This window comes from Streptomyces sp. 17_S59, assembly GCF_056930295.1.
The window spans coordinates 3581741-3637064 of sequence record NZ_JBXOWD010000001.1 but is presented as its reverse complement, the minus strand read 5'-3'; the positions used below and the strand labels follow the sequence as shown (position 1 = coordinate 3637064).

Sequence of the window (55324 nt, the reverse complement as noted above, 5' to 3'; positions counted from 1 at the left end):
GCTGCGCTCCCGGCACCAGGCGGCCAGCCGCCCGCCGACGGCCGCGATGACCTGGTCGCCCACCGCGTGCCCGTGGGTGTCGTTGATCTGCTTGAAGCCGTTGAGGTCCAGCAGCAGGACGGCCGCGTGCGGGTGCCGGACGGCGCGCGGCGCCCGGCTGGTGAACTCCTCGCGCCGCATCAGGCCCGTGAGCGGGTCCTTCCGGGCCGCCCGGACCCGCCGGAGCAGGTAGCAGGCATGCGTGGCCCAGCCGACGGTCGGAGCGGCGACGGGCAGAGCCTGGAGTATGAGGTTCATCGGGCACCTTCCTGGATCGTCGTGGAGCACAGGGTCGCCCGCGCCCGCGGGGCCGCCCTTGAGTGCGGGACGGCCGCCCGCGGCGGAGCGGCGGCCCGATCGCACACCGCCGGACGCCGCCGGGGGCGGGCCGGCGGGGCCCGGCGGCCGGATCGGGCCGTCAAGCAAGGACGTCCCCCGTTTCCGGCGGCCGGGAGCCGGGACGGGCCCGGAAAACCGCGGATATAGCGGATGTCACGTGCGATCCGGGGAGTTCGGCCGATACGGCGCCGAAACGATTCGCCGCATGGGGCGCGCGAGCCCGTCGGGTGAGGAGTGTGGAGTGGTACGGGCGCTTCGTGAATTTGGGGTGAGGGCAGGGGTTTATTCCGGGAAGATCATGCTTGCGAGGGAATGAGGACAGACCGGGGGTTCGGTGGAGATTCGGTGGGCAATCTGGAGTCGCGACGTCGAAACGAAGCGCCGGGGCGGTCGGCCAACCTCCTGGCAACGACCGGTAGTTAGTTCCTTCTGGAGGAAGATCGACATGGCAAGCACCCGCACTGCCGCCCGCATTCTCGCCGCCGTCGCGGCCCTGCCGCTGATGGCCCTGATGTTCGCCGGCGTGGCCCAGGCGGACGACGGCGGTCAGCTGGCCAACCGCGGTTCGAACGTCGCCGCGGCCGGAATCGTGGGCAGCGGCGTCGGTGGGAGCAACCACGGCAACTCCACCACGACCCTGCAACAGGCAACCGGCACCGGCGCCACGAACCAGTCCAATACCGCGAGCGTCAACGGCCGCGATCACGACCGAACCTTGATCCAGCAGGAGAACGTGAAGATCACGTTCACCAACCTCTGGTGAGCCCCCGGGTGGGCCCTCTGTTCCAGGGGCTCACCCCGGTGACGTGGTGAGAGTGGACTGGGTCAGTACGAACCGCGCGGCGGCACTCCGGTGCCGCCGCGCGGCGTTTCCGCGCCCGGTCGGGGCCGTTGCGGCACGGCCGTTGACAGCCCGCCCTTTCCTGACGGACAGTCAGAAACCATGGGCGACGACGACCAGGACGACGACCTGTACCGGCGGCTCAAGGCATACGAGGGCCGTCCCGCCATCGTCTCCGGCCGCGGCCGCGACCCCGTCAACGCGCCCATGATCAGGCACTGGTGCGAGGCCGTGGGTCACACCGACCCCGCCTGCACCGGCCCCGACGCGACCGCCCCGCCCGCCATGCTCCAGGTCTGGATCATGGGCGGCCCGTCCGGGCCCGCCGAGGGCCGCACGGCCGCGTACGACGAGCTGCTCGCCCTGCTCGACGGCGCGGGCTGCACGGCGGTCGTCGCGACCGACTGCGAGCAGGAGTACGTACGACAGCTGCGCCCGGGCGAGGAGATCACCTTCGAAGCGGTGATCGAGTCCGTCTCCCCCCGCAAGACCACCAGGCTCGGCACGGGCCACTTCGTCACCACCCGGACCGAGATCCGCGCGGACGGCAGGCTCGCAGGCACGCACCGGCTGCGCGTGCTCAGATACGCGCCGGGCGAGCGCGCCCGCACTGCGGAGCGCCCGGAGCCTGCAGCGCGCCTGGCGCCTGCGGAGCGCGGGGAACTCTCCGAGCCTGCGGAGCCCTTGGTGCATGCCGAGCCCCCGGAGCCCGCGGCGCCCTTGAAATTTGCCGAGCGCCCCCACCCCGTGATCAACCGGGACAACGCAGGATTCTGGGCGGGCGTGGCCGACCACGTCCTGCTCCTCCAGCACTGCTCGGCCTGCGGCCGGCTCCGCTTCCCCTGGCTTCCGGGCTGCGCCGGCTGCGGCTCGCCGGAGTGGACGACGGTGGCGGCCTCGGGCACCGGCAGCGTCCACTCGTACGTCGTCGTGCACCACCCGCCCCACCCGGCCTTCGAACGGCCCTACGCCGTCGCACTGATCGAACTCGCCGAGGGCGTACGGATGATCAGCAATGTGGTGGGGGTGGCGGACCGGGTGCGCATCGGGATGCCCGTGGAGATGGAGTTCGCCGAGGTGGACGGCCGGACGCTGCCGGTGTTCAGGGCACGGGCGCAGGAGGGATCCGCATGAGCCTCCGCTGGGTCCCGGGCGACGAACTGCCCGCCCTCACCGTGCCCGTCACCCGCACCCTGATCATCGCGGGCGCCCTCGCCTCCCGCGACTACCAGGACGTGCACCACGACCCCGAGGCCGCACGGGCCAAAGGCGCACCGGACATCTTCATGAACATCCTCACCACCAACGGCCTCATCGGCCGCTACATCACCGACCGCTTCGGCCCCGGCGCGATGCTGCGCAAGATCGCGATCCGTCTGGGGGCGCCCAACCACCCGGGAGACGAACTGGTGCTGAGCGGAACCGTCACCGCGGTGGACCCGGCCGGGACAGGGTCCAGGATCGAGGTCGCCGTCCTCGGCACCAACCGTCTGGGCCGCCATGTGACCGGCACGGTCACCCTCACCCTCCCCGGGCCGACGGCATGAGCGGCGGCCACGGTCACGGCCTCGGCGGCACGGCGGCCGTCGCGGGCATCGGTGCCACGGCGTTCACCAAGGACTCCGGCCGCAGCGAACTGGCCCTGGCGGCCGAGGCGGTACGGGCCGCGCTCGCCGACGCCGGGCTGGGACCCGGCGACGTCGACGGCATGGTCACCTTCACCATGGACACCAGCCCCGAGACCGCCGTCGCCCAGGCCACCGGCATCGGCGAGCTGAGCTTCTTCTCGCGCGTCCACTACGGCGGCGGGGCCGCCTGCGCCACCGTGCAGCAGGCGGCCCTCGCCATCGCGGCCGGGGTGGCCGAGGTCGTCGTCTGCTACCGCGCCTTCAACGAGCGCTCGGGCCGCCGCTTCGGCGCCGGGGTGCGGCAGCGCACGCCCTCCGCCGAGGGGGTGGCCCTGGGCTGGGGGCTGCCGTTCGGGCTGCTCACGCCCGCCTCCTGGGTGGCCATGGCGGCCCGCCGCTACCTTCACGCGCACGGCCTGGAGCCGGAGGTCTTCGGCCACGTCGCGGTCACCGCCCGCCGGTACGCGGCGACGAACCCGGCCGCGCACTTCCACGGCAGGCCCATCACGCTCGCCGACCACGCCGCCTCCCGGTGGATCGCCGAGCCGCTGCGCCTGCTCGACTGCTGCCAGGAGACCGACGGCGGCCAGGCGCTCGTGGTCACCAGCACCGCCCGGGCCCGTACGCTCCGGCACCCGCCCGCGGTGGTCGTCGCCGCCGCGCAGGGCGCGGGCCGCGCCCAGGAGCAGATGACCAGCTACTACCGCGACGACTTCTACGGGGACGGGCTGACCGGCCTGCCCGAGCTGGGCGTGGTGGCGCGGCAGCTGTGGCACGGCAGCGGACTCGGCCCGTCCGACATCGACCTGGCGATCCTCTACGACCACTTCACACCGCACGTGCTGATGCAACTGGAGGAGTTCGGCTTCTGCGCCCGCGGCGAGGGCGGGCCCTTCACGGCGGCCGGAACCCTACCCCTGAACACCCACGGCGGCCAGCTGGGCGAGGCGTACCTGCACGGCATGAACGGCATCGCGGAGGCCGTCCGGCAGCTGCGCGGCACCGCTGCGAACCAGGTCGCGGGTGCCGAGCAGGTGCTCGTCACCGCGGGAACCGGGGTTCCCACGTCGGGGCTGATTCTCGGCGCAGACGGATGAACCGAGGGCGTGTCACCGCCGAACGGGCGTGTCCCGGCCCCTTGACTCGGCCGTATGCACCGACGGAGAAAGATCATCGGATATCTCGTCGCCCTGATGGCGGCGCTGGCCCAGGTGGTCGCCCAGGCCGTGCCCGTCACGGCCGCCCCGTACGAGGGGCCCATCGTCTTCCGGGGCAGGGGGTTCGACACCTGCCAGGCCCCGCCGCTGACCACCCTGAGCGCATGGGGTAACTCCGGTTACGGAGCCGTCGGCGTCTACTACGCCGGGCGGGCCAGGGCCTGCCCGAACCAGCACTACCTCAGCCACCGGTGGCTGACCGGCGCCCGCGACCTGGGCTGGCGGGTGCTGCCGATCTTCGTCGGCTCGCAGTCGCCCTGCGTCCGCGCGGAGTCCAAGCAGGGCTTCTCGATCGGCGACTACCCCGAGGAGCAGGGCGCCGACGAGGGCCGGGAGGCCGCGCAGAGCGCGGGCTCGCTCGGCATCGCCCCCGGCAGCCCGCTCTACCTCGACATGGAGGCGTACGACTACGGGGACGACGAGTGCGGCAACACCACGCTCTCCTTCATCCGCGCCTGGAGCGCCACGGTCTACCGCTACGGCTATCTGCCCGGCCTGTACAGCAGCGCCGAGTCGGGCGTGCGGCACATGGAGCTGGCGCGCCGGTCGGGGACGCCCGACCTGCCGGACATCGTGTGGTTCGCCCGCTGGCGGGTCCCCGCCTCCACCGACCGCGAGCGCTCCCTCTCCCCGGGCTCCTGGCAGCCCCACCGCCGCATCCACCAGTACGCGGGCAACGTCAGCGAGTCGTACGGCGGCCGGAAGATGACCATCGACCGCAATCTCATCGACGCACCCGTGGCCACGATCGCGTGACGGGGGCCGCACAGCATGTGCACTCCGTGGAGGGGGTCGCACAGCACGTGCACCCCTGCACCCCCTTCCATGCCCCACCACGTCTCCCCCTCCAGGAGGTGGGACCGTCCCCGGGGATACGACCTGAGGCGGACCGCGCTCGACACCTCCGGCCGATCCGCCGGACACGGGGGCGCTCCTAGCGTGGAAGCATGACAGCAACCTCGACGCCTGTGTGCACCAGCGCCTCCACCGCCGCCGGGTACCCGTCGTTCACCTCGTACGTACGGGCCCGCGGACCGGTGCTCCAGCGCACCGCCCGGTCGCTGACCTCCAACCCGTGCGACGCCGAGGACCTGCTGCAGACGGCGCTCACCAAGACGTACCTGGCCTGGGACCGCATCGAGGACCACCGGGCGCTGGACGGCTATGTGCGCCGGGCCCTGGTCAACACCCGCACCTCCCAGTGGCGCAAGCGCAGGGTCGACGAGTTCCCCTGCGAGGAGCTGCCCGAGCGCGAGACCTCCCCCGCCGCCGACCCCGCCGAGCAGCAGGCGCTGCGCGACGCGATGTGGCGCGCGGTGCACCGGCTGCCCGACCGCCAGCGGGCCATGGTCGTCCTCAGGTATTACGAGGACCTGACCGAGGTCCAGACCGCGGAGCTGCTCGGCGTCTCCGTCGGCACGGTCAAGAGCGCGGTCTCCCGCGCCCTGGGCAAGCTCCGCGAGGACCCGGAGCTGTGCCGGGCGGCGTAGGACGTATCCGTTCTGTCACGGTCACACCCCGGAACAGTCAGAATTCAGACCCGTACACGTCAAACCCCCGTCCCTGCTGCGATGATCACGAACGACGGCCATATCCAGCCATCCGGCCACCCTCACATCATCCGCAGCACCCAACGGGAGAACGTTCCGTGTCGCTCCGCAAGACCTCGGCCATTGCCCTGGTGGCCCTCGCCGCCGCCCTCTCCCTGACGGCCTGCGGCCCCGACAAGCAGGACGCCGACCACTCGACCGGCCAGTCGGCCCCGCCCTCGGCCGGCGCCCCGGCCGACGGCTTCTCCGGCGGCTCGTCCGGTGGATCCTCCGGCGGCGGGTCGGACAAGAAGTGCCCGACGGCACAGCCCGGCCACAAGCTGGTGATCGTGGACTCCCGGAGCGCCGAGAGCGGCGTGATCGAGTACCGCGAGGCGAAGCCGGTCTGCGGCTCCGGCGGCGTCAAGTGGGAGGCCACGTCGAAGACGGGCAGAGGCCACCTGTCCTACCAGCCCCGCGCCAAGGTCAAGCTGATCAACGCCCAGGGCAAGCTCGCCGACGCCTCCAAGGACGACGGGGACGCCAAGCTGACCGAGTGCTGGGCGGGCCCCAGCCACCCCCGCCCGAAGGATTCCGCCCACGGCCCCTGCCTCGCGAGCGCGTACGACATCGTGGACAAGGGCTGGGAAACCGGCATCACCGAACTCACGCAGCTCCCGGGCAACTGAGACGACTTGACGCCCGCTCGTCGAAGCTTTCCAGCCAGGTCCCCAATCCCGGCCTATCGGCGCACACCCGTATCAACAACCGGGTGATCTCCACCACAGCGAGAAGCGAAGACCACCAAGAGGTCGCTTTTGCGCCACCCGTACAACCATCAACTACCGCTACTGTCCCATCGCCAATCGGCAATACACAGCAACAGCAACGGGGGAAACCACACATGAACGGCATTGCCACTGGACGGACCGTCCGGAAGCTGAGCGGGCTCGCGGTCGTCGGAGTGCTCGCCCTGACGGCTTGCGGCCCCGACGACCAGCCGGCCGACTCCTCGTCCTCGGCCGCCCCCAGCGCCAAGCCGTCCGCCGCCGCGAGCGCTCCTGCCGCGCCCAGCGCGCCGAGCAACAGCGGCGCCACGGCGGGCACCGGCGGCGGAAGCGACGCGCAGGCGAAGCCGGGCCAGAGCCTCAAGGTCGGGCAGGCGGCGACCATCCCGTTCACCTACGGCCACACGTCGGGCACGATCTCGCTCACCGTCACGGCGATCGAGCAGGGCGACCCGGCCGACCTGGCCTCGCTGAACCTCGGCGACCAGGTGAAGGGCAAGGTTCCCTACTACATCCGCTACTCGGTCACGAACGCGGGCACCACGGACCTGTCCTTCTCCTCCGTCGGCCACATGAAGGGCCACCTGCCCGACGGCACCGAGGCCCAGGACCTCATGCTGATCGGCGACTTCGCCAAGTGCAAGAACGAATCGCTCCCCAGCGGCTTCACCGCGGGCAAGACCCAGCAGAGCTGCGCGGTGGCGCTCGCGCCGACGGCCTCGGTGAAGGTCGTGTCGGCCGAGTACTGGGGTGAGCCCTTCACGCTGGGCAAGGGCGTCTTCTGGAAGTGATCCGGGAGACCGGACGCGTCCGGTACGTCATCGCAGGACGGGAGCGGGCTCCTGGCAGCTGAGCGGCATCAAGCCGACTCGGCGGGCCAGGGGCCCGCTCGTGCATGGCCGGGGCGGTGCTGCTCAGCCCTTGCCGAAGACCTCCCGCTCGACATCGGTGGGGGTCCTATAGGTGTCCTTGGAGTGTTCCTGCAGGCGTCTGACCACATCGTTCGAGGCATGGTTGTCCTCGGCGACCCGGGCGAGGTCCTTGCCCCGGGCGGGGAAGTGCGCACCCTTCAGGAGTTCCTGCATGTCGGGCTTCTCAGCCATGGCGGTTCCTCCTAATTTGTAACGCTTTCCTTCCCTTCCGATTCTGGCAACCCCGGCCCCGACCTGCTACCCGACCGGGGCCGACGACAAAAAGGGACGCCCCGACCTGGGGGCTGGGGGCAGAGCAACTGGCCGGACGGAAGCCCGACGCCTGCCTCTGCTGGAGCCACGCAGGGTCACCGGCAGAACGAGGAGCGTAGAGGGCGACGGACCTCACGGGGGCGCCGGGCGCGCTCTGCCTCCGCCCGCACCTGCCCCGGCGTCAGGCCCGACAGGGACCGGATCTCGCGGGAGAGGTGGGACTGGTCGGAGTAGCCACAGGTTGCGGCTACCGAGGTCAGGGGAGCCGTGCCGGTGCCGAGCAGGTGCAGGGCCTTGCGGAAGCGGAGGATCCGGGCTGCCGTCTTCGGAGTGGTGCCGATCTGTTCGCGGAAGAGGAGCTCGAGGCGGCGTCTGCCCAAGCCCGCGTCGTCCGCCAGCGCCGTGATGGGTACGTGCCCGCCCGTGGCCCGGAGGCGTTGCCAGGCCAGGACGACGGAACGGGACGGGGCCGGGCCCGCCGCAACGAGGTCGCTGAGAAGGCCGTCCAGCAGGGTGAAACGAGTGGGCCAGTCCGGGGCCGTTGCCAATCGGTCGGCCAACCGTTCGCCCCGGCGCGGGCCCAGGACGTCGGGCAGCACGAACTTGCGGTTGGCAAGCTCGTGCATGGGGACGCCGAACGCCGCGAACGCTCCGGGAGGCGTGAACACGATGCCGATACCGTTGTGGTGCCCGGCCAGTTCTATGTCGTTCGGCTCGTCGAGCAGTCCGACTGCCAGGGAGCCCGTCGTGGCCCGCACCCAGTGGACACCGTCCGGCAGCCGATAGCCCCGTGCGGTCCGGTGGAAGTCGACGAGAACGATGGGAGTGTCGGTCGGCATGACGCGGCGGCGCGCCGGGGTGGCTCCCATGACCTCGTCGTAGCCGAAGTAGCCCAGGACGTGACCGCCGAGAGCCGGGTGCGGCGGACGTGCCGCCACGATCGTCATGAGCTGCCAGTGCCGGGCAATCGCATCCCTTGCCGTCATCGGCCTCGCGCCTCTCCATCGGCGAACCGTGTACGTGCCACTGTCCGCCGACGGCTCCCGTTGCGCAATGCCCACACCCGGCACGGCCTCATTCCCCCGTTCCCCCGTTGCCGAGGCCGTGCCCAGGTGTGGACGGTTCCCCCGTTGCGCATTCAGGCTATGGGCGTCGTATCCACGCGTATTGAAGAAATGCGAACCCCCCTCGTCGCCCCGCCGCGAATAAGGACAGAGGTCCTGACGGGCTCGGCAGAGCACCGGACGGCGATGCCACACAGATGCCACGATGCCGCCATGACCGGGGGCTTCCGTGAGTGGCGCAGATGAGTCGGACAGCGACCGTTCGTCCACGAATGCGGCAGCCGCGCTCACCAGCGTGAGGAGACCGCACCGTCCGGCCATGGCGGAGGGGAGCGGGCAGCTGCGCCGGAACTAGCTGCTTACGGCGACTACTCGTTGAGGGTCGAGGTGGAGTTCATACGCGGTGGAGCATTCGCTGATCACCGTAGCGACGGGGGTGCCGCAGGGGCAGAGGCGGTTCATTCCGCCTCGACCGTTCCAACCGCAGCAGCCGAAGTGCTCACTCCAGTTTTCATCCAGCTCCATGGATACGAGCGAGGGGGCGTCGTCAGGATTCAGGGTGATGGTGTCGCAGGGCCCGGCCGACACGAGAACCCCGAGCGCTCCGTCTTCGTTCTCGACTCCGACGTACGGCCCACCGGGAAAGATCGGCGCCTCTCGCGTGGGGTCGTCCACGAACTCGAACGGTGCCCCCCACGGCTCCGGATCCACCGCATAGCATCCGGCCTCCACCGTGGACGGCGCTCTGCGCATGCCGTCTTCGCCGATCCCGCCATCCCAGTGGGGCCGCGGAGGCATCTCCGGCAGTTGCCGCAAGGGCGGAGTCAGTGGGTGGCCGCAGGCAGTGCATTGGAAGCGAATCATCCTGGCAACCCTAAACACAGTCTCCCACGACGGGTTTTCAAGGGGGCTGTGGGGTACACGCTCGTCAGCGCTCTGACCTGTGGCTACGGCCCCTTCGGCAAGCGTCCGGTGGGACCTTGGTCCACACATGGTCCACTGCCTTCGGGCGGCGGTCTGTGAGGGCTACGCCATCGCCTCTGTCCGCTCCCGCTCGCACTGCTCAATCACGGCTCGGGCCCACGGAGCCATGACCAGCCGGGGAAGCATCGCGGCGGGGAACCCGTGCAGCATCACGCCTTCCGTCAGCGCAAGCTCCCTGCCGTCACCGTCCCAGTGACCGACGAACACCGTGATCCGCCCGTCGCTCTCCGGCCCATGCGCGGAGACCACGGCGTACGGCTGGAGGTCCGGCAGGAAAAGACCAGCCTCCTCCTTCAGTTCCCGAGCGATGGCGTTCGCTGGGCTCTCCTGGTCGCTGTCACGGCCACCGCCCAGGAGGGACCAGGCTCCCGGATCGCACATGCCCGGGATGTTGTCCCACAGGTGCAGCAGGTAGTCACCCCTCCCGTTGGTGACCACTGCTGCCGTGCCCATCGGCTCCTGACTGATCACGCTCTCCTCCGCCCGGCCGGGACCCCTGCGAACCGCTAGCATCGCGGAACCATCCGGCCGAGGAGGGAGCGTCCACCCGTGCGTCACCCGCGCGTAGGCGTCGCCATCTTGACGATGGGCAACCGTCCCGAAGAGCTGCGAGCCCTCCTCGACTCCGTCGCCAAGCAGGACGCCGCCCCCACCCGCGTCGTGGTCGTCGGCAACGGCTCGGCCGGATCCAGGAACTGTATGAACAGGACGACCGACTGAGCATCGTCAGCTTCCGGATCGCCGACGAGACAGGGCACACCCAGCGGCGCCACGTTCCACGCCTGCGGGCAGGAGACCCGATGCGCCAGGGGCTGGTGACCACCTTCCTCGGCGGCGGGCACGCGCTGTCGATGCCGATGCTTGAGCAGGTGGGCGGCTGGCCGGAGGAGTTCTTCTACGCGCACGAGGAAACGGACCTTGCATGGCGGGCCCTCGACGCCGGATGGAAGATCCTCTACGAACCCCGCCTCGTCCTCCAGCACCCACGCACCCTGCCCACCCGCCACGCGGTCTACCACCGGATGGTCGCCCGCAACCGCGTCTGGCTGGCCAAGCGCCACCTTCCCGCTGCCCTGGTCCCCGTCTACCTCGGCATCTGGACACTGCTCACCCTCGTCCGGAGCCGGTCTCCCGGCGGGCTGAAGGCGTGGGCCGGCGGGTTCGTGGAAGGCGTAAAAACACCGTGCGGGCGACGCCAACCGATCAGATGGGCCACGGTGTGGCACATGACCAGGCTGGGCCGCCCGCCGATCGTCTAACCCGGGTTCACACCGCCAGCCCTGCGTTAGGCCCCGGGCGAAGGGGCGAACCACACATGGGCCGCAGACTCCAGAAGGGTCAGTGCGGGATGCCCTCGATGATGTCCCGCGCCCCCTGCCGCAGCAACTCAGCGCAGACGCGCGTGCCGAGGGTCGCGGGGTCGTTGCTGCTCTCGCCCCAGTAGTGGGCGTGGACGAACTTGGATCCGTCCCGTGAGAAGACCATGCCGCGCAGCGAGAGCTGCCCGTCCGGCTCCGAGATGCAGTGCCCGGCGATGGGGCTGTTGCAGTGCCCCCGCAGACCGTGCAGCATTACGCGCTCGGCGGTGATCTCGGTCATGGTCCGCTCGTCGTTGAGCCGGGACAGCAGACCGGCGACACCCCCGTCGTCCTGGCGGCACTCCAGACCGAGCGTTCCGGCGCCGACCGCAGGCAGCACCTCGTCCACGGTGAACACCTGGCGGCCTCGGTGGGCAATGCCCAGCCGCTCCAACCCCGACGTGGCGAGCACCATGGCGTCGAGCTTGGTGTCGATCTTGCGCGTGCCGTCGAGCTTCTCGACGCGGGAACCCACAGCGCCACGGACCCGTACGACGCTGAGGTCGGGACGCACGCGGTTGATCTGCGCCTTGCGGCGGACGGCAGAAGTACCGACGACGGCGCCGGGAGGAAGGTCGTCGAGTGTCTGGCGCTCGGAGCCCTCCGGGAAGAGGAGCACGTCACGGACGTCATCACGAGGCAGGTACGCGGCGAAGATCAGTCCCTGTGGCAGCGGCCGGTCCCCCGGCACGTCCTTGACGCAGTGCACCGCCATGTCGACGGCACCGCGTTGCAGCATCTGATCGATTTCCTTGACATACAGACCCTTCCCACCCAACCGGGCAAGGTTTCCTTGCCACTTGTCCGCCTCGGTGGTGACGGGTACGACCTCGATGTTCAGGTCGGGCTCGTGCTTGCGGAGAAGGGCGGAGACCTGCTCGACCTGGGCGAGCGCCATGGGGGAACTGCGGGTGCCGATCCGGAGCGTGCGTGCGGGGAAATCGGTCATGGTGTGGCCTCCTCGTTCCTGGCTTCCAAGTAACTGGCGGGATGGGCACGGTGGGTGCGTAGTGCTCGTGCGACGCGGGCGGACATGCGGGGGTGGAGCAGTTCAAGGGCGGAGCCGGTGTACTCCCAGCGCCACGCGTCGATCTCTTCGCGCTGGAGGACGATGCGGCCCTCGTCGCCGGAGTACAGGCAGGGCCCGGTGAAGAGGAAGGACAGCCGGTCGCGCCGCCCCGGGCGGGTGGCCTGCAGCCACTCGACGGCGAGGAACTGCCACGAGTGGGCGTTGATGGTGAGGCCGAGTTCTTCACGGACTTCCCGCCGGACGGCGTCGAGGGGCGATTCCCCCGGTTCAACGAGCCCGCCCGGCAGATGCCACGGCCCGCCGGCCTTCGCCGGATGCACCAGCAACATCCGCCCCAGACGATCCGTGATCAGCACGTAGGCCGTGACCGGGATCCCGTGGGCGACCGTGGCCACCGTGGCCCGCTCGCCGCGGTTACGGCCGTGCTCCTGGTCCCGGTCGACATCGGCGTAATCGGTAAAGGTCCGCCGGAACGGCCGGTGCCCCGAGTCCCGGGCATGCCCGAACATCCACGCCTCAACGTCCCCACGGTCCACGAACCGGCCGGAGTGCGCGCCGCACTCCTCCTCGTCCCCGGCCGCGCACTCGGCCGTGTACTCGGGCCACACCGCCTCGTCCTGCGTGATCGTGTACGGCACGAAGCGAAAAACACGGCTCACCGGTGCCCCTCCGCATGCCTGCCCATCCGGATGTCGCAGTCCGTGACGGTTGTGTAGTCACCTGCCGTCCGGGCGTCCAACCGGGTATCCGCCAATCTCGTGCACTCACCGCAACCGGGGACCGGTTCCGGCTGTTCGAAGGTCGGCAATCCCAGGTGGGGGGCCGATGACATGGTCGTCCTACGAGTGCTCATCCCCGCTCCTCGCGTCGTCCGAATAGCGACACGCTAGGAGCACGGAAGTCCGACCATCCAGCGAGTTCTACGTTGTTGCACGCGAGTTTTCACCGGAGGGAGTCGAGTGCTGCGGTCACCACAGCTCGGGCTGGCGCCCCGTAGACAGCCAGGTCCCGCAGCTCGGTGAAGGCTTTGACGTACATCGCGACCTCACCCGGCGCCGTGACGGTCACCTGGGCCGTCAGCAGCTCTACGTGGACCCGCTCGTCATCGAAGATGTTGAAGCCCTCCAGGGTCCACATGCCGCGGCTCTGCGCCGTGAACGGGATGATCCCGACCGAGACGGCGGGAAGCGACATGACCGACAGCAGGTGCCCCAACTGGCCGGCCATCGTCTCGGCGTCGCCGATCCGGTAGCGCAACACCGATTCCTCCATCAGCAGGGTGAATCGGTGCCCTGCCTCCTGGAGGACGCGGGCCCGAGCCATACGAGCGTCCACAGCCTCGGCAGTGTCATCCGGCGTGCCGTGGAACCGGCGGATGACCGAGAGCAACGCGGACGCATACGCGGGCGTCTGGAACAAGCCTGGTACGACGTGTGACGCATAGCCTCGGTGCAGCTTCGTACGCTCATAGAGCGGGATGCGTGATTCCTGCAGCCGCCGCAGGCCAGTGCGCTGGAGACGCTTCCACTCCAGGTACATGGAGTCAGCAGACCGCGACGCCGCAATGATGTCCGCCGCCTGGTCGTCGGCATCACATGCTGCGCACCATGTACGGATATCCGCGTCGGATGGCGGCGTACGCGCGTTCTCAATGCGTGAGGACTTGGACTTGTTCCATCCGCAGCGTACGGCCAGCTCGTGCCCCGTCAGCCCGGCGTCGAGACGGACCTCGCGCAGCTTCGCCGCCACGGCCTTGCGCGCTGCTTCGACGCTTGATGACTGATACTTGGGCATGAGCTGGCTCGTCCGCTGGTGCCGTTAGACAGCGAACTCCTCGTGCGGTGTCCCGCGCTGCCAGACCGCATCGAAAGCCTCGGCGCACAGTTTGATCACTGCAGGGTCGTCACACAGTTCGTGTCCCGCGGATGCGCCGTCACCGCTGAAGTGCCCGAATCGGATCAACCGGTCGTCGAACAGCCAAAAGTCGGCGCCGGGCAGGGCGAGCATGGCTGCGTCCCTTCTGGGCAGCCAACGGACCTTTTCGCCGGCCGCGGCGTTCAGGTGCGTCCCCGCGTGCTCGTAACGGATGTACTCGCTGACAGGCACAGAGACCACCCGGGCGCGACGCATCTCCACGCCACGCGCTACCGCGCTTCGCACCAGGTCGAGCCACGGGCGACGGCGTTCCACCGACTCGGGCGTGATCCGTCCGCAGGCTTGCCATTCCGCGAAGTCGTCGGTCTCCGAGGCGACGCTGTACGTATCCCGCAGCTCCAGATGAACGGCCGACCGGTGGCACTCCCTGATCAGATCAGTGAACGGCGGAACGCTGTTCGGCCTCATCGCACGCCTTCCTGATCAGCGGCACCATGCGCGCCGGAATCCGGATCACTGCTTCCGTGTCGGGGATGTGGCCCACCGTACGGCACTCTGCTTCGGTCTCGCCGTCGGCCTTCCAGCCCTGGAACACGAGGTCGGCGCTCCTGCCGTCCACCCATACCGTGGGGCAGTCGTCGCCGTTGGTGTTCGGGTCCTTGCCGAAGAACAGTAGAGCCATGACTGTGACTCCCACCTACTCGGTTGCGTCTGGTTGCACAGACGATGACCCCGAGCGCCTTTTCCGTCAAGGTGCCCTCACAACAGGTGACTTGGTTGCCCGCCTCCGCCTGTCGTGGTCGACTGCCTGTAGCTCGTGAGAGGCCCTGCCCCATGCAGACGGTCAGCCGGACGCGGTGCCACGATGGTGGCGAGCTGAGCGAATGCGCCCACGACGGGCGCAGCCACATCGCGGCAGCTGCCCGCTCCCCCTCAGCCCAGAACTGCGGGCGCGGTCTCCTCCCGCGCGTGCATCCGTGACGGCAGGAGTGCGGCGGCCGGCATCAAGGGGTCGCCGGAGAGTTGCGCCGACCACACGGCACGTTCGCATGCCATGGCGATCAATTCGGGGTGTCCGAGGGCGTGAGCGGCGGTGTGGGCGAACTTGCAGCACACGGCATAGACGGCGAACGCTTCTTCTCGCTCGTGGCCGTTCGAGACCTCGGCGAGTGCCCGTGCTTCGCGCAGCAGGTCCGGAAGACACCGCAGGATAGCGACGTTCGCCGCCGCGTCGCGGAGCCGGTGGAGCCGCTTCATGTCCTGCCACAGTTCGTCCGACGAACGCGGAGTTCCGTCGAAGACCGGCGTCAGGTCGTACCGTCGGAGTTCGTGGAGGATCGAGGCGGCGGCGACCTGCCATTGGTTCTCGGCCGGGGAGCTGGTGTACGGCCGCCCTATGAGGTCGTTGGGGTGGATGTGCAACTCGGCGGCTACCTGGTTGAGCAGGACGACCCTGTCCAGCTCGATGAGGCCCCGCTCCATCTTCGACAGCCAGCCCTGCGACTTGCCCAGGGCGGCGGCGAGATAGGCCTGCGGCATGCCCAGTCGCAGACGGGCCCGGCGGGCGCGACGGCCGATCGCCTCAGCTTCCTCCAGCATCAGCGCGTCTCCCGACCCGTCGATGCGGGAACGTGCCAGCGGGACTCATGGGTTCGGGGCAAGGCATCGTGGCTCCGTCCGGTCCGCGTCATGCTCGTGTCTCGAACGGTACCGATGCCCGACGTCACCGGGTAAGTGACTACCTGCCGGAGAGGAAAGCCAGGACGAGCAAGCAGGACCCGCCCGAATCCGAAGCCCGCCTGGTCGCCACCCGCTGGTCAACACCGCGACAGAAGCGGATCAAGGTGAGACAGGCCCCCACGCGAAAGGGGTGCCCCTGGCCAAGGGCACCCCTTCTGACCAGCACCTACGCTGACCTCGGCGGAGGCTGTGGGATTTGAACCCACGGTGACATCGCTGCCACGACGGTTTTCAAGACCGTTCCCTTCGGCCGCTCGGGCAAGCCTCCCCGCACCGCCTCTCAGCAGCGCGGGGACAGCCTACCGGGTGCACGGAAGCCTCGGGGAGGCGCGGCGGGGTCAGCCGCCACCCGGGTCGTCGGGATCCGATGCGGGCAGCCGCCCGCCGCGGCTCTCCGCGACGCGTAGGACATCGCCCAGCGATCCGATCACCATCGAGAGCATGAACCGGAGCTGCCGGGCCTCCGCCTTCGGGTCGTCGTGGACCGCCTTCGCGTCGGCGAGCAGGGCCGCCCCAATCGTGGTCTGCACCTTCTCGATGTCGTCGGCCAGCTGTGACAACGCGCTGCCTTCGTCGGCGCTCACGAAGCAGGGCTTCCCGTCAGGCGCCGCCCAGGGCAAGAGCCGCTGAGCGCGCGGCCCGGGGAGGCAGCTTCGGTTCCGGCCATCCAGGCGATGGCAGGGACAGCCGCAAGGCTCGTAGATCACCATGAGCGCCCGGCTGGGCGCCTTGGGGTCCACCTCGTCACAGTCGCTGTGCGTTCCCATCCGACAGGCAGGCGAGCGGTACGCCGCTGACGCGTCATCGTGAGCAGGCATCAGCGCTCCACTTCCGCAGCCTGCACGAACGGCATGCTGTAGGGGAACTGGAACCGGATGCCCTCCGTAGGGGGTGGTTGCACGGCCGGCCGACTGGCCGTCTCCCCCGTCGGCTCTGACGACGCGCGCCGGAATCGCTGCGTAGCCCAAGCGGTGACTCTGCCGATAAGGTCGAACACGCTGATCAGCTCCTTCATAGCTGACGGCCACGACCCCCGGGCAGCCTCCACTGCCGCGGGGGTCATCTTGTTGGCAACTGCCCATAAGGAGCGGGCAGCTGCCCTTGCTGTCGATCGCATCCCGTCACTCGGCAACGGACGGGAGGTGAGCCGGACGTGATTGCCATCACAACCAGGCGTCTAGAAATTAAACCGGGCGCCCAATGTTTGTCCAGGCGACCAATATCGAACTAGCGCGCTAGATTTCCCCCATGCTTGAGCAGGCACCTCACCTTCGTTTTGCTGACGTGCTCCGGAAGCGCATCGAGAACCAGGAGTGGGCGCCGGGCGAGCGCCTCCCCGCTCGCGTGCAGCTGGCCGAGGAGTACGGCGTGACCGAAGGTGTGGTTCGTCGCGCACAGGAAACGCTGATCGCCCAGGGCATTCTGAGAGGCCGCCCTGGCTCCGGCACTTATGTCACCGAGCATCGCGAGCGCCTCCGCATGGTGCGCTCCCCCGAGCGCGAGCAAGCCGACATGGCACCGTTCCACGTCGACATGGCGACCCTGGGCAAACGGGGCACCTGCGAGAGCCGAACCGACGGGATGGTCCCCGCCTCAGCTGACATCGCGTCACGTCTTGGCGTTCCCGAGGGTGACTACTGCGTGCGTACCGCCTACGAATTCCTGGCCGACGGCAAGCCCGTTCAGATCGCCACGAGTTGGGAGCCCTACAGCATCACCGCAGGTTCGCTCGTCGTGATGCCCGAGGCCGGTCCGCTGGCGGGGCAGGGCGTGGTCCGCCGTATGGCGGAAGTCGGCATCAAGGTCAGCCGCGTCGTGGAGCGGCCGGAGCCCGGACAGGCGGATGCCGAGGAGGCGAACCTCCTCGGCATTCAGCGGGGCGCCCTGGTGCTGCGGATTCAGCGGACGTACTACAGCGACGACGGGCGACCGGTCGAGACGGCGGACATCGTCGTGCCCACCACCCTCGGCGAGATCGTCTACGACATCCCGATCGGCTCGTAGCAGATCCTCGCCACGATGGCCTCGGCAGCCGGAGTGCAAACGGGAGTTGACGGCAGGGCTCGTGGGGAGCCCTGCCGAAGGCACTGAACCGCCCTAGCTGTTGTCGCCCCTGCGCTCGCCCAGCGTGATCTCCGTCGTGGACTGCTTGCCGTCGCGGACGTAGGTGACGGTGACCTTGTCGCCGGGCTGGTGGGTCCAGATCTCGCTGATCAGCGTGGGGCCACTGTCGATCTTGGTGTCGTCGAGCTTGACGATCACGTCGCCGGACTTGAGGCCCGCCTTGTCCGCCGGGCCGCCCGGGGTGACCGCCGGGGAGTTGTTGGCGCCGTTGGCGGCGATTCTGGCACCGGTGACGTTGTCCTTCATGTTCACCGTCGCCGAGATGACCGGGTAGATCGGCGTGTGGTTCTTGATCAACTGGTCGGCGACGTTCTTCGCCTGGTTGATCGGGATCGCGAAGCCGAGGCCGATGCTGCCGGCCTGGGTCTGGCCGCCGAAGCCGCCGCCGCTGCCGGCGGACTGGATGGCGGAGTTGATGCCGATGACCGCACCCTGGGCGTTGAGCAGCGGGCCGCCGGAGTTGCCGGGGTTGATCGACGCGTCCGTCTGAAGGGCGCTCATGTACGAGGCCTGGCCGCCGCCACCGCCGTCGCTCGAGGCCACCGGGCGCTTCTTGGCGCTGACGATGCCCGTGGTGACCGTGCCGGACAGGCCGAAGGGCGCGCCGATCGCCACCGTCGCGTCGCCCACCGCCGCCTTGTCCGAGTCGCCGAGCGGCAGCGGGTTGAGCTTGGCGCCCGAGGGGTCCTTCAGCTTGATGACGGCGACGTCGTAGCCCTGGGCCCGGCCGACGACCTCGGCGTCGTAGCTCTTGCCGTCCGAGAACGTCGCCTGGAGCTTGCCGCCCTCGGCCGCCGAGGCCACCACGTGGTTGTTGGTGAGGATGTGGCCCTGGGTGTCGTAGACGAAGCCCGTGCCCGTGCCGCCCTCGCCGCTGTTGCTCTGGGCCTCGATGGTGACGACGCTCGGCAGCGCCTTGCTGGCGATGTCCGCGACCGAACCGGGCGTCCGGCTCTCGACCTTCGGGTCGCCGGAGGAGGAGACGGTGGTGGAGTTCTCGCCGTGGTTCCGGTCGGCCGCCCAGTAGCCGATGCCGCCGCCGACGCCGCCGGCCACCAGGGCCGCCGCGAGGACCGCCGCCACCAGGCCGCCCGCCCGCTTGCGCGGCGGCGGGGTCGGCGCGCCCCACGGCGCGGCCGGGCCGCCCGGCGCGGCACCGGACGCCCCGCCGTACCAGCCGCCGCCGGGGGCCGCGAACGCGGCGGCCTGCTGCGGAGCCTGGCCGTCCGCCGGGGCGGACGGCACCGGCGGTGCGGGGGGCACGGGCGGAAGCTGCGCCGTGTGCTCCCCGGCGGGCTGGGTCACCGGGAGCTGCTCGGCCTGCGGAGCCGCGGGGGCCTGCTCCGCCTGCGCACCCCGCTCACCCGCGGCGTCGCCACCCTCCGCGGGCGGAACGGCGGCGCCGTCGTTCTCGGTGCTCACAGGTGTCTCCTCCGTTTCACGGCCACGCTCGCACATGCCCGATCCAGCTTTTCCCATCGCACGTCAGACCACCGTAAGCGGAGGCTGTGACCTCGACCAGCCCTCCCTTACTCCAGGGCAAATAGGACTGCATGCGCGATTGTGCCAGGCGGTGGCACCATTGCGCGGTGACCTACGCACGCCCGGCCCGGGGCGCCCGCCCCGAGCGCCACCCCCTCGACGTCGTCGCCCACCGCGGGGCCTCCGAGGACGCCCCGGAGCACACGCTGGCCGCGTACCGCAAGGCGATCGAGGACGGCGCCGACGCGCTGGAGTGCGATGTGCGGCTGACCGCCGACGGGCACCTGGTGTGCGTCCACGACCGGCGGGTGAACCGCACCTCCAACGGCCGGGGCGCCGTCTCCACCCTGGAGCTGGCCGATCTCGCCGCCCTCGACTTCGGCTCGTGGAAGGCGCCCGCGTCCGAGCCCGAGGCCCCGGACCGGGACACCGACAGCCTCGACAGCGACCGCGCCTTCGACCGGGAGCGCACCTCCGTCCTCACCCTGGAGCGCCTCCTGGAGCTGGTCGCCGACGCCGGGCGCCGCGTCGAGCTGGCCATCGAGACCAAGCACCCGACCCGCTGGGCGGGCCAGGTGGAGGAGCGGCTGCTGGCCCTCCTCGACCACTTCGGGCTGGCGGCACCGCCGCCGGACGAGCCCTCGCCCGTACGGGTGATGAGCTTCTCCGCCCGCTCCCTGCACCGCGTGCACGCCGCGGCGCCCGACCTGCCGACCGTCTTCCTGATGCAGTTCCTCTCCCCGCGCTACCGCGACGGACGGCTGCCCGCGGGCGTGACCATCGCCGGGCCCAGCATCCGGATCGTCCGCAACCACCCCGACTACGTGGCCCGGCTGCACCGCGCCGGCAACAAGGTGCACGTGTGGACCGTGAACGAGCCCGAGGACGTGGAGCTGTGCGCCCGCCTCGGCGTGGACGCGCTGATCACGAACCGGCCCAAGGCGGTGCTCACCCAACTCGGTCGCCGTTAGCGTCACTCGTCGCCGTCGGCGTCCATTACATGGAGTGCACCGGCGCGTTCGGTGCGTATTCGAGCCGCCCGAGTGCCCCCGCCGGGGCCAGGTTGGCCGGTTTCCGGTCCAGTCCATTGGGGCATCCATCCCCTGACGTGGGGCAAAGGAGGTCTCGGGGGTGGCGTTGGTGGTGGCACAGGAGGTGCCCACGTCGTCGATCATGGCCGTACCCCATGGTCCAGCCGGTGTGGGCGAGGCGAGACACCGGATGCGCAAGGAATTGCGCGCCCGCGGGGTACCGGATTCGGTCATCGACGACGCCGTACTGATCCTTTCGGAGCTGCTCAGCAACGCGTACCGGCACGGGCGCCCGCTGAGCCGTGACAACGGCGACAGAGAGGGCGACGGCAGCAGCAGTGGGAGTGGCGGCTTCCGCGCCGCCTGGCGAGTCGACGACCGCGGTCGGCTCACGGTCGAGGTCACCGACGGCGGCGGCCCGACCCGGCCCTTTCCGGCCACCCCTTCGGTCACCGCGCGCGGCGGCCGCGGGCTGAACATCATCAGCGCGCTCTCCCAGGACTGGGGTGTACGCGACGCCTCCGGCGAGGTGACGGTATGGGCCGCGCTCTCCGCGCACGCCGGCTTCGCTACGCGCGTCAATCCACACCCGGCGCACCCGGCGCACCCGGCCATGCCCCCGGGCATCACCTCACCGATCGACCCGGCGATCGACCCGCTCCTGGCATTCCCCGACCTCGACGGGCTGGCGTAATGACGCGCGTAGACACATAGCGCTGGACACGCCCCGCCGGATCCCTCCCTCCCGCACCCCCGACCGGCGCGCCCGAGCGTGCGTGCGTCCGCGCGCATCGCGTTCGGGCATCCGGCTGTGCGGCCGTACCGGGCGCTAGGGTCTGTCCGATGGGTCAGTGCGGGCCCCGCGTCGTCTGGTGCGGTGGATCGCAAGGCGGAGCATCTCCCGCGTACCGGGCGTACTCGGGTGATGCGACAACGCGGCGAGGCGCCGTGCCAGGCGGCGCGGGGCCTGTGCTGGCCCATCGGACAGACCCTAGGCTCGCGCCCGTAAACCGGACGCACCGAACCGGCCGCACCGATCGGGAGACACGCACACCATGGCCAAGAAGCGCCGCCCCCAGACCAAGGCCGCCAAGCCGCAGGCCGGCGACGCGCCGATCCCCGTCGTCGGCGCCCGCGAGCCCTGCCCCTGTGGCTCGGGCCGGCGCTACAAGGCCTGCCACGGCCGCGAGGCCACGCAGGCCGCCGTCGAGCTGGTGCAGCGGCCGTTCGAGGGCCTGCCCGGCGAGGCCGACTGGGTCGCCCTGCGCGAGCTGGTGCCCGCCGCGACCGTGGAGCTGCACCTCAAGGGCGGGCTGCCCGAGGGCGTGCCCTCCGTGCAGCTCGCGACCGTGCTGCCGATGGCGTGGCCCGCCCTGCGCCGCGAGAACGGCGCGGTCCTGCTCGGCCTGCAGAACGACACCGCGACCGGCGACCTCAGCCGCGACCTCGCCGACACGCTGCAGCGCGCGCTGGCCGCCGAGCCGGGCACGCCGGTCGCCGCCGAGCGCACCGGGGCCGAGGGCCCGCGGCTCCAGGACCTGCTCGACCCGGCCGGCCCGTTCACCCCGCAGGTCCACACCGGCTTCGAGTTCTGGGTGGAGAACGCGGAGAACGCCACGGGCGAGGTCGCGGCCTCCCTGGAGCGCGCCAACGCCGCCGCCATCCCGACCGTCCGGCTCTCCGGCCTCGACGCCGCGTACTGGTGCGAGACGCCGGAGAAGAACCACCTCCGCTGGGTGATGACCCACCCGGAGGAGCAGCTGCTGGACGCCCTCGCGCGGCTGCACGCGGCCGGGGCGACCTCGCTCGGCGAAGGCACCCGCCTGGTCGGGTCGTTCCGCGCGCACGGGCTGACCGTGCCGGTGTGGGACCTGCCCGGCTCGATGCGCGCGGAGGACGTGGAGAAGCCGGCCGCGGCCTTCGCGGAGCGTCTCGCCGGGGCGCTGAAGGACGACAGCCCGCTGTCGGCCGACGAGCGGCGGGCGCGCAACGGGCTCACCAGCCGTCAGGTGACGCTGAACTGACGTTCCTTCCGGGCGCGGAGGCGTGCGGAACCGCGCGGAACCGGCTGGGGACCGCTAGGAATCGGCCGCGCCGCGAAAGGGGGTCGGAGGGGGCTGTTCCGGCTGGTTCACCGGGTAAATGGCGGGTCAAAGCGCGTGACTCCTGTCACAACTCCCGCTGGGAGCCCGGAAATCCGCGTCCGGAAATCCGCGATCGAATTTGCGAACCGCCGATCTCTTGTTACCGTTCTAGGAGCCCGGTCGCTGGTGCATCCCCCGTCGCCAGCGACCGGGCGCTTCCATGCCCGGGCCCGGTTGCCGGGCGGACCGCCCGTGCGACGCCTCGCGGAGGCCGGCCGGGCCCGAGTGCCCCTCTTCCCGCCCCTTCCCGGCCGTGCCCACTTGCGGCTCCGCCGCGCGGGGCCCCGACCGCGACACGGCCCCGTGCCCACCCTGCGCGCGGGCGCGGCGCGGCGTCCGGGGGCCCTGCTCCGGCCGGGGAGCCGCCGTCCCGGCTAACCCTCGCCGCCCCCGCCGGAGTTGCTCCCGGAGCGGAGCAGCAGCTTCCCCTCCTGCGAGGCGATCTCCGCGACCGCTGCATACGAGCCATGTCCGCGCACCGTCGGCTCGTGCGGCGTCTCGCACATGTCCGGGTCGTCGGCGGCCGCCACCGGACAGTCCGCCTGGAGCGTGCGGCCGTCGGGGGCCATGAGGGTCAGGACGCCCGCCAGGGGGGCGCCCGTGGCGTTGCGGTAGTACGTACGGGCCCAGGTGGCGCGCTCCCGCTCCAGGACGCACGTCTGCGCTTCCACGCCCTCGGGGGAGGTGAGTTCGGGGCCGCAGTGCACCACGCCCTCGTCCGGCACGGCGGTGCCCGGACCGGCTTGTTCCGTGCCACCGGTGCCACCGCCGAGCGGGCTGTCACCGCCGAGCGGGCTCCGGTAGCCGGCCGGGCGCAGCAGGGTGCGGCCCTTGCCCCGGTCCGCCTTGGCGGGGGTCCGCTCGCGCCCGGCGGGGCCGGCCGAGGCCACGGCCAGGGGGAGGGCGACGGCCAGCACCACGGCGCCCGCCAGTGTGATCATCCGGATGTTCCCCGCGCGCTGCCGGGACGCGTCGGACGGAATGGACGCACGCACCATGGGACCCACCTGCAACTCGCCGCGGAAGCTCGATCACGGGGGCGGCTCACACGCGCGCCCCGCCGGGCCGGTAGCGCTCCGATGCCGGCGCCCGACACGGCCTCGCCTCCGAACATACGGGCACGAACGGCCCCTTGAGCGCTTCGCGCGCCCGTTTCCTGCGGTTCTCCTCACGGCTTACACCCTTACGAGTGAGCCGCGTGAGAGCGCGTGCGTCTCCCGTCCGCACGCGCCCCCCGCACCTGCCACCGGACCCGGCCGCTCAGTACGCCAGCCTGCTGCCGCCCCCGGACGTGCCCGTGCCCGCGCTCTTCTCCACCAGGACGTCGATCACCGTGGCCACGTCGGGCAGCCACGGCCGGGCCAGGCCGTCGATGCGCCGGTCGGTCCGGCGGTCGGCCCAGCGGCCGGCCCGGCCCTGCGCCCCGGCCCGGCCGCCGCGCCCCGCGGCCGCCCCCGCGGGCCGCGGAGCGCGCTCCCAGCGGGCCCGGCCCGCGCCCGTGGGCGACGGCGGCAGCACCACATAGCCGCCCTCCCCGTGGAAGCGCAGCGAGTCGGGCACCCAGTCCTGGCTGTGCAGCAGCTCGCCGAGGACCTCCAGGGAGTACGGGGCCACCAGCAGGGACCAGCGGGTGGGTGTGGCCACCACCGGGCCGAGCCGGACCCCGGCCCGGTCGAACGCGGCCAGGGCCCGGGCCCCGGCCACCGCCGGCAGGCTCACCGCGCAGGGCGCCCGGCCGCCGGTGGCGAGGACGACGGGGGCCTCGGGCCGGTTGGTCCACCACCAGCGCACCATCCGGGCGTCGGTGGTCGCCGCCAGCAGCCCCGGGTCGAACGGGTGGGCTCCCGGAACTGCACAATCCGGATCGGGGCAGCCGCATTCGCGCAGGCGACCGATGCCGGGCCGCAGGCCCGCGCCGGGCAGCACGGGCCACTGCCACTCGGTGGCATAGGTCAGGGCGGCAGTGAGGACCGCGGACCGGCCGGCCCGCCGGAGGGAGAGCTTGCGTCGCCTTCCGAGGATCTCGCGCATGAGCGCTCGTTCCTTTCCGTGAACGCCGAAGGGGTCCTTGCCGGAAGAGCCGGAACAAGGGCCGTATTGCACGTACAAGAACACTTGCAAGAACAATTGCTGCGTGGACTGCGCGTAGTCCCCGAGGAACGGGGCCACCGGGACTACATGGCACTACGGGCACTGCTCGGCGCGGTACTCAACGCGCCGTGGCCCCCCGGGCCGGCACACCACGTGGATCATCGTCACTGCGCGTTCAACGCAGCGCATCACGCCGCGGGCCGAGCGTGAAACCTGGCGGGGGGTGGCGCGCGCATGGCGCTTCGTGCTGAGCCGGTGCGCCCCTCGCCTGTGGCATGGGTTGCCCCACGCCGCTCGGGGACGGGCGTGGCCGTTGACCGATAAGACGCTCAGGTCCGCCGCCGGGTTGCGGGGCGGTCCCAACTGCCGCTGCCCTTCTCCGAGTACGTACCCACCACGGTGGATGCGACGCGCTGTTGGAGCGACGCCAGTCGATCGCAAATCCAGGGCCACGGCACTATTTTCCGGCCAAACTTCAAGGCGTACGGAACCTCCCAGACACCACCAATCCCATTGGTCCAATGCTGGACATCCCCTTGCCCGGGCGTGTACATGTGGAGCACTGCCGGCACGCAACACGACAGGGGGTTTGCGGTGCTACTGAGCAGAAAGAGCAGGCCAACCAGCTGGTCGGAACAGCCCGGCGGAATGCCCCGGACCGGGTTCCCCGCCGCCCCCGGGCACGCCCCCGCCCCGCCCGGCCGGAGCAGACGGCCATGACCACGCCCCACCTCCCGAAAGTGGCCGGAATCAATCCTCCGGCTTCCGTGTCCGCCCACACTTCCGCCCCCGCAGTTCCCACTCCCGCCACCGCCGCCCCCGAGCCGGCCGCCCCCGCGCCGGGCGTCCTGGTGCAGGACCGCCTCGCCGGCTGGGTCTCCGACCTGACGACGCTCCAGGAGCTGACCGAGCGGCTCACCAGGACGGCCACCCTCGACGACGCCCTGCACGAACTGCTCCGCGCCGGGGCCTCACTGGTGGGCGCCGGGCGCGGCCTGGTCACCCTGGCCTCCGCCTGCGACGGCCGGGCGATGACCGTGGGCCTGGGCCTGGGCCACGCCGACCTGGGCCACATCGAGACCATCCCGCACGAGCCCGGCGCCCCGGAGCACGGCCCGTACGCCGGGCTCCTCGACGGCCTCCCGCCCGTGGGCACCCGCACCGGCACCGCGCACCCCGACATCCCCGGCGAGGACGGCCTCGACCCCCGGCACCGCGAGGTCGCCGCCCGGCTGGGCTACGCCGCCAGCTACGCGGTGCCGCTGGAGTCGGCGGCTCCGGGCGCCCGGGCGGAGTCCGGTCTTCCGGCCGCTGCGGGCCGCATCGGCGCGGCCGTCTGGCTCTACGACGAGCCCGCCCAGCCCACCGACCGGCAGCGGCACCTCGTCGGCCTCTACTGCGGCCACGCCACCGAGCACCTGGCCCGGCTGCTGGAGCTGGCCCGCGCCCGCGAGACCGTGGCCGTGCTGCGCGAGGAGCTGCTGCCGAGCCGGCTGCCCCGGGTCCCCGGGGTCCGGCTCGCCGTCCGCCACCGCACCGGGCCGCAGGGCGGCGGGGACTGGTACGACGCGCTGCCGCTGCCCGAGGGCGCGCTGGGCCTCGCCATCGGCGGAATCACCGGCTCCGGCCCGAGCGCGGTCGCCGCGATGGGGCGGCTGCGGGCCTCCCTGCGCGCGTACGCGGTCATGGAGGGCGAGGACCCGGTCGCCGTCCTCTCCGATCTCGAGCTGCTGCTGCGGCTGACCGAGCCCGCGCGCTCCGCGACCGCCCTCTTCGCCTACTGCGAGCCCGCCGCCCGGAAGGTCGTCGTCGCCGGGGCCGGGCACTGCTCACCGCTGATCATCGGCGCGGACCGGGCCGAGTACGTGGAGACCTCCCTCTCGGCGCCGCTCGGCATGCTGGCCTGCTGGGAGGCGCCCAGCGTGGAAATCGAACCCGAGCCCGGAGAAACGCTCCTCTTCTACAGCGACGGGCTGCTGCACCGCACGGGCGACGCGATCGACCGGGCCTTCGCCCGGCTGCACTCGGCCGCGGCGAGCGTGCCGCGGGCGGCCCGGCACGACCCGGAGGCCATCGCCGACCACGTGCTGCGCAATGTGCTGCCGGAGGACGACGACCCGGCGGACGGCCGCGAGGACGTGGTCCTGCTGGTGGCGCATTTCGAGTGAGCCCGAGTGAGCCCGAGTGAGTTCGAGTGAGATCGAGTGAGCCGGATCACCGGACGCACACCGGACGATCACCGGACGCCCGGTGATCCCACGGCGATTCCCGGTGATCTCACGGCGATTTCTCATCTGAACACATTTTCGGGATCGAGTGATCGGTCACAGCCTTCTCGCCCGCTTTCCCCCACACATACGATGGAAAGCGGCCCCGTTCGAGGAGGAAAACCAGTGACCGAACAGCCCGCACCCGAGAACCCCGAAGGTGACGAGCCGATCAAGCAGCGGAAGAACGGCCTCTACCCCGCCGTCTCCGACGAGCTTGCCGAGAACATGACGTCCGGCTGGGCCGACACCGAAATGCGCGACCTCGCCCCCATACCCCAGGCCGGGGAGACCGCGCGCCGCCGTGCCGCGCTCTCCGCGCGCTTCCCCGGCGAGCGCCTGGTGATCCCCGCAGGCAACCTGAAGACGCGCTCCAACGACACCGAGTACGCCTTCCGCGCCTCGACGGAGTACGTGTACCTCACCGGCGACCAGACCCAGGACGGCGTCCTGGTGCTGGAGCCCACCGGCCCGGAGGGCCACGAGGCCACGATCCACCTCCTCCCCCGCTCCAACCGCGCCAACGGCGAGTTCTGGCTGGACGGCCAGGGCGAGCTGTGGGTCGGCCGCCGCAACAGCCTCGCCGAGGCCGAGCAGCTGCTGGGCCTGCCCGCCCGCGACGTCCGCGAGCTGGCCGCCGCCCTCACCGACGCCACCGGCCCGGTCCGGGTCGTGCGCGGCCACGACGCCGGCATCGAGGCTGCACTGACGGACAACCCCAATGGCGACGCCACCGGCGAGCGCGACGAGGAGCTGCGCATCTTCGTCAGCGAGCAGCGCCTGGTGAAGGACGCCTTCGAGATCCGCGAGCTGCAGAAGGCCGTCGACTCCACGGTCCGCGGCTTCGAGGACGTCGTGAAGGTCCTCGACAAGGCCGAGGCCACCAGCGAGCGGTACATCGAAGGAACGTTCTTCCTGCGCGCCCGCGTCGAGGGCAACGACATCGGCTACGGCTCCATCTGCGCCGCCGGCCCGCACGCCACCACCCTGCACTGGGTGCGCAACGACGGCCCGGTCCGCTCCGGCGACCTGCTGCTCCTGGACGCCGGCGTGGAGACGAACACCCTCTACACCGCCGACGTCACCCGCACGCTGCCGATCAGCGGCACGTACACCGAGCTGCAGCGCAAGGTCTACGACGCCGTGTACGAGGCCCAGGAGGCCGGCATCGCGGCGGTGAAGCCGGGCGCCAAGTACCGCGACTTCCACGACGCCGCCCAGCGCGTGCTCGCCGAGAAGCTCGTCGAGTGGGGCCTGGTCGAGGGCCCGGTCGAGCGCGTGCTCGAGCTGGGTCTCCAGCGCCGCTGGACCCTGCACGGCACCGGCCACATGCTCGGCCTGGACGTCCACGACTGCGCGGTCGCCCGCACGGAGACCTACGTGGACGGCGTCCTGGAGCCCGGCATGGTGCTCACGGTCGAGCCCGGCCTCTACTTCCAGGCCGACGACCTGTCCGTGCCGGAGGAGTACCGGGGCATCGGCGTCCGGATCGAGGACGACATCCTCGTCACCGAGGACGGCAACCGGAACCTCTCCGCCGCGCTGCCCCGCACGTCCGCCGACGTCGAGGCGTGGATGGCGGGCCTGAAGGGCTGAGCCCCAGGCCTGCCGAGCCGCGGCCCGCTCCCCCGTTGCGGGCCGCGGCGGCTCACTCCCCGTCCTCCGCCGCGGGGTTGTCCCGCAGCCAGGACAGGACCTGACCGGCGTGCCGGTCCGGCGGGAAAACCGGATAGAAGACGTGCTCGATCGCACCGTCGCGGATGATCATCGTCAGCCGCCGGTAGAGGGTCTGCCCGCCGAACTCGAACGTCGGCAGTCCCAGCTCGCGGACCAGCCGCAGGTTTGGATCGGAAAGCATCGCGAACGGCAGCCGGAGCCGTTCGACGACCTCGCGCTGGTAGTCCGTCCCCTGGCTGGACAGCCCGAACACCCGCGCCGCGCCCGCCTCGACGAGTTCCCGGTGGTGATCGCGGAAGTCGCATGCCTCGACGGTGCAGCCGCGGGCCCCGGGGATGGTGTCCCAGCCCTCGGGGATATCGGCGTCCGGGCGACCGGTGAGCGGATAGACGTAGAGCACGGTGCGGCCGGGCCCCGGATCGGCGAGCAGGACCGTCTCCCCCGAGGTGGCGGGCAGCGCGATGCGCGGAGCCCGCAGGCCCGGCAGGTGCGCGGCGGCGCCGTCGTCCTCCGGTACGGGCAGACCTGCGGGCAGCCGGTGCAGCTGGTGGGCGTCGCTCATCGTCTCTCCTGGTAGGTGTCCGGTGCTGTTGCGGTGGGCGGCCTCGTGCAGCCGCGTGGCCAGCGCCGCCCGGCGGGCGGCGAGGAGGCGGATCCGCTCGTCCAGGTCCTCGATGGCGTCGCGGTAACCGGCCAGGGACGCCGGACAGTCGTCGGCATGCGGTCCGCCGCCGGCCAGGCACTCCAGGAACGGGCGGGTGCGTTCCGCCGGTATCCCCAGCCCGCCGAGCGCCTTGATCTCCCGTACGAGCCGGACGTCCTGCTCGGCGTAGTCCCGGTACCCGTTGGCCAGCCGGGCCGGGGTGACCAGACCCAGCGACTCGTAGTAGCGCACGGCCTTCGCCGACACACCCGCCCGGCGGGCGACCTCGCCGATCCTCATGCAGGGAGGCTAAACCTTGCCCTTGGGGGCAAGGTCAACACTCCGGACGGCAGGGAGCATCAGCGCCGAGTCGGCGTGCAGCGAGATGCGTACGGGCGTACCGCCGGTGGCGTCGACGCGCGACTCCCCGGTGCCGGGGCTGCGGGCGTAGCGCGGATGGGCGCCCCCGCTGATCTGCCAGCGGAGGCGGTGCCCGACGGGGAATCGGTGGGCGATGGCACTCATCGGTACGGTGACTTGCGAGGACCCCTGCCCGTCCGTGCGCAGCCGGGCCAGCCCGTCACAGACGTTGACGGAGCGTCCTTGGGCGTCCACGTCGCACAGGCGGGTGAAGACGTCGGCGTATCCGGTGTCCGTGGAGACGGTCAGCCGTGCGGAGACCGGGCCGAGGATGTCCAGGGGCTCGGTGAGCGGCGGGCCGGTGAACGTCAGGACGTCGTCCCGGGCTTCCAGGGTGCGGTTGTCGCAGGGACCGGCGGAGGGCGAGAGCAGAGGGCCGCCGAGGGACGGGGTGGGAGCGTCCGGGTCGTAGCGGAAGGAGGCCAAGGGCGAACCGTCCGTGGGGGCCTGCCGGGTGAGATGCCCGTCGGGGGCGGGGAACCACGGCGTGGCGACCGGGGAAGGGGACTGCGGCCAGTCGTCGAGGTCCCGCCAGGTGTCCTCGCCGCCCATGTGGACGCGCACCGCGGTGGGGCGCAGGGCGGAGGGGTCACCGCACAGGTGGGCACGCAGCCAGGCGAGGCTCTCGGCGAACACCTCGGGCCAGCCCTGCTGCAGTGCGGAGTGGTGGGTCCAGGGCCCGGCGAGCAGAGCGGTCTCGCAACCGGCCCGGCGCAGCCTGCCGTACTGCGCGAGGGTCTGGTCGAGGAACACGTCGTGCCACCCGGCGATCAGGCATGTGGGGACACTCGACCGCTCCGCCGCCTGTGCCAGGGAGGCACCGTGCCAGTACGGGTCGTCGGCGTCGGGGTGCGTCATCACGCCCTCCAGCCAGGACGCTTCGCCCCCGAGGGCCGCCCTGCACGCCTCGCGCAGCGGCCATGCGGTGGAGATGTCACGCATGCGGCGCTGCATGCGCAGGGACGCCTTGACGAGCGCGGCCATGCCCCGGTGCTGGTAGGTCAGGCCGACAGCCGTGGTGAGGGCGTTCTCCAAGTGGAATGCACCGCCTGCGTGGAAGTAGGCGTAAGGGTCGTGCAGGCCGATCTGCACGACCATGGCCTTCAGCTCCGGCGGCGGGTCGAGGGCGAGCGCCCACTGCGTATATCCCATGTAGCTGGGCCCGATCGTGCCCAGCCGCCTGTCGAACCAGGGTTGTTCGCGCAGCCAGGCCACCGTGGCCTGTCCGTCCGCGGCCTCATTGCGCCACAGGTCGAACCGGCCGCCCGAGCCGCCGGTGCCGCGGCAGCTCTGCAGGACCACATGGAAGCCCTGTTCGGCGAAGAGCACGCCGTACATGGGCGACCACGGCACGCCCCTGCCGTAGGGCGAGCGCACGAGGAGGGTGGGGAAGTCGCCCTCGGCGCGCGGGAAGTAGTGGTCGCTGATCAGCGGACTGCCGTCGGCGGCCGGCACGGCCAGGCCCGGCTCCCACCCGACGTCGTACCGCTTGGCCGGGAGGCCGCGCCAGGTCGCCCTCGTCAGCCGTGCGGACAGCGACGGCTTGCGCAGGCGTGAAGTCATCGTTCGTTCCCCTCCACCATTTCCGTACGGTGTACGAGAATAGAGGATGCTTGGATGAAGTCCACAAGGTCCACAGCGAAGAGGGACGGAAGGGAGCACGAGACCGTGAGCCGCGACGACGGGTCCGGCGCCACGGGCGTCGACCCGGAACAGCTCTGGCTGGGCTCCGACCGGCCCCGCAGGGGGCGCAGGCCCGCCTTCAGCCGAGAGGCGATCACGACGGCGGCCGTCGCCCTGGCGGACGCGGAAGGGCTCGACGCGGTCACCATGCGACGGGTGGCCGCGCAGGTGGGCGCAGGCGTCATGTCGCTTTACAGCTACGCCCCCGACAAGGAGACGCTGCTGGAGCTGATGGTCGACCACGTCAGCGGCGAACTGCCGACGGCGGACGCCCTCACCGGCGACTGGCGCACCGACCTGAAAGCGATCGCCCACGCCCAGCGCGCCCTCATGCTGCGGCACCCCTGGCTGCCCGCGGTCCTGTCCACCCGCCGGACCCTCGGCCCCAGTGGCCTGGCCTTCCTTGAGCACGCGCTTGCCGCCCTGCGGCCCACCGCGTTGGACGGCGCGGCGCGGCTGGAGGTCTTCGCCCAGCTCACGGGCTTCGTCGCGGGACACGTCGCGCACGAGATCGCGCAGGCCGCGGCGGCACGATCGCCCGAACGGGCGGCGGCCGAGGCCCGCTACCTCGCCGCGGTCGCCGCGGACGGCCGCCACCCGGAACTCGCGGCGGCCCTCTCCGCACCAAGGCGCCCGATCACGCCCGAGGCCACGTTCGCGCGGTTCCTCAACCGGCTGGTGGACGGGCTGGACTCGGGCTGATCACGGGCCTGCCGACCGTTAAGGTGACCTGATCATTTCCGGTCGGAAGAAAGGCCACGGCGCTCCCGGTGACCGAGTCACGCCCCCATGCACTGTTCTCCTTCGGCACGCTGCTGGACGAGCAGGTCCAAGCCACGCTCTTCGGCCGGACCGTGCCCAGCTCCCCGGCGTCGCTGGTCGGCTACACGACCAGGCCCCTGCCGATCACCGATCCGGCCGTGATCGCCACCAGCGGCCTCGACGTGCACCTGACCCTGGAGCGCAAGTACGGCGCCACGGTCGAGGGCGCCGTCCTGCGCCTGACCGACCAGGACCTCGCCGCGGCCGACGCCTACGAGGTCGACGACTACGCCCGGCGGCGGGTGCTCCTCTCCTCCGGGGAGAGCGCCTGGGCCTATCTGGACGCGAAGCCGCTGCGCTCGGCGGCGCGCATCGTGATCGTCGGCGACAGCATCGCCTACGGACGCTGTGATCCGCACGGAGGATGGGCAGCGCACCTGGCGGCCGCCCACATCGCGCGGAACGAGGCCGAGTACCGGGTCTTCAACCTGGCCATCCCCGGCAGCACCCTGACCGGCGTCAGCGAGCAGACACCCGTGCTCCTGGCTCCGCGCCTGCCCGACACCCTCCTCGTCGCCGCGGGAATCAACGACTCCGCCGTGCCGCAGTCCCCCCGTGACGGACTGGCGCACATCGCGGACAGCCTCGGCTCGCTGGCCGCCACGGCCCGGGATCACAACGCGCGGCTCGTCGTCGTGGGCCCGATATGGCTCGACGAAGCACGGACCGGCGACTACGAGGGCCTGCGATTCACCCGGGCCCGGGCGCTGGACCTGCGCGAGCGCATGCGGGCTTGGTGCGCCGGGAACCACGTCGACTTCCTCGACATGTGGGAGCCGCTGCGCGACAGGCCCGAGCTCTTCGTCGACGGCCTGCACCCGACTCCCGAGGGGCATCAGGCGCTCTTCAAGCACCTCGACGCCATGGGCGGCTGAGCCGGCGTTGCCGACGGCGCCGGGTCTACGGTCCTGCCACTAGCCACAAGATCAACACCGCGTCGAGATCCTCGCTGTACCGATACACCACCGAGGTGCCACGGCCGCCGGTCTCCTCGGGCAGGAGAACGACCACCCGTAGGTCGCTGGAAGGCATGGGGGTGCCCTGCCAGGGGTCGCTCTCCAGGGCGGTGCGGACGCTGTCGACGGCGGCCCGCTCACTCCGGGCCAGCTCCACGCGCGCCTTCTCGGCGGCGTCGGAGTAGAACGCGTGGGTCACCGGGCGGCCTCGAGCTTGCTCCGCAGCTCGGCCATCATGTCCTCGTCCGACCGCTCCACCGCGGCCGATCCCACCGGGTCGAGCCGCAACAGCACGCGGTGGCGGAAATGCAGCTTCAGCCGACGGACCGCCGTCAGATCATCCAGATCGGTGACGGCCAGCATCTCCTCGAACTGCTCCAGGTCGCCGGGCTTGCCATAGGCCCGAAGGGCGGCCCGAAAGTCGTTCGGCGTGCGCATGGGCGGCGGCCCGGGTGCGGGCTGGTGCTCAGTGGGGTGTGCGGTCACGGTGACCCCTCCTCCTCAGTGATGGAACCGACGCTACTCGGACTCCGGCAGGTCGCGCGGCGACTTCCCGGGGGTGCTGCCTCAAGCGTGTGCAGGCCTGCATCGACTGCCTCATCGAACAGCTCGGCTGAGGCCGATGAATGTGTACTGCCCGGCCTCCTGCCGACGGTCAGGCTGCTTCCTGGCGGCAGTCGCGACAGCGGCCGGGGCAGTCCGACCGGAAGACGCGCTCGCAGCCGTCGCAGGTCTGGAACGGGAGGGGCGGTTCGGGTCGAGCGGCAGCTCTGGGCGTGGGCAGGACGGGCGGCAGCCAGTTCTTGAGCCGGTAGCCGATGAGCCGGGCGGGCCATTGGATGAGCCCCAGCGGCAGTTCACCGGTCAGGGTGAGAGCGAGCTGGTGCGGGGTGACGCCGCGATCGAGCCAGGTGCGTACGAGGGGAGCCAGCCGCCGGACGTCGACCTCCGACAGCACCAGCCTGGGATCGCGCCGCCGCAGGCCGGCGAGCACCTCGGCGGCGGGTTCGTCGACGGGCGGCAGCGGCGCCGGAGGCGGCGGGGGCTGCGGGGGTTCGGCGGGGCGTGGAGCCGCAGGGCGCCGCCGCTTCACGAGGCTGACCTTGCTGCTCGCGGGCTCGGCGCCCGGCCGCTCGAACCAGCGGGTTCGTGTCACGACGCGGCCGTCCTCAGTGCGTACGCGCTTCCGCTCCAGGTAGCCCGCGTTCTCCAGCTCCCTCAGGGCCCGGGTGATGGTGATCTCGCCCCCGCGAAAGTGTCGGACCAGGTCCTTGATGCCGACGGTCGCCCCGTCGGGCAGCGACTGGATGTAGACGCCGATTCCGACGGCTTGGGGCGTCAGACCGGCGTGCTGGGCAAGGTGATTGCCGACGACGGTGAAGTGGGATTCGTGCCGGTACCGGATGTGCTCCACTCCGGCCCGCGGCGTCTCCGCACGCGCGGAGGCGTGCGCGCTAGACTGCGCATCAGTCATTGGGAAGGTTCCGCTTCCTGGATGATCAGGCCCTCGTTCGGGATGCCCGTCCCGGCGGGGGCCGTCGTCTGCCTGGGGTTGTGGCGCGACCGTATCGCGCCGAGGCGCGAAACTTCCACCGTGTCACCTGATGGGGTGACGTGCCGGGTTGGTGGGGAAGGGTTCTTTCTTCCGTTCCTTGAACCCAACTTCTTTAAACGGGAGTTCGCGCCGCACCGGGAGATGGCCCACCGGGTCGTGGCCCACCGCGACCCGGTGCATCCATGGGGCGGAACCCTCTGGGGCCCGGACGGCAGAGCTGCCCCTCTTCCGGGCAACGGTGCGGCACGGGCGCGCGGCAGCATGTGGAAGTGGTCGACACCATGCAGGCGGCGGAGTCAGTCAACAACAGTGCAGCTGCTGCCCAGATGCACATCGCATGGCAGCACGCTGCTGAGGCTTACCCCGACGGTGACGTTCTCGCGGCGCGGGCCAGGGACCATGACGCCGACTGCCGGCCGGGGACCGAGGGGAGACGGCCGACGAGCAAGCACAGATCAGGCCCGGGTTCGGCCAAGGTCAGGACGAGATCGATGTCCATTTCACGTAACCGGCGGCCACCAGCTCTTCGAGCGCCCGGACAATGGCGGCCTCGGGGTCGGGATAGCGGCGTACGAGATCATCGATGCTTACGGTCGTGCCATCCGGCAGGGACTGGAGGTACACGCCGAGGCCGAGGGCGCGGGCCGACAGGTTGGGGTTCTGGACAAAGTCCAGGCCGACGACGGTGAAGTCCGAGTCGTGCTGGTGCCGGATGTGAATCAGTTCGGATGACGGCTCCTCCGAGCCTGCGGCGCCATGGGCACTGGACTGCGCATCAGTCATGGGGACGGCCTCGAATCCCTGGTGGCCAAGCCCTCGTCCGGGACCCACTTCCCGAGCAGGGGCGTTCGTCTGTCGGCAATCGTGGCGCGAACGTACCGCGCCACGACGCGCGTCTACCAGCTCATCACCTGATGGGGTGATGTGTCAGAGGGTAAGGGATGGCCCCCTCCCCCCGTTTCTTGAACCAACCTTGTTTGCATGTCAGTTCGCGCCCACTGTCACCTTCGTGCGGTTCGGCAGGACACTTCGGGCCTGCTCCATCAGCTCGGGGTCGGTGAGCGCGAAGCGCCCTACGTAGAGGTGGTCGTGGCCGTACAGAGTGGCGGCAGGCGCGCCGCTTGAGTCCACCTCGAGGGACCATTCAGCATCGTGCAGGTCCAGGGAGCGCGGTTTGGGCACGGCCCGTGAACTCCACACGGTGCAGAGAACCCAATCCACGTTCCTGGTGGGTGAGCTGCCCACGGCGTGCCGCCCTGCAACGTCCATCAGGTAGACGTCCGGGACTTCGGGGATCGGGATGTATCCCGCAACAGCCGTATCACCGAAGTGGCCCATGGTGGCGTACGCAACCACTCCGTAGGTATCGGGCCACATGTGCAGTAACGGAAAGACGGTTACGTGCCCAGTGCCCGTTTGGATCTTTGCCATGGAACTCCCTCGCTCGGCAACGGCCCCGCTCCAAAGCCCAGAGCGTGACTGCCTGTCGGCTCGGCTAACGGGCATCAACGCCGAGCCGACACGCCTCTCGGAGCCCTGATCGTGGGGCAGCGCTTCGGCCTGTCGGGGCTCGCGGGAGGGCATGCCTGTTCGTCCGTCGTCATGGACCAGGACGCTACGAAGGCTGCCCGTTACCGGACAATGGCACTTTGAACCGGTGGCACCGGGAAGTGCCACAGCTGGTCACAGCGGGACGCCGATGGCGTCGGCGAGCGTTCGCATGCCCGGCGTGAGCGTCCTCCTCCGATCGATCACGCGTCCGAGAATGTCCTGCGCGAAACGCTGATTGGGAAGCCACTGGGGCGCAACGGCCCAAATCTGCTCCAGGATGTCCACTGCTTCGGCATACCGCCGCAACCGGACATTCGCTTCTGCGACGTCCAAGAGGTGGCGATTGCGGTTGTTGGAGGTGGGGCGCAGCCTGTTTGCAGGCACGCGTTCCGCGAGCTGGAGAACGCGATCCGGACGGTCGGCGATCAGCGCGTTCTCAGCCTGCTTGAGCTTCACTGTCACGGGCCCCAAGGCCCGGAGGAAGTCATCCTCGGGTGCGAACTCACGCCCCATCGTGACAGCAGCAGAGTGCGCGAGCCGTAGCGCGTGCTCGGCCTCGTCGGCTCTGTTGTCCCTGATGGACGCTGCTGAGAGGCGCAGCAACAGCCATCCCCATGCGCTCAGTTCGGCGGGCGTGGCCCGAGACATCCGGGGCTCGACCTCGTCGGCCCACTGCGTCGCAAGCTCTCGCGCGGAAGCGAGCCTCCCCTGGCGCAAGAGCAGCCAGCACTTGGTGCTGACAGTAGTGGCCGCGTGGAGATCGTCTGTCGCACCGCCCAGGGCACGATCAAGCGCGATGCGGGCCGCGCGGTATTGACGTGTCTGGGTGAGTAGCCAACCGGTGAGCTGCATGAGTCTTGCGCGAACGACACGGCCTTCGAGGGCGGACTCGGCAACCAGATCGGCATCGCGAATGAGCTGCGGCAGGATCAGGCCCAGCTCGGCATAGCGGTTGCTGGTGAACAACGGCAGGGCGGACTCGAGTGTGGCGTTCACCCCTGCGACTGTGGGGGGCTCATCCGGCTCGGGTTCCTGCCCTGTCCCTGTCAGAGCGACCCTGACCGCTTCCCATCGATCAACGGGCCGGGACTCGGACCCGTCTTCGGTGTGTTCTGTAACCAGCTGCGTTGTCGGCACGCGCAGAGCGACGGCGAGCCGTCTTGCCGTTTCCAGCCGGGTGACATTGCGTTCAGCCTGCTCCAACTTGCGGATCAGCGACAACGAAACGCCCGACTGGGCTGCAAGTTCGCGCTGGCTCAGGCCCCGGCGCTTCCGCACGTCCCGGAGGCGTCTGCCGAAGGTGGCACCCATGGCCCGAGCGTAATCCCTCTTGCGGGCGATGGCCCGACGCGAACCCGGAAGCATGGAACTGCTCCTGGACATACTGCCCGACGCATTTCCCTGGGTCCGTTTCCTGCCCGAACCTGACGTCCATGCCTTTGCCGTGGAGCTGGTCGACACCATGCGCGCTGCGGAGTCCATCGCCAACAACGCAGCCGTTGCGCAGATGCTCATCGCATGGCAGCACACGGCCGAAGCCCACTCCGATCCTGACGTTCTCGCAGCGCTGACCAGAGACCATGACGCCGACTACGGGCCGGTACCCGACCCGGAGGAGGTCGCGTGACCGCCGGTCGTGGCGACCGGGCGGCACCACCTGCGGCGGATGGGCAGCCTGGCGCATGGCGTCCATCGCGGACAGACCTGCGAGCAGTGGCAGTTCGAAGTAACCGGAGGTGGCCGCGTCTGGTATCTCGTGGACGCAGCTCGCAATACCTGCTGGATCACCTATGCAGGCACGGGGCATCCACGGGCTACGGACCACAAGTAGCTACAACCACAAGTAGCCGAGGAGGAATTCGCGCTCGTATCCCTCACAGTGTTTGGCCGCGGCGCAGCCGCCAACAGCTCATCCCTCCAGCAGCCGCTGCCCCACGTACTCCCCCTCCGCGCAGCCGCCCGGTACCGCGAACAGGCCGCTCGACTCGTGGCGCAGGAAGCGGGAGAGGCCGTCGCCGCGGTCCAGCTTGCGCTGCACGGGAACGAAGCCCTTCATCGGGTCCGCCTGCCACGCGATGAACAGCAGGCCGGCGTCCGGCGCCCCGTCGTCCAGGAAGCCGTCGTGGTACGAGAACGCCCGCCGCAGCATCGCCGCCCCGCGGTTGGACTCCGGCGCCGCCACCCGGATGTGCGCGTCGCCCGCGATCGCCAGCGAGCCGTCCGGGCCCATCTTGTTCAGGTCGACCGGCGTCGTCTCCGTACCGCCCGACAGCGGTGCGCCGTCCGACTTGCGGCGGCCGATCACCTTCTCCTGACGGTCCAGCGAAAGGTTGTCCCAGCTGTCGAGCAGCATCCGGATACGCCGCACGACCGCGTACGAGCCCCCCGCCATCCACGCCTCCGCACCCTTGGCGTCCTCCGGCACGAAGATCCGCTCGGCGAAGTTCGCGTCCGTCGGCTTCGGGTTGTTCGTGCCGTCGATCTGGCCCATCAGGTTGCGGCCGGTCATCGGGCGCGCGGTGGCGCCCGGGGCGCGGTTGAAGCCGTTCATCTGCCAGCGCAGCCGGGCCGTTCCCCCGGCCTGCTTCTGCAGCAGGCGCAGCGCGTGGAAGGCGACGAGGGAGTCGTCCGCGCCGATCTGCACCCACAGGTCGCCGTCGCTGCGTCTGGCGTCGAGTGCGTCGGCAGTGAAGGCGGGCAGTGGCTCCAGCGCCGCGGGCCGCTTGTCCGTCAGCCCGGTCCGGTCGAAGAAGGTGCGTCCGAAGCCGAAGGTGACGGTCAGGGAGGACGGGCCCGCGTCCAGAGCGACGCCCGTGTCGTCGCCTTGCGGCGCCCGGCCCGCCATCAGTTCCGCCGCCGTCGCCGACCAGCGGCGCAGCAGCGCGGCGGCGGCCTTGCGGTCGGCGCCCGGCGCGAGGTCGAAGGCGGCCAGGTGGCCGTGGGCCTGCGCGGGCTGGACGATGCCCGCCTGGTGGGTGCCGTGGAAGGGCACGGCCGCGGAGCCGACGCCTGTCAGCGGCGCCGGTTCGTCCCGCAGGGCCTCGGCCCCGAACGCCCCGGTCGCGCCGCCCGCGAGCAGCCCGGCCGCGCCCGCGGCCCCGGCGGTGCCGAGCAGACGGCGGCGGGAGACGCCTACGGGGGGCGCTGCGGGGGCGCTTCCGGATACGGGTGCCTTCCCGGATGCCTTCCCGGATGCCTTCCCGGATGCCTTCCCGGATGCCTTCGCAGACGCCTTCCCGGACGGCTTTCCGGGGGTCTTCACAGCCTTGTCAGCCATCAGTTGATCTTCACGTTTCCGATCTCGGTGACCTGGTCGATGTCGGAGGTCCGTACGGTCAGGGAGAGTTGCCAGTCCCCCGCCATGGGCAGTTGGAAGCCGGTGGCCTGCCAGCGGCCGGTGGACTGCCGCTGGAGCGGTGCCCGCAGCGGGCCGATCGTCTTCTCCTTCTCGGTGAAGGAGAGCGTCAGTTCCGGCACGTCGACGGGTCGGCCCGAGGCGTCCGTCAGCGCCAGGGCGACGGTGTTGCCTCCGGAGCGCGCCGGGTCGACGGTGATCCGGGCCGTGCCGCGCCCGTTCGCACCGCCCGTGTCGTAGGCGATGCTCGCCTCGGCAGGGGCGGCCGCGGGGCGGGACCCCGGCGACGCGGCCCCGGCCTGCCGCTGCTCCGTCTCCGCGCGGCCGGGCTGGGTGCCGGTGAGCAGCGTGGTGACGGCCAGCAGCACGACCGCCACGGCGGTCTCGGCGAGGACGGCGCGGCGCAGCCCGGTGCGGTTCCCGTCGGCGTCCCGCTCGCGCTTCCCGGCGGCCTTGGCCAGCGCGGCCCGCTGCCGGGCGAGCTGGGCGGCCCGTACGGGGTCCGCGGCGGCCCCCGGCCCGGAGCCCGGCGCGGAGGCGGCCTTCCGCGGCCGCCCGGCGTTCGTGCTCCCGCTCCCGCTCGCGTTCGCGGACCCGTCCGCGAGCCGCCCCGTCCAGCGCCGGGAGAAGAACGCGAGGACCACCATGGCGGCCACCAGACCCACCTTGATCAGCAGCAGTCGCCCGTACTCCGTGCCCGTCAGCGCGCCCCACGAGCCGACCTGCCGCCAGGACTGGTAGAGCCCGGTGGCGACCAGGACGCACACGGCCCCGAACGCCAGCCGCGAGAAGCGCTCGACCGCCGCCCGCTGCACCGGCGCCCCGGACCACAGCGTGGCCAGCAGCGCGGCCAGGCCGCCCAGCCACACCGCCACACCGAGCAGGTGCGCCACGTCGACCGGCATCGCGAGCCACGCCTGCAGGCCCGCCGAGGCGTGCTCGGCCAGCGCCCAGGTGGCCGCCAGGCCGCCCGCGACGACCGCGCCGCCGATGCCCAGCCCGTACGCGACGCCCCGCCGGGGTGCGGCGGGGGCCGGGGAGTCCGCGGCGTCCTCCCGGGCGTACGTGCCGAAGAGCACCGCCAGGAACACCGCCGCCGCGCTCAGCAGCAGGAGCCGCGACAGCAGCGCCGCCCCCGGCTTGGTGGACAGCGCGTCGCCGAGCAGCGACAGGTCCAGCACGGAGCCCAGACCCTTGCCGCCCGTGTAGGCGCCCCGCAGCAGCAACAGCACCGCCGTGGACACGAAGAGCGCGACCCAGCCGCCCACCGCGATCCGCTGCACCGGCCGCGAGGAGTGGCAGGCGCCCGCGAAGACGCAGCCGCCCACGAGCAGGACGAAGCCTGCGTAGGCCGCGTACCGGGCGATGCCGTAGAAGGTGCCCACGGTGGGGTCCGTCGTCGTGGCCGCGGTGTCCACCGCCACCGTCGTCTTCGACGGCGCGCCGATGGAGAAGGTGAAGGCCCCGGCCACCGGGTGGCTGTCCGCCGAGACCGCCTGCCACGCCACCGTGTACGTGCCGTCGCCGACCCCGGCGCGCAGCCCGACGGCCGCGGTGTCGGAGCGCCCGTCGAGATGCGCGGGCCGGCCCTCGTCGACGCGCTCGCCGCGCGGGTCCAGGACCCGTACGGAGTCGGCGTTCAGCAGCACCCCCTCGGAGAAGGTCAGGCTGATCCGCGCGGGCGCGGCCGGCACCACCGAGCCCTCGGCGGGGTCGGTGGAGGTCAGCGCGGCGTGCGCCGAGGCCGGGCCCGCGCCGAACGACAGCGTGCACAGCAGCGCGGCGAGCAGGGTCCCCAGGAGGGTCAGCGCCCTCCGCGGGAGCCGCCTCGCCGTGGTCGGGGTCCTCTTCACCGCGTCATTCCTTGGCGGCGGGCGGCCGGTAGGTGGCGGCCTCGACGGGCACCTGGATCTTGATGGGCGCCGACGTGGCGAAGTGCAGCGTGAACTCGACCTTCTCGCCGAGCTTCGGCTTGTGGTCGAGCTTGCCCAGCATCAGGTGCGTGCCGCCGCGCGCGAGGGAGACCTCGCCCTTGGCGGGCACCTCCAGCGTCTCGGCGTGCTTCATCTGCGCGCCCTCGGTGGTGTGCAGGGTCACGTCGGCCGAGAGCGGGCTGGTGACCTTGGTGAGCCGGTCCGCCTTGCCGCCGTCGTTCCTGACGGTGAAGTAGGCGGCCGCCATGTCGTCCATGGCGGGCTGCGGCATGTAGGCGCCGCTCACGGACAGCTCGGCGGCCTTGCCGGAGGTCAGCGAGTCCTTCTCCGACTGGCAGCCGGTCACCAGCAGGAGCCCGCCCGCGAGCGCGAGCGGCAGGGCGGCGGCGGTGACAACAGTCGACTTGTTCATCTTCTTGGGGCGCATCACGGGTTCTCCCCCTTGACGATCTTCGGGAGATCCTTGGCGTACTGCTCGGACGTGGTGGACGAGGTGTAGATCCAGTGGCCGGCGTCGTCCTTGGGCGAGAAGCCGACGACCTCGGCGCCGTGGCTGACGGTCACGGAGCCGTCCTTCTCCTTCTTGGGCGCCTCGACGTAGATGCCCAGCGGCTTGGCGGCCGCCTGAATGGTGGCGAAGTCGCCGGTCAGACCGACGATGTCCTGGCCGCCCTGGGCATCCAGCCACTCCCGCATGCGCTTGGGCGTGTCGCGCTCGGGGTCGGTGGTGACGAAGACGACCTGGAGCTTCTCCTGGTCGGCCTTGGGCAGCTTCTTCTCGGCGGCGGCGATGTCGGAGACGACCGTCGAGCACACGTCGGGGCAGTAGGTGTAGCCGAAGTAGAGCAGGACCGGGCGGCCCTTGGTCTCCTTGACCAGCTCGTACTTCTTCTCCGAGGTGTCGGTCAGGACCAGGTCGGGCTTGTCCTTCGGGGAGTCGAGGGTGATCGCGCCGGCCTTCTGGGGCTCGGCCGAGACGTCGGCCGCGGGCTTGTCGCCCCCGCCGGAGCCGGAGCCGCCGCAGGCGGTGAGGGCGAGGGCGGCGGCGGTGGCGAGCGCCGCGCCCAGGAGCTTGGTGCGCATGGAGTGCTTCTCCAGGAGTGGTCGGTGGTGCACGGGCAGGCGGGGCGGTACGGGCCCCGCCTGCCCGGACTGTCCGGTTCTCGGGTCGCGTCAGGCAGACGTGGACGTGCGGCGGCGCCCGGCGAGCACGCCGAAGGCGACCCCGGCCACGCCGGCGACGATCCCGACGACGCCCAGGACGCGGGCGGTGGTGTCGGTGCCGGAGGACCCGCCGTCCTTCTCCGACTTCTCCGCGGAGGCGGTGACCTCGGCCTTGTCGCCCTTCTTGGCGTCCTTGCCGTCGTGGTCGTCGTGGTGGTCGCCGCCCGCGGCGGAGGCGCCCTTGTCGACGAGCTTCAGCACCGGGGCCGGGTGCTCGGGCTCCTCACCGCCCGGCTTGGACGGGTCGATCCAGCGCACCACGTCGTCGTCGGAGTAGGTCTGGAGCGCCTTGAACACCAGCTCGTCCGTGTCCGTCGGCAGCTGGCCGACCGACAGCGGGAACTGCTGGAACTGACCCGGATCGATCTTGCCGCCGCTCCACGTGACCTTGCTGACGGCCTCGTCGATCGTCTTGCCGTGCATCTGCAGCGGCTTGTCGAGCTTGGTCTTCTCGACCTTGACGTCCCAGCCCGGCACGGCCTGCGGCATGACCGAGGCCAGCGGGTGCTTGGGGTCGAGGTTCAGCTCGACCTTGACCGTCGACGCGTTGTCCTTCTCGTTGGGCACCTTGACGGAGATGGTGCTGTAACCGCCCTTCTCGGCGGTGCCGGGCTGGACGCTCACGTGCGCGAAGGCGGGACCGGCGAGCAGGAGCACGCCGCCTGCGGCGACGCCGCCGATGACGGAGGTGCGGCGGACGGCACGGATACGCGATGCGTTCACGTTCATGGGAAAACACTCCACGGGCAGGAGGAATCGGAGGGGATGGCGCGCGTGCGGCGACGGCACGACCGCCCTCCCGTACCGGAACCGGTGCCGGTGGGTGCGTCGCGTCGTCAGGCCGCGAGGGCGAACTGCGGCGGCCCCCGCCTGATCACGAAGTGCTGGAGAACCGGCTCCCGGGCCGGCCGCTCGTCCTCGGTGCCGGTCCGCCGCTGCGGCACGACCACGGGCTCGGGGGCCCAGGCCCGTACGAGCAGCAGCACGGCCCCGGCCGCACGGACCAGCGCCGCCTCCGCGACACCGCGCGCGGACTCCGCCGACAGCTCCACGACGCGGCGCAGCGCGACGTCGCCGCGCCGCAGCAGCCAGCCCAGGGCGAAGGCCGCGAGCAGGTGTCCGAGCAGCATGGGGAGGGACGGTGCCAGGACGTGCGCGAGGGCGCCGGACGGCGATGACGCCCCGGTCGGCAGGGCGTCCATCCCGGCGGAGTGGACGGCCGGGTCGAGCCCGGCGTCGAGGATCACCCGGCGCGCCTGGTCGGCGGAGATCGTATGGGGCTGGTTGCAGGTCAGCTGGGCGGCGAAGCCGATCAGCCGGCCCTCCGCACCCGCGGCCGGGACGGCCGCACCGGAGTGGTGCTGGCCGAGCCCGAACAGCGTGTGCAGCGCGAGCTGGCCCACGGCCAGGCAGGCCGCGATTCCCGGCAGCGAACGCTCCCGTCCGGCCAGCGGCGCGACCGCCGCGAAGACCACCAGGAACCCTGCGCCCAGCGTCCACAGCGGCACGCTCTCGCAGGACGCCAGCATGTGCCCGCCCGCGGACAGCAGAACACAGACCGCGGTGAACACCGCGGCCCGGATCAGTCGCAGATCGGCGCCGGCGCGCGCGACGGGGTGAGGCATGGCTGCGCCATCATCCCACCGGGCCGGCGTCATCCCTACGGCAGGGGTGGCCGGTCCGCATACACGTTTCGACCCGGTTCCCGCATCGGCCGAATGAGCGGTGTCACACCACCGACAGGCTTACGGCGCGTCGTGCGTGGCTATACGTAACGGTATGTCGAGCCGCAGCCAGGAGGCTGAGCATGAGCATTTGGTGGTCACTCCACTTGCGGCGCGAGGCCGCGAGCGTTCCGCTCGCCAGGCGGCTTCTCATCGGTGCCATGGAAACGGCCGGGGTCGATCCGGATACCTCCTACGACATCGCCGTCGCCCTCAGCGAGGCGTGTGCGAATGCGGTCGAGCACGGCGGTGACTCCTCCGTCGGCTACCGCGTGACCGCCCTCATCGACGGCGACACCTGCCGCATCGAGGTCACGGACTCGGGCCCCGGCTTCGCCGACCGCCCCCGCCGCCCGCGTCACGATCCGGCGCGTACCGCAGCCCACACGAGGACCCCGGCCTCCGTGCACGACGAGCACGGCCGGGGTCTTTTCCTGATCGCGTCCCTCACGGACCACGTCCGCGTCCACAACCGCCCGGGGCGGCAGGGCGCGGTGGTGAGCTTCGACAAGATCCTCAAGTGGAGAGAAGGCGGGCCGCCGGCGGGCGCGCTGCTGAAGGCGTCCTGAGAGTCCTGGGAGCCTCGAGGCTCGTCGTTGCCGTCTCCGGAACGTACGCGGTGCAATGGGCCGCATGGAGCACTCATCCGCCATCGCGCAGGCCCTCGAAGAGGTCGGCCCCCGGCTGAAGCGCCTGCGCACCGGGCGCGGTGTGACCCTGGCGGCGCTGTCCGAGGCCACGGGCATCTCCAAGAGCACCTTGTCCCGCCTGGAGTCCGGTCACCGCCGCCCCAGTCTGGAGCTGCTGCTGCCCATCGCCCAGGCCCACCAGGTCCCGCTGGACGAACTCGTCGGCGCCCCCGAGGTCGGCGACCCGCGCGTGCGCCTGACGCCCAGGACCGTGAGGGGCAACACCGTGCTGCCGCTCACCCGGCAGCCCGGCCCGCTCCAGGCCTTCAAGATGGTCGTCCCGGCCACCCGCAACACCCCGGAGCCCTGCACCCACGAGGGCTACGAGTGGCTCTACGTCCTGGCCGGCCGGCTCCGCCTGGTGCTGGCCGACCACGACCTGGTCCTGGGCTCGGGGCAGGCGGCCGAGTTCGACACGCGGCTGCCGCACTGGTTCGGCAGCACGGGGGACGGTCCGGTCGAGATCCTCAGCCTCTTCGGGCGCCAGGGCGAGCGCATGCACGTACGCGCCAGGCCCCGGCGCGGCGACCGGGTCGACGACTGACCGGGGGCGGTGCCCGGGCGGCGGCGATCTGCAACCGCGAACGGCCCACCGGGGGGCTGGGTATCGTGACAGGCCCATCAGGTGAACGTTCCGGAGGAGAGTCGCGTGAACTCGGCCAGCCGCTACACCTACCTCGGGCCGGAAGGCACGTTCACCGAGGCCGCCCTCCGCACCCTTCCGGAGGCGGCGACCCGCGAACTGGTCCCCATGGTCTCGGTCCCCGCCGCCCTGGACGCCGTGCGCAACGGCGAGGCCGCGGCCGCCCTCGTGCCGATCGAGAATTCCGTGGAGGGCGGCGTCACGGCGACGCTCGACGAACTCGCCACCGGCGCCCCGCTGATGATCTACCGCGAGGTGCTGCTGGAGATCGCCTTCGCCCTGCTCGTGCGCCCCGGCACTCGGCTGGCGGACATCAAGACGGTGACCGGGCACCCGGTCGCGCAGCCTCAGGTGCGCAAGTGGCTGGCGGCCAACCTGCCGGACGCGGCGTGGGAGTCGTCCGCCTCCAACGCGGACGGGGCGCGGCTCGTCCGCGAGGGCCGCTACGACGCGGCGTTCGCCGGGGAGTTCGCGGCCGCGACGTACGAACTGGAGCCGCTGGTCACCGGCATTCACGACGCGGAGAACGCCCAGACCCGGTTCGTCCTGGTCGGCCGCCCGGCGCGGCCGGCGGCGCGGACGGGCGCGGACCGGACGTCCCTGGTGATGTGGCAGCGGGACGACCACCCGGGCGCGCTGCTGGAGTACCTCCAGGAGTTCGCGGTGCGCGGCGTGAACCTGATGCGGATCGAGTCGCGGCCCACGGGCGAGGGCATGGGGCGGTACTGCTTCTCCGTCGACTGTGAGGGGCACATCACGGACCGCCGGGTGGCGGAGGCGCTGACGGGACTCAAGCGGACGTGCGCGAAGGTGCGGTTCCTGGGCTCGTACCCGCGTGCGGGTGTTGACCCGGACGGTCTGTCGGGTGCCGCGGTGCCGCTGCGGCCGGGAACGTCGGACGCGGACTTCGTGACGGCGGCCGAGTGGCTGGCACGCTGCCAGGACGGGCGGGCCTGAGCCGCGGAGCGGGCCCGGGCCGGGGAGTTACCCACAGGGTTATCCACAGGCCCTTCTCGACCTGGGGATAAGTCGACAGAGAGAACTGTCGGCACGGCGCCGAGAAAGCGAATGAATCGGTCATTGGTCGACAAATCGTCCCCGGCGGCCTCTCGTCGGAGCCTCGGACCGTCCACAGCCCCCAAGAAGGCCAGCCGGCGACCCCTCGTCCACCGAAAAGCCTCGAACAACCCCTTAGAGGGAGCGATCGCCACCCTAAAGAGTGTCCGTAAGAGGTTTACCTGGCGAAACTCCGACGAATGACAGAACAAGCGGAAGAACCGATTCCAGCATCCACAGATTTCGCGCACACCCTGTGGACAAAGAACCGGAACCACGGGGTCCTGTGGACAACGACCGTCCCCAACTCCCGCTTTCCACAAGGAAGCTCGGCCTCCGCGACAGCCCCGACGATGCCCTCACCGCACCGCTATGCCCCCCTTTACCGGAAGTTCCCGGAAATTCCGGCGGGCGCACCTCGCGATTGCCCGTCCATGACCCACAACGATTCACAGGTTTTTCCATGGACCCCAGAACAGGGCAAATCCCGGCAAACAGGAATATCGCGTCGAGCAACCCCGGCCTGCAACGGTAGCCTGGAGGGGTGATTGACCTTCGCCTGCTCCGTGAGGACCCCGACCGTGTGCGCGCGTCCCAGCGTGCCCGTGGAGAGGACGTCGACATCGTCGACGCACTGCTCTCCGCCGACGAGCGGCGCAGGTCGTCCGGCGTCCGCTTCGACGAACTCCGCGCCGAGCAGAAGGCGCTCGGCAAGCTCATCCCCAAGGCCGCCGGCGACGAGAAGGCCGGGCTGCTGAAGAAGGCCGGCGAGCTGTCCGCCGCCGTCAAGGCCGCCGACGCCGAGCAGGACGAGGCGGCCGCCGAGGCCCAGCGCCTGCTGCTGCAGATCGGCAACCTCGTCCACCCGGACGTGCCGCGCGGCGGCGAGGACGACTTCGTCGTCCTGGAGACCGTGGGCACCCCGCGCGACTTCGCCGCCGAGGGCTTCGAGCCCAAGGACCACCTCGAGCTGGGCCAGGCGCTCGGCGCGATCGACGTCGAGCGCGGCGCCAAGGTCTCCGGCTCGCGCTTCTACTACCTGACGGGCGTCGGCGCCCTGCTCGAGCTGGCCCTGGTCAACGCCGCCATCGCGCAGGCCACCGCCGCCGGCTTCACGCCGATGCTCACCCCCGCCCTGGTCAAGCCGCGCGCCATGGAGGGCACCGGCTTCCTCGGCCAGGCCGCGCAGGACGTCTACCACCTGGAGAAGGACGACTTCTACCTGGTCGGCACGTCCGAGGTCCCGCTCGCCGCGTACCACATGGACGAGATCATCGAGGCGGACCGGCTGCCGCTGCGCTACGCGGGCTTCTCGCCCTGCTTCCGCCGCGAGGCCGGTACGTACGGCAAGGACACCCGCGGCATCTTCCGCGTCCACCAGTTCGACAAGGTCGAGATGTTCTCGTACATCGCGCCGGAGGACGCCGAGGCGGAGCACGCCCGCCTGCTGGAGTGGGAGAAGCAGTGGCTGACCAGCCTCGAGCTGCCCTTCCAGGTCATCGACACCGCCACGGGCGACCTGGGCGCCTCGGCCTCGCGCAAGTTCGACTGCGAGGCGTGGATCCCCACCCAGGGCAAGTTCCGCGAGCTGACCTCCACCTCCAACTGCGACGAGTTCCAGGCCCGGCGCCTGTCCGTCCGCATGCGCGACGGCAAGAACGTCCGGCCGCTGGCCACGCTCAACGGCACGCTGTGCGCCGTCCCGCGCACGATCGTGGCGCTGCTGGAGAACCACCAGCAGGCCGACGGCTCCGTGCGCGTGCCCGAGGTGCTCCGGCCGTACCTCGGCGGGCGCGAGCTGCTGGAGCCCGTCGCCAAGTGACCGACCCCTGCACGGAGCCCGCCGCCCAGCTGCCGTACCGGCTCGTCGCGACCGACCTCGACGGCACGCTGCTGCGCCCCGACGAGACCGTCTCGGAGCGCACCCGCGCCGCCCTCGGGCTGGCCACGGCGGCGGGCGCCGCGCACATCGTCGTCACCGGGCGCAGCGTCGCCTGGACGAGGCACATCCTGGACGCGCTCGACTACCGCGGCCTCGCCGTCTGCGGTCAGGGCGCGCAGGTCTACCACGCGGGCGAGCACAGGCTGCTGACGTCCGTGACGCTCGACCGGCAGCTCGCCGGGCTGGCGGTCGCCAAGATCGAGGCCGAGGTCGGCCCGCTGTACCTGGCCGCGAGCCGCGACGGCCTGGACGGGGACGTCCTGGTGGGCCCGGGCTACCGCCTCCAGGAGGGCCCGCTCCCGGTCGTACCCATCACGGACCCGGCCGAGGTGTGGTCGGCCCCGCTCAACAAGCTCTACCTCCAGCACCCCGTCCTCGGTGACGACGCACTCGCCGAGGTGGCGCGCACGGTCGCGGGCGGCCTCGTCGACGTGACGATGGCGGGCGCGGGCATCGTCGAGCTGCTGCCGCTGGGCCTGAGCAAGGCCACGGGCCTCTCGATCGCCGCCCGGCGCCTCGGCGTCAAGCCGACGGAGACGATCGCGTTCGGGGACATGCCGAACGACGTCCCGATGTTCGGCTGGGCGGCCCACGGCGTCGCCATGGCCAACGCGCACGAGACGCTGAAGGCCGTGGCGGACGAGATCACCGCCTCCAACGAGGAGGACGGAATCGCGGTCGTGCTGGAGCGCCTGTTCGGTTGAGCGGACCGCCCGGGAGCCGCGCCGGCACCCGGCACAGATCCCATCGCCATGCCTGCCTGCCGCGCGTCAGCGGCCGGCAGGCCAGCCCCAGCGCCAGGGCAATGGCGTGGCCGACGTCGGTGAACGTCCTGCCGGTCACCAGCGGCACGGCGAAGAAGAGCACCGCCCCGGCGAAATAGCCGTACCGCCAGGGCCTGGGCACGCGGTAGGCGAGGATGCCGACGGCCCCGGCGAGCCCGTACGAGACCCCTATGTCGACCACGTGCTTCATCGAGCGCGGCGCCGAGTGGCTCTCGATCGCCAGCAGCAGCACCTCCTGGCTGATGAGCGTGGCCGCGATGTGGGCGAGGGCGACGGTGAGGAACCAGCGCAGGGTGCCGATCCACCGCTCGACATTGGCGTGGAAGACCTCGAAGAGCACCACGTAGAGCAGGAACGAGGACGGGTTCGCTATCCAGAAGCCGCTGATGAGCAGGGACTGGAACGGGTGCTTGTTCAGCTCGTGGATGTTGCTGCTGGTGCGGTGGAGGAGGAAGTTCTCCAGGCCCTCGCTGGCGGCAGCGATGACGAGGCTGTTGACGCCAATGATCAACAGCCAGATGTGAGTGCCGGGCGCGGAGCGGATCCAGGAACGGATTCCGGAAACGGTCCGGGCGGCCGTGCGCTCGACGTCCACCTTTCGACGGTAGACCCGGGGTCCTTGATCCCGCTGATCCTGCTGGTCCCGCGCAGTTGCAGGGGCCCCGGGTTGTAGGACGATTCAGTTGTAGGATGACTGGGCGACCGGCCGGGACGACGGCCGACGCCACCAGCCTGACCACCCTCACCACCCTCACCACCCCGGAGGAACACGCCCATGGCCCTGCGAGCGGCGGGACGCCAGTCCCTCGTGGACACCGTCGTGGACCAGCTGCGCAGCCAGGTCGCCGCCGGGGAGTGGCGGGTGGGCGAGCGCATCCCCACCGAGCACGCCCTGGCCGAGCAGCTTCAGGTCGGGCGCAACACGGTCCGCGAGGCGGTGCGCGTACTCGTGCACGCCGGGATGCTGCGCTCACGGCAGGGCGAGGGCACCTTCGTGGTCTCCACGGCCGACCCCGGCGACATCGTGCGGGGCCTGCAGCGCGCGGGCGTGCGCGACGTGCTGGAGCTGCGCATCGCGCTGGAGGCGGAGGCCGCGCGCCTGGCGGCGCTGCGGCACGAGCCCGCCGACCTGGAGCGGATGCGGGCCGCGCTGGACGCCCAGACGGCCTTCGAGGACCCGGACGGCCAGCCCGACTCCGGCAATCTGGAGCTGTACGCGGATCACGACGTGGAGTTCCACAAGGCCGTCGTGGACGCCGCGCACAACCCCGCGCTGACCGCCACCTACACGTGGTTCAGCAGCTCGGTGCGCGAGGCGCTGGTCACCGCGCTCGGCGACCGCGACATGCCGCGCATCGTGCACGGCGACCACCACGCCCTCATGGAGGCCATCGCCTCGGGCGACCCCGACGAGGCCGGGCGCGCGGCCCGCACGCTGCTCGAACGCCCCAAACAGGCCGTCGAGTCGCTGCTGGCCGAGCGCTGACGAGCTGTCCCCTCCTCCCCCTTCCCCACCCGCATCACCGCACGCCCCCGTGTTCCCCTGGAGGCACCCCCATGTCCGAGACGAGGCCCGAGACGCCGCTGATCGACGCGGCGGAGGAGTCCGTACCGCCCCCGGCCGTTGTCACCGCACGGCGCAGCCCGCTCGCCCACCCCGCGTTCGTCATGCTCTGCATCGTCCTCGCCTCGCTCAACATGCGGGCCGCGCTGGCGGGCGTCTCCCCGCTGATGAGCGAGATCAGCGGCCACTACCGCCTGGCCGCGGCCACGAGCAGCCTGGTGACGACGATCCCGCTGGTCTTCATGGGCCTCGGCTCGATCGCCGCGCCCCGGCTCGCCCGGCGCTTCGGCACGGAAGCCGTGCTGTGCGGCGCGCTGGTGCTGCTGTGCGGGGGCATCCTGCTGCGCGTCACGCCGCCGGTCGTGGCGCTGTTCGTGGGCTGTGCGCTGGTCGGCACCGCGATCGCCCTGCTCAACGTGCTGATGCCGGGCCTGGTCAAGCGGGACTTCCCGGACCGGGCCGCGAGCATGACGGCCCTGTACTCGACCACGCTGATCCTCGGCGCGACGGGTGCGGCCGCCGCGGCCGTGCCGCTGGAGGACGCCCTCGGCGGCTGGCAGGGCTCCCTCGCCTCCTGGGCCCTGCTCGCCGCGGTCGCGGCGGTCCTGTGGCTGCCGCAGGCGGTCGCCGCCCGGCGCGGCGCTGCCCGCGGCGCCGCGGCCGCCGCCGCCCGGACCGCGCCGCAGGACGGGCCGAAGCTCACCCGGTCGCCGCTGGCCTGGCAGGTCACGCTGATGATGGGCACCCAGTCGCTGATCGCGTACGTGTGCATCGCCTGGATGCCGACGGTCTTCACCGACCACGGTATGAGCAAGGGCACGGCCGGCATCGTCTATGCCTTCTACACGCTGACGCAGATGGCCGGTTCGTTCGTGGTGCCGCTGCTCGCGGGCCGGATGCGGGACCAGCGGCTGCTGACGGTGGCCGTCGTGCTGCTCATGGCGGCGGGCGTCACCGGGCTGCTGACCGCTCCCGTGGCGGGTGCGTGGGTGTGGGCGACGCTGATGGGCGTGGCCCAGGGCGGCCTGCTGGGCCTCGCGCTGACGTTCATGGTGCTGCGCACCCGCGACGCCCACACGGCCTCCCGGCTGTCGGGCATGGCGCAGACGTGGGGCTATCTGCTCGCCTCCGTGGGCCCGTTCGCGATCGGCTGGGTGTACGAGCGGACGGACAGCTGGACGCTGCCGGTCTCGCTGCTGCTGGTGGCCTGCGCGGCGCTGCTGTTCCTCGGCCTGGGCGCCGGGCGGGACCGGAAGATCTGAGGAGAGACGCGGACCTCGTGTGCGGGGCCCGGGGCCGATGCCCCGGGCCCCTTGCCCGTTCCCCCTACTCCTCCCCCGCCAGCGTCAGCGCGCGCAGCTTCCGCACCGCGAACCACGTGGCGCCCGCCGTCACGCCCGCCAGCAGCACCAGGGCCGCGGGGAGCCCGACGTCCGAGGAGACCGCGCCGTCCGCGCCGATCCTCTGCGCCAGCGCCAGCGCCCACTGCTGGACGCTGAGCGTCCGAGCGCCCGGGATGAGACTGCCGAACAGCGACTCCCACACGAGCGCGTAGACGAGCCCGGCGACGACCGCGTGCCGGGTGACCGTGCCCAGGAAGAGGAAGATCGCGCTGTAGGCGACGGAGGCCACCACGGCGGCCGCGGCGTAGGCGGTGGCGATCTGCTGGCTGTTGCCGTTGAGCAGATAGCCGGCCATGAGCGTGGGGAGCGCCGAGAAGGCGACGCTGACGCCTATCGCGACGGCGAGCTTGGTGAGGACGATGTCGGCCCGCCTGACGGGCTTGGAGAGCAGGTAGACGACCGAACCGTCGTCGATCTCCGGCCCGATGGCGCCCGTGCCGGCGATGACGCCGATCAGCGGCACCATCGTGGCCATCGCGAAGCCGCCCAGGACGTGGGTGGCCGTCTCGTCGTCCGCGCCCGTCAGCATGCGGACGGCGGCCGAGACGACGAGCAGGATCACCGGCAGCGTGAAGAGGATGACGGCGCGGCGGCGGCCGAGCAGCCCGCGGTAGGTGAGCCGGGCGACGGTGGTGTTGAACATGACGCTGGGCTCCTTTCAGGCCGCGACGAGGTAGGAGAAGACCGATTCCAGGGACTCGTCGGAGGGCGAGACGGTCAGGAGCCGGATGCCGTGCGCGCGGGCCACGCGCGGCAGGAGTTCGGTGAAGCGGCCGAAGTCGACGGCCTGGATGCGCAGCGCGCCCTCCTGGACGTCCATCTCGATGCCGGAAGTCGACGGGTCGGCGATGAGCGCGGCGGCGAGTGCCCGGTCGTCGCTGGAGCGCACCAGGTAGCGGTGCGGGCGGTCCGTCATCAGGCGGCGGATCTTGCGGAAGTCGCCGGAGGCGGCGTGCCGTCCGGCGACGACGACCTCGATGTGGGCGGCGAGCTGCTCGACCTCCTCCAGGATGTGTGAGGAGAACAGCACCGTGCGGCCCTCGGCGCCCATGGCCCGCAGGAGGTCCATCAGCTGCATCCGCTGGCGCGGGTCCATGCCGTTGAAGGGCTCGTCGAGGAGCAGCACGGAGGGCTGATGGACGAGGGCGGAGGCCATCTTGACGCGCTGCCGCATGCCCTTGCTGTACGTGGCGATCTTGCGGTCCTGTGCGTACTCCATCTCGACCGTGGCCAGGGCGCGTTGAGCCTCGGCGGCACCGAGCCCGTGCAGCTCGGCGTTGGCCTGGACGAACTCGCGGCCGGTCAGGAAGTCGTACATCGCCTCGCGCTCGGGGACGATGCCGATGTGGCGGTAGACCTGCTCGTTCCGCCAGATCGGCTGCCCGTCGAGGGTGACGGTGCCGGTGGAGGGGGCGAGGAAGCCGCCCATCATGTTGATGAGGGTGGACTTCCCGGCGCCGTTGGGGCCGAGGAGGCCGGTGACGCCCGGGCCGACGGTCATGGTGACGTCGTTGACGGCGACGACGTTGCCGAACCAGCGGGAGACGTTGTCGATGCGGATGGTGGTCACTAGAGGCCGACCTTTCGGTAGCGGCGCATCAGCGCCCCGTACGAGCCGGCGATGACCGCGGCGAGGACGAGCAGGTAGACGACGCCGGCGGTGGTGCCGGGGCCGTGGCCGCCGGGGAAGGCGGACGTCGCGCCGAGGAACGCCGACTGCACGCCGTCGATGAGCGTGATGGGCGAGAAGAGGCCGAGCCAGCCGATGATCCGGGTGTCGTCCTGCTGGAGGGCGATGCCCTGGATGGTGCTCACCACGCCGTAGGAGATGGTCAGCACGGCGATGACGGCGGCGACGCCGAAGCCGCGGCGCGGGGTGAGCGCGGCGACGACCAGTCCGACGCCGGCGAAGAGCAGGGAGAGCAGGGCCACGGAAACCAGTCCTTGGGCGAACCCCTTCGTCTGCTCCGCGAAGTCGAGCTTGGCGAGCAGGGCGCCGATGTAGAGGATCAGCAGGGGCGAGGCGGTGAGGACGAACAGGGCGGAGACCATCGCGGCGAACTTCGCCGCGACGTAGTCGACGCGCTCGATGGGGCGCGAGAAGTACAGCGGCACCGTCCGGAAGCGCAGGTCGCGCGAGACGGACTGCGGGGCCTGCGCGGCCAGGAAGATGCCGATGACCACCTGCATGATGATCGCGTAACGGGTGTAGTCCACCGGGAGCTTGCTGAGCTTGGCGGTGACCGAGACAGCCACCATGATCAGCGCGGGGATGCACATCACGCCGAAGAGGATCATCGGCAGCACCTTGGACTTCGCCGAGCGGCCGAGGCCGTACGCGCCGCGCAGGCTCTGCGAGAAGAGCGAGCGGCGGGCGTAGGAGCGGCCCAGGCGGGCGCCGGTGTAGTTGCGGTAGCCGATGTTGTGGATGACGTCCTGGGTGCCGCCCTGGGCGCGGCCCGGCGTCGTCATGGTCTCAGGCGGCATGGGCGTCGCCCCTCTCGTGTGCGCTGCCGGGGCTCTGGAAGACCTCCGCGATGCGGTGCCGGCGCTGCTCCATGCGGACCAGGCCGAGGCCGAGCCCGGCGACCGCGTCGCGCACGGCGTCGTAGGTGTCCTCGCCGGTGACGTCGACGAGCAGGACGTGGCCGGAGCCGGCCGCCGCGAACCCGGCCGTCTGGCCCACGGGCTGGACGGCGAGCCCGGCCGCGGCGAGCGCGGCGGCCAGCGCCGCGGTGCCGTCCGGGTGGGTGTCGGAGTCCGTGACCTCGACCGCGAGGGAGCCGGTGTCCTGGGTGAAGTCGCTGGTCGAGGAGGACCGCAGCAGCTTGCCGCCGTCGATGACCACGACGTGGTCGCAGGTGCGCTCCAGCTCGCCGAGCAGGTGTGACGTGACCAGGACCGAGATCCCGAAGTCGGTGTGGACGCGCCGGATCAGGGCGA

General features: G+C 71.3%; 56 protein-coding genes, 1 tRNA gene and 2 pseudogenes (2 of these 59 cut by a window edge). 25 read left to right on the top strand and 34 right to left on the bottom strand.

Annotated features, from left to right (window positions below):
• Nucleotides 1-297: the start of a GGDEF domain-containing protein gene (locus tag AC1Z4A_RS16225; RefSeq protein WP_483679601.1), read on the bottom strand. 399 nt of this gene lie to the left of the window's left edge; only the first 297 of its 696 coding nucleotides appear in the window; it begins with the start codon at nt 295-297; the stop codon falls past the left edge of the window.
• 526 nt (nt 298-823) lie between these two features.
• On the opposite strand from AC1Z4A_RS16225, the gene AC1Z4A_RS16220 reads away from it, so the two are divergent.
• The 8 genes from AC1Z4A_RS16220 to AC1Z4A_RS16185 all read left to right on the top strand — a co-directional run bounded on the left by AC1Z4A_RS16220 (nt 824) and on the right by AC1Z4A_RS16185 (nt 7172).
• Nucleotides 824-1141: a hypothetical protein gene (locus tag AC1Z4A_RS16220; protein ID WP_483679599.1), complete on the top strand. Its 318-nt coding sequence runs from the start codon at nt 824-826 to the stop codon at nt 1139-1141.
• Nucleotides 1142-1321: 180 nt separating this feature from the next.
• Nucleotides 1322-2353, top strand: coding sequence for a bifunctional MaoC family dehydratase N-terminal/OB-fold nucleic acid binding domain-containing protein (locus tag AC1Z4A_RS16215; RefSeq protein WP_483679597.1), 1032 nt, complete (start codon nt 1322-1324; stop codon nt 2351-2353).
• Nucleotides 2350-2766, top strand: coding sequence for a MaoC family dehydratase (locus AC1Z4A_RS16210; RefSeq protein ID WP_483679595.1), 417 nt, complete (start codon nt 2350-2352; stop codon nt 2764-2766). The genes AC1Z4A_RS16215 and AC1Z4A_RS16210 overlap by 4 nt, the downstream gene beginning before the upstream one ends.
• Complete coding sequence (locus AC1Z4A_RS16205) at nt 2763-3944, top strand: lipid-transfer protein (protein WP_483679594.1); 1182 nt, start codon at nt 2763-2765, stop codon at nt 3942-3944. Before AC1Z4A_RS16210 ends, AC1Z4A_RS16205 begins: the two co-directional genes overlap by 4 nt.
• Before the next feature lie 54 nt (nt 3945-3998).
• Nucleotides 3999-4820, top strand: a complete 822-nt coding sequence (locus tag AC1Z4A_RS16200; protein ID WP_483679593.1) for a DUF1906 domain-containing protein — start codon at nt 3999-4001, stop codon at nt 4818-4820.
• Nucleotides 4821-5011: 191 nt separating this feature from the next.
• Complete coding sequence (locus AC1Z4A_RS16195) at nt 5012-5554, top strand: SigE family RNA polymerase sigma factor (protein ID WP_483679592.1); 543 nt, start codon at nt 5012-5014, stop codon at nt 5552-5554.
• Between the two features lie 158 nt (nt 5555-5712).
• Nucleotides 5713-6282: a hypothetical protein gene (locus tag AC1Z4A_RS16190; RefSeq protein WP_483679591.1), complete on the top strand. Its 570-nt coding sequence runs from the start codon at nt 5713-5715 to the stop codon at nt 6280-6282.
• 215 nt (nt 6283-6497) lie between these two features.
• Entirely contained in the window at nt 6498-7172 is a 675-nt protein-coding gene (locus tag AC1Z4A_RS16185) for a hypothetical protein (RefSeq protein ID WP_483679590.1), read from the top strand.
• A gap of 123 nt (nt 7173-7295) precedes the next feature.
• Here the strand turns inward: AC1Z4A_RS16185 and AC1Z4A_RS16180 are convergent, their stop codons facing one another.
• The 3 genes from AC1Z4A_RS16180 to AC1Z4A_RS16170 form a co-directional block, all read right to left on the bottom strand.
• On the bottom strand, nt 7296-7484 hold the full coding sequence (locus AC1Z4A_RS16180; RefSeq protein WP_483679589.1) for a DUF2795 domain-containing protein: 189 nt from the start codon (nt 7482-7484) through the stop codon (nt 7296-7298).
• 176 nt (nt 7485-7660) lie between these two features.
• Entirely contained in the window at nt 7661-8551 is an 891-nt protein-coding gene (locus AC1Z4A_RS16175) for a helix-turn-helix domain-containing protein (RefSeq protein ID WP_483679588.1), read from the bottom strand.
• Nucleotides 8552-9655: 1104 nt separating this feature from the next.
• Nucleotides 9656-10084, bottom strand: a complete 429-nt coding sequence (locus tag AC1Z4A_RS16170) for an NUDIX domain-containing protein (RefSeq protein WP_483679587.1) — start codon at nt 10082-10084, stop codon at nt 9656-9658.
• A gap of 114 nt (nt 10085-10198) precedes the next feature.
• Between AC1Z4A_RS16170 and AC1Z4A_RS16165 the strand changes: the two are divergent.
• A pseudogene (locus tag AC1Z4A_RS16165) lies at nt 10199-10872 on the top strand (glycosyltransferase family 2 protein).
• 79 nt (nt 10873-10951) lie between these two features.
• On the opposite strand, the gene hemC reads toward AC1Z4A_RS16165, so the two are convergent.
• From hemC to AC1Z4A_RS16125, 8 genes and pseudogenes are all read right to left on the bottom strand, one after another.
• On the bottom strand, nt 10952-11920 hold the full coding sequence (hemC, locus tag AC1Z4A_RS16160) for a hydroxymethylbilane synthase (RefSeq protein ID WP_483679586.1): 969 nt from the start codon (nt 11918-11920) through the stop codon (nt 10952-10954).
• Nucleotides 11917-12660, bottom strand: coding sequence for an NUDIX domain-containing protein (locus AC1Z4A_RS16155; protein WP_483679585.1), 744 nt, complete (start codon nt 12658-12660; stop codon nt 11917-11919). Before AC1Z4A_RS16155 ends, hemC begins: the two co-directional genes overlap by 4 nt.
• Before the next feature lie 283 nt (nt 12661-12943).
• Nucleotides 12944-13795 carry a helix-turn-helix domain-containing protein gene (locus tag AC1Z4A_RS16150; RefSeq protein ID WP_483679584.1) on the bottom strand — a complete coding sequence of 284 codons (852 nt, stop codon included), beginning with the start codon at nt 13793-13795 and terminating at the stop codon, nt 12944-12946.
• A gap of 24 nt (nt 13796-13819) precedes the next feature.
• Nucleotides 13820-14344, bottom strand: a complete 525-nt coding sequence (locus tag AC1Z4A_RS16145; RefSeq protein WP_483679582.1) for a DUF6879 family protein — start codon at nt 14342-14344, stop codon at nt 13820-13822.
• Nucleotides 14313-14558, bottom strand: coding sequence for a hypothetical protein (locus tag AC1Z4A_RS16140; protein WP_483679581.1), 246 nt, complete (start codon nt 14556-14558; stop codon nt 14313-14315). The genes AC1Z4A_RS16145 and AC1Z4A_RS16140 overlap by 32 nt, the downstream gene beginning before the upstream one ends.
• Before the next feature lie 308 nt (nt 14559-14866).
• Nucleotides 14867-15475 (bottom strand): annotated as a pseudogene (locus tag AC1Z4A_RS16135) (helix-turn-helix domain-containing protein); the annotation flags it as partial.
• A 322-nt stretch (nt 15476-15797) separates the two neighbouring features.
• Nucleotides 15798-15884: transfer RNA gene (locus tag AC1Z4A_RS16130), tRNA-Ser, on the bottom strand.
• Nucleotides 15885-15954: 70 nt separating this feature from the next.
• On the bottom strand, nt 15955-16200 hold the full coding sequence (locus AC1Z4A_RS16125; protein WP_483679580.1) for a hypothetical protein: 246 nt from the start codon (nt 16198-16200) through the stop codon (nt 15955-15957).
• Nucleotides 16201-16864: 664 nt separating this feature from the next.
• Between AC1Z4A_RS16125 and AC1Z4A_RS16120 the strand changes: the two genes are divergently transcribed.
• A complete protein-coding gene (locus AC1Z4A_RS16120) occupies nt 16865-17620 on the top strand; it encodes a GntR family transcriptional regulator (protein ID WP_483679578.1) in 756 nt (251 codons plus the stop codon).
• A 93-nt stretch (nt 17621-17713) separates the two neighbouring features.
• On the opposite strand, the gene AC1Z4A_RS16115 is transcribed toward AC1Z4A_RS16120, so the two are convergent.
• A complete protein-coding gene (locus tag AC1Z4A_RS16115; protein ID WP_483679577.1) occupies nt 17714-19162 on the bottom strand; it encodes a S1C family serine protease in 1449 nt (482 codons plus the stop codon).
• A gap of 167 nt (nt 19163-19329) precedes the next feature.
• Here AC1Z4A_RS16115 and AC1Z4A_RS16110 point away from each other — a divergent pair, with 167 nt between their 5' ends.
• From AC1Z4A_RS16110 to AC1Z4A_RS16100, 3 genes are all read left to right on the top strand, one after another.
• A complete protein-coding gene (locus tag AC1Z4A_RS16110; protein ID WP_483679576.1) occupies nt 19330-20193 on the top strand; it encodes a glycerophosphodiester phosphodiesterase in 864 nt (287 codons plus the stop codon).
• Nucleotides 20194-20395: 202 nt separating this feature from the next.
• Nucleotides 20396-20947, top strand: a complete 552-nt coding sequence (locus AC1Z4A_RS16105; protein ID WP_483683610.1) for an ATP-binding protein — start codon at nt 20396-20398, stop codon at nt 20945-20947.
• A gap of 361 nt (nt 20948-21308) precedes the next feature.
• The gene (locus AC1Z4A_RS16100) at nt 21309-22277 is read left to right on the top strand and encodes a DUF5926 family protein (RefSeq protein ID WP_483679574.1); all 969 of its coding nucleotides are present in this window, start codon (nt 21309-21311) and stop codon (nt 22275-22277) included.
• 494 nt (nt 22278-22771) lie between these two features.
• On the opposite strand, the gene AC1Z4A_RS16095 is transcribed toward AC1Z4A_RS16100, so the two are convergent.
• Entirely contained in the window at nt 22772-23395 is a 624-nt protein-coding gene (locus AC1Z4A_RS16095; RefSeq protein WP_483679572.1) for a hypothetical protein, read from the bottom strand.
• 262 nt (nt 23396-23657) lie between these two features.
• On the bottom strand, nt 23658-24428 hold the full coding sequence (locus AC1Z4A_RS16090; RefSeq protein ID WP_483679571.1) for a bifunctional DNA primase/polymerase: 771 nt from the start codon (nt 24426-24428) through the stop codon (nt 23658-23660).
• A gap of 776 nt (nt 24429-25204) precedes the next feature.
• Between AC1Z4A_RS16090 and AC1Z4A_RS16085 the strand changes: the two genes are divergently transcribed.
• Nucleotides 25205-26656, top strand: coding sequence for a PP2C family protein-serine/threonine phosphatase (locus AC1Z4A_RS16085; RefSeq protein ID WP_483679570.1), 1452 nt, complete (start codon nt 25205-25207; stop codon nt 26654-26656).
• 225 nt (nt 26657-26881) lie between these two features.
• Nucleotides 26882-28351: an aminopeptidase P family protein gene (locus tag AC1Z4A_RS16080; RefSeq protein WP_483679569.1), complete on the top strand. Its 1470-nt coding sequence runs from the start codon at nt 26882-26884 to the stop codon at nt 28349-28351.
• Between the two features lie 52 nt (nt 28352-28403).
• On the opposite strand, the gene AC1Z4A_RS16075 is transcribed toward AC1Z4A_RS16080, so the two are convergent.
• The gene (locus AC1Z4A_RS16075; protein ID WP_483679568.1) at nt 28404-29375 is read right to left on the bottom strand and encodes a MerR family DNA-binding transcriptional regulator; all 972 of its coding nucleotides are present in this window, start codon (nt 29373-29375) and stop codon (nt 28404-28406) included.
• 9 nt (nt 29376-29384) lie between these two features.
• The gene (locus AC1Z4A_RS16070) at nt 29385-31058 is read right to left on the bottom strand and encodes a CocE/NonD family hydrolase (protein ID WP_483679567.1); all 1674 of its coding nucleotides are present in this window, start codon (nt 31056-31058) and stop codon (nt 29385-29387) included.
• Between the two features lie 105 nt (nt 31059-31163).
• On the opposite strand from AC1Z4A_RS16070, the gene AC1Z4A_RS16065 reads away from it, so the two are divergent.
• Nucleotides 31164-31880 (top strand): TetR/AcrR family transcriptional regulator, encoded by a 717-nt coding sequence (locus AC1Z4A_RS16065; RefSeq protein WP_483679566.1) that lies wholly within the window; start codon nt 31164-31166, stop codon nt 31878-31880.
• Between the two features lie 68 nt (nt 31881-31948).
• Nucleotides 31949-32875, top strand: coding sequence for a GDSL-type esterase/lipase family protein (locus AC1Z4A_RS16060; RefSeq protein WP_483679565.1), 927 nt, complete (start codon nt 31949-31951; stop codon nt 32873-32875).
• 25 nt (nt 32876-32900) lie between these two features.
• Here the strand turns inward: AC1Z4A_RS16060 and AC1Z4A_RS16055 are convergent, their stop codons facing one another.
• The 6 genes from AC1Z4A_RS16055 to AC1Z4A_RS16030 all read right to left on the bottom strand — a co-directional run bounded on the left by AC1Z4A_RS16055 (nt 32901) and on the right by AC1Z4A_RS16030 (nt 37373).
• Nucleotides 32901-33155, bottom strand: a complete 255-nt coding sequence (locus tag AC1Z4A_RS16055; protein ID WP_483679564.1) for a hypothetical protein — start codon at nt 33153-33155, stop codon at nt 32901-32903.
• Nucleotides 33152-33442 (bottom strand): hypothetical protein, encoded by a 291-nt coding sequence (locus AC1Z4A_RS16050; RefSeq protein WP_483679563.1) that lies wholly within the window; start codon nt 33440-33442, stop codon nt 33152-33154. The genes AC1Z4A_RS16055 and AC1Z4A_RS16050 overlap by 4 nt, the downstream gene beginning before the upstream one ends.
• Nucleotides 33443-33611: 169 nt before the next feature.
• Nucleotides 33612-34430, bottom strand: coding sequence for a helix-turn-helix domain-containing protein (locus tag AC1Z4A_RS16045; RefSeq protein ID WP_483679561.1), 819 nt, complete (start codon nt 34428-34430; stop codon nt 33612-33614).
• A gap of 558 nt (nt 34431-34988) precedes the next feature.
• Nucleotides 34989-35294, bottom strand: coding sequence for a hypothetical protein (locus AC1Z4A_RS16040; protein WP_483679560.1), 306 nt, complete (start codon nt 35292-35294; stop codon nt 34989-34991).
• 201 nt (nt 35295-35495) lie between these two features.
• Nucleotides 35496-35942 (bottom strand): hypothetical protein, encoded by a 447-nt coding sequence (locus AC1Z4A_RS16035; RefSeq protein WP_483679559.1) that lies wholly within the window; start codon nt 35940-35942, stop codon nt 35496-35498.
• 252 nt (nt 35943-36194) lie between these two features.
• Entirely contained in the window at nt 36195-37373 is a 1179-nt protein-coding gene (locus AC1Z4A_RS16030) for a helix-turn-helix domain-containing protein (RefSeq protein ID WP_483679557.1), read from the bottom strand.
• A 52-nt stretch (nt 37374-37425) separates the two neighbouring features.
• Here AC1Z4A_RS16030 and AC1Z4A_RS16025 point away from each other — a divergent pair, with 52 nt between their 5' ends.
• Nucleotides 37426-37689, top strand: coding sequence for a hypothetical protein (locus AC1Z4A_RS16025; RefSeq protein WP_483679554.1), 264 nt, complete (start codon nt 37426-37428; stop codon nt 37687-37689).
• A gap of 282 nt (nt 37690-37971) precedes the next feature.
• Here AC1Z4A_RS16025 and efeB read toward each other — a convergent pair whose 3' ends face one another.
• The 6 genes from efeB to AC1Z4A_RS15995 all read right to left on the bottom strand — a co-directional run bounded on the left by efeB (nt 37972) and on the right by AC1Z4A_RS15995 (nt 44200).
• Nucleotides 37972-39339: an iron uptake transporter deferrochelatase/peroxidase subunit gene (efeB, locus tag AC1Z4A_RS16020; RefSeq protein WP_483679552.1), complete on the bottom strand. Its 1368-nt coding sequence runs from the start codon at nt 39337-39339 to the stop codon at nt 37972-37974.
• Nucleotides 39339-41270 (bottom strand): copper resistance CopC/CopD family protein, encoded by a 1932-nt coding sequence (locus AC1Z4A_RS16015; RefSeq protein WP_483679551.1) that lies wholly within the window; start codon nt 41268-41270, stop codon nt 39339-39341. The genes efeB and AC1Z4A_RS16015 overlap by 1 nt, the downstream gene beginning before the upstream one ends.
• A 4-nt stretch (nt 41271-41274) precedes the next feature.
• Nucleotides 41275-41778, bottom strand: a complete 504-nt coding sequence (locus tag AC1Z4A_RS16010; protein WP_483679550.1) for a copper chaperone PCu(A)C — start codon at nt 41776-41778, stop codon at nt 41275-41277.
• On the bottom strand, nt 41778-42434 hold the full coding sequence (locus tag AC1Z4A_RS16005; protein WP_483679548.1) for an SCO family protein: 657 nt from the start codon (nt 42432-42434) through the stop codon (nt 41778-41780). Before AC1Z4A_RS16005 ends, AC1Z4A_RS16010 begins: the two co-directional genes overlap by 1 nt.
• A gap of 90 nt (nt 42435-42524) precedes the next feature.
• Nucleotides 42525-43304, bottom strand: coding sequence for a YcnI family copper-binding membrane protein (locus AC1Z4A_RS16000; RefSeq protein ID WP_483679546.1), 780 nt, complete (start codon nt 43302-43304; stop codon nt 42525-42527).
• Between the two features lie 107 nt (nt 43305-43411).
• Nucleotides 43412-44200, bottom strand: coding sequence for a hypothetical protein (locus tag AC1Z4A_RS15995; RefSeq protein WP_483679544.1), 789 nt, complete (start codon nt 44198-44200; stop codon nt 43412-43414).
• Between the two features lie 182 nt (nt 44201-44382).
• Between AC1Z4A_RS15995 and AC1Z4A_RS15990 the strand changes: the two genes are divergently transcribed.
• The 5 genes from AC1Z4A_RS15990 to AC1Z4A_RS15970 all read left to right on the top strand — a co-directional run bounded on the left by AC1Z4A_RS15990 (nt 44383) and on the right by AC1Z4A_RS15970 (nt 49333).
• Nucleotides 44383-44868 (top strand): ATP-binding protein, encoded by a 486-nt coding sequence (locus tag AC1Z4A_RS15990; protein ID WP_483679543.1) that lies wholly within the window; start codon nt 44383-44385, stop codon nt 44866-44868.
• A gap of 64 nt (nt 44869-44932) precedes the next feature.
• On the top strand, nt 44933-45532 hold the full coding sequence (locus tag AC1Z4A_RS15985) for a helix-turn-helix domain-containing protein (protein WP_483679541.1): 600 nt from the start codon (nt 44933-44935) through the stop codon (nt 45530-45532).
• Between the two features lie 105 nt (nt 45533-45637).
• Nucleotides 45638-46588, top strand: a complete 951-nt coding sequence (gene pheA / locus AC1Z4A_RS15980) for a prephenate dehydratase (protein ID WP_483679539.1) — start codon at nt 45638-45640, stop codon at nt 46586-46588.
• A 643-nt stretch (nt 46589-47231) separates the two neighbouring features.
• On the top strand, nt 47232-48509 hold the full coding sequence (serS, locus tag AC1Z4A_RS15975; protein ID WP_483679537.1) for a serine--tRNA ligase: 1278 nt from the start codon (nt 47232-47234) through the stop codon (nt 48507-48509).
• Entirely contained in the window at nt 48506-49333 is an 828-nt protein-coding gene (locus tag AC1Z4A_RS15970) for an HAD family hydrolase (protein WP_483679536.1), read from the top strand. Before serS ends, AC1Z4A_RS15970 begins: the two co-directional genes overlap by 4 nt.
• On the opposite strand, the gene AC1Z4A_RS15965 is transcribed toward AC1Z4A_RS15970, so the two are convergent.
• The gene (locus AC1Z4A_RS15965) at nt 49275-50009 is read right to left on the bottom strand and encodes a rhomboid-like protein (RefSeq protein WP_483679535.1); all 735 of its coding nucleotides are present in this window, start codon (nt 50007-50009) and stop codon (nt 49275-49277) included. The two genes, AC1Z4A_RS15970 and AC1Z4A_RS15965, sit on opposite strands and share 59 nt — an antisense overlap.
• Nucleotides 50010-50189: 180 nt before the next feature.
• On the opposite strand from AC1Z4A_RS15965, the gene AC1Z4A_RS15960 reads away from it, so the two are divergent.
• Complete coding sequence (locus AC1Z4A_RS15960; RefSeq protein WP_483679533.1) at nt 50190-50900, top strand: FadR/GntR family transcriptional regulator; 711 nt, start codon at nt 50190-50192, stop codon at nt 50898-50900.
• Nucleotides 50901-50971: 71 nt separating this feature from the next.
• Nucleotides 50972-52240, top strand: a complete 1269-nt coding sequence (locus tag AC1Z4A_RS15955) for a CynX/NimT family MFS transporter (protein ID WP_483679531.1) — start codon at nt 50972-50974, stop codon at nt 52238-52240.
• Nucleotides 52241-52304: 64 nt separating this feature from the next.
• Here the strand turns inward: AC1Z4A_RS15955 and AC1Z4A_RS15950 are convergent, their stop codons facing one another.
• The 4 genes in view from AC1Z4A_RS15950 to AC1Z4A_RS15935 are tightly spaced (at most 15 nt apart) and all read right to left on the bottom strand, a layout consistent with a single transcriptional unit that may run on beyond the window.
• Nucleotides 52305-53024, bottom strand: a complete 720-nt coding sequence (locus AC1Z4A_RS15950) for an ABC transporter permease (RefSeq protein ID WP_483679529.1) — start codon at nt 53022-53024, stop codon at nt 52305-52307.
• Nucleotides 53025-53039: 15 nt separating this feature from the next.
• Nucleotides 53040-53951, bottom strand: a complete 912-nt coding sequence (locus AC1Z4A_RS15945; protein ID WP_483679527.1) for an ABC transporter ATP-binding protein — start codon at nt 53949-53951, stop codon at nt 53040-53042.
• Complete coding sequence (locus tag AC1Z4A_RS15940) at nt 53951-54868, bottom strand: ABC transporter permease subunit (RefSeq protein WP_483679525.1); 918 nt, start codon at nt 54866-54868, stop codon at nt 53951-53953. Before AC1Z4A_RS15940 ends, AC1Z4A_RS15945 begins: the two co-directional genes overlap by 1 nt.
• Nucleotides 54858-55324 carry the final stretch of an ABC transporter ATP-binding protein gene (locus AC1Z4A_RS15935; protein WP_483679523.1) on the bottom strand. Its footprint extends 544 nt past the window's final position, so 467 of the gene's 1011 nt are visible here — the last part of the coding sequence; its start codon lies off the right edge, out of view — the gene reads right to left on this strand; its stop codon occupies nt 54858-54860. Before AC1Z4A_RS15935 ends, AC1Z4A_RS15940 begins: the two co-directional genes overlap by 11 nt.

Coding starts and splice junctions, on each gene's coding strand:
- AC1Z4A_RS16220 (WP_483679599.1), top strand. CDS start 824: ATGGCAAGCACCCGCACTGCCGCCCGCATTCTCGCCGCCGTCGCGGCC.
- AC1Z4A_RS16215 (WP_483679597.1), top strand. CDS start 1,322: ATGGGCGACGACGACCAGGACGACGACCTGTACCGGCGGCTCAAGGCA.
- AC1Z4A_RS16210 (WP_483679595.1), top strand. CDS start 2,350: ATGAGCCTCCGCTGGGTCCCGGGCGACGAACTGCCCGCCCTCACCGTG.
- AC1Z4A_RS16205 (WP_483679594.1), top strand. CDS start 2,763: ATGAGCGGCGGCCACGGTCACGGCCTCGGCGGCACGGCGGCCGTCGCG.
- AC1Z4A_RS16200 (WP_483679593.1), top strand. CDS start 3,999: ATGCACCGACGGAGAAAGATCATCGGATATCTCGTCGCCCTGATGGCG.
- AC1Z4A_RS16195 (WP_483679592.1), top strand. CDS start 5,012: ATGACAGCAACCTCGACGCCTGTGTGCACCAGCGCCTCCACCGCCGCC.
- AC1Z4A_RS16185 (WP_483679590.1), top strand. CDS start 6,498: ATGAACGGCATTGCCACTGGACGGACCGTCCGGAAGCTGAGCGGGCTC.
- AC1Z4A_RS16180 (WP_483679589.1), bottom strand. CDS start 7,484: ATGGCTGAGAAGCCCGACATGCAGGAACTCCTGAAGGGTGCGCACTTC.
- AC1Z4A_RS16175 (WP_483679588.1), bottom strand. CDS start 8,551: ATGACGGCAAGGGATGCGATTGCCCGGCACTGGCAGCTCATGACGATC.
- hemC (WP_483679586.1), bottom strand. CDS start 11,920: ATGACCGATTTCCCCGCACGCACGCTCCGGATCGGCACCCGCAGTTCC.
- AC1Z4A_RS16150 (WP_483679584.1), bottom strand. CDS start 13,795: ATGCCCAAGTATCAGTCATCAAGCGTCGAAGCAGCGCGCAAGGCCGTG.
- AC1Z4A_RS16145 (WP_483679582.1), bottom strand. CDS start 14,344: ATGAGGCCGAACAGCGTTCCGCCGTTCACTGATCTGATCAGGGAGTGC.
- AC1Z4A_RS16140 (WP_483679581.1), bottom strand. CDS start 14,558: ATGGCTCTACTGTTCTTCGGCAAGGACCCGAACACCAACGGCGACGAC.
- AC1Z4A_RS16120 (WP_483679578.1), top strand. CDS start 16,865: ATGCTTGAGCAGGCACCTCACCTTCGTTTTGCTGACGTGCTCCGGAAG.
- AC1Z4A_RS16105 (WP_483683610.1), top strand. CDS start 20,396: ATGGCCGTACCCCATGGTCCAGCCGGTGTGGGCGAGGCGAGACACCGG.
- AC1Z4A_RS16100 (WP_483679574.1), top strand. CDS start 21,309: ATGGCCAAGAAGCGCCGCCCCCAGACCAAGGCCGCCAAGCCGCAGGCC.
- AC1Z4A_RS16095 (WP_483679572.1), bottom strand. CDS start 23,395: ATGGTGCGTGCGTCCATTCCGTCCGACGCGTCCCGGCAGCGCGCGGGG.
- AC1Z4A_RS16090 (WP_483679571.1), bottom strand. CDS start 24,428: ATGCGCGAGATCCTCGGAAGGCGACGCAAGCTCTCCCTCCGGCGGGCC.
- AC1Z4A_RS16085 (WP_483679570.1), top strand. CDS start 25,205: ATGACCACGCCCCACCTCCCGAAAGTGGCCGGAATCAATCCTCCGGCT.
- AC1Z4A_RS16075 (WP_483679568.1), bottom strand. CDS start 29,375: ATGAGGATCGGCGAGGTCGCCCGCCGGGCGGGTGTGTCGGCGAAGGCC.
- AC1Z4A_RS16070 (WP_483679567.1), bottom strand. CDS start 31,058: ATGACTTCACGCCTGCGCAAGCCGTCGCTGTCCGCACGGCTGACGAGG.
- AC1Z4A_RS16045 (WP_483679561.1), bottom strand. CDS start 34,430: ATGACTGATGCGCAGTCTAGCGCGCACGCCTCCGCGCGTGCGGAGACG.
- AC1Z4A_RS16040 (WP_483679560.1), bottom strand. CDS start 35,294: ATGACTGATGCGCAGTCCAGTGCCCATGGCGCCGCAGGCTCGGAGGAG.
- AC1Z4A_RS16035 (WP_483679559.1), bottom strand. CDS start 35,942: ATGGCAAAGATCCAAACGGGCACTGGGCACGTAACCGTCTTTCCGTTA.
- AC1Z4A_RS16030 (WP_483679557.1), bottom strand. CDS start 37,373: ATGGGTGCCACCTTCGGCAGACGCCTCCGGGACGTGCGGAAGCGCCGG.
- AC1Z4A_RS16025 (WP_483679554.1), top strand. CDS start 37,426: ATGGAACTGCTCCTGGACATACTGCCCGACGCATTTCCCTGGGTCCGT.
- efeB (WP_483679552.1), bottom strand. CDS start 39,339: ATGGCTGACAAGGCTGTGAAGACCCCCGGAAAGCCGTCCGGGAAGGCG.
- AC1Z4A_RS16010 (WP_483679550.1), bottom strand. CDS start 41,778: ATGCGCCCCAAGAAGATGAACAAGTCGACTGTTGTCACCGCCGCCGCC.
- AC1Z4A_RS16005 (WP_483679548.1), bottom strand. CDS start 42,434: ATGCGCACCAAGCTCCTGGGCGCGGCGCTCGCCACCGCCGCCGCCCTC.
- AC1Z4A_RS16000 (WP_483679546.1), bottom strand. CDS start 43,304: ATGAACGTGAACGCATCGCGTATCCGTGCCGTCCGCCGCACCTCCGTC.
- AC1Z4A_RS15995 (WP_483679544.1), bottom strand. CDS start 44,200: ATGCCTCACCCCGTCGCGCGCGCCGGCGCCGATCTGCGACTGATCCGG.
- AC1Z4A_RS15990 (WP_483679543.1), top strand. CDS start 44,383: ATGAGCATTTGGTGGTCACTCCACTTGCGGCGCGAGGCCGCGAGCGTT.
- AC1Z4A_RS15985 (WP_483679541.1), top strand. CDS start 44,933: ATGGAGCACTCATCCGCCATCGCGCAGGCCCTCGAAGAGGTCGGCCCC.
- AC1Z4A_RS15960 (WP_483679533.1), top strand. CDS start 50,190: ATGGCCCTGCGAGCGGCGGGACGCCAGTCCCTCGTGGACACCGTCGTG.
- AC1Z4A_RS15955 (WP_483679531.1), top strand. CDS start 50,972: ATGTCCGAGACGAGGCCCGAGACGCCGCTGATCGACGCGGCGGAGGAG.
- AC1Z4A_RS15950 (WP_483679529.1), bottom strand. CDS start 53,024: ATGTTCAACACCACCGTCGCCCGGCTCACCTACCGCGGGCTGCTCGGC.
- AC1Z4A_RS15940 (WP_483679525.1), bottom strand. CDS start 54,868: ATGCCGCCTGAGACCATGACGACGCCGGGCCGCGCCCAGGGCGGCACC.